50 protein-coding genes and 1 riboswitch (1 of these 51 running past the window's edge) are annotated in these 57,671 nt (G+C 53.2%); of the genes, 27 read left to right on the forward strand and 23 right to left on the reverse strand.

Annotation, left to right across the window (positions count from 1 at the left end):
- Positions 1–281: 281 nt before the first annotated feature.
- The gene (gene murI / locus ACZRKO_RS20950) at positions 282–1,163 is read right to left on the reverse strand and encodes a glutamate racemase (protein ID WP_463739175.1); all 882 of its coding nucleotides are present in this window, start codon (positions 1,161–1,163) and stop codon (positions 282–284) included.
- The gene (gene btuB, locus ACZRKO_RS20955; protein ID WP_463739176.1) at positions 1,108–2,988 is read right to left on the reverse strand and encodes a TonB-dependent vitamin B12 receptor BtuB; all 1,881 of its coding nucleotides are present in this window, start codon (positions 2,986–2,988) and stop codon (positions 1,108–1,110) included. Before btuB ends, murI begins: the two co-directional genes overlap by 56 nt.
- A gap of 67 nt (positions 2,989–3,055) precedes the next feature.
- Positions 3,056–3,313: riboswitch (cobalamin riboswitch) on the reverse strand.
- 139 nt (positions 3,314–3,452) lie between these two features.
- Between btuB and trmA the strand changes: the two genes are divergently transcribed.
- Positions 3,453–4,553, forward strand: a complete 1,101-nt coding sequence (gene trmA / locus ACZRKO_RS20960) for a tRNA (uridine(54)-C5)-methyltransferase TrmA (RefSeq protein ID WP_463739177.1) — start codon at positions 3,453–3,455, stop codon at positions 4,551–4,553.
- A gap of 79 nt (positions 4,554–4,632) precedes the next feature.
- On the opposite strand, the gene bglB is transcribed toward trmA, so the two are convergent.
- From bglB to fabR, 4 genes are all read right to left on the reverse strand, one after another.
- Positions 4,633–5,772 (reverse strand): beta-galactosidase BglB, encoded by a 1,140-nt coding sequence (gene bglB / locus ACZRKO_RS20965; RefSeq protein WP_463739178.1) that lies wholly within the window; start codon positions 5,770–5,772, stop codon positions 4,633–4,635.
- Between the two features lie 15 nt (positions 5,773–5,787).
- Positions 5,788–7,383: an MFS transporter gene (locus ACZRKO_RS20970; protein WP_463739179.1), complete on the reverse strand. Its 1,596-nt coding sequence runs from the start codon at positions 7,381–7,383 to the stop codon at positions 5,788–5,790.
- A gap of 339 nt (positions 7,384–7,722) precedes the next feature.
- The gene (locus ACZRKO_RS20975; RefSeq protein ID WP_463739180.1) at positions 7,723–8,082 is read right to left on the reverse strand and encodes a YijD family membrane protein; all 360 of its coding nucleotides are present in this window, start codon (positions 8,080–8,082) and stop codon (positions 7,723–7,725) included.
- Positions 8,057–8,734: an HTH-type transcriptional repressor FabR gene (gene fabR / locus ACZRKO_RS20980; protein WP_463739277.1), complete on the reverse strand. Its 678-nt coding sequence runs from the start codon at positions 8,732–8,734 to the stop codon at positions 8,057–8,059. Before fabR ends, ACZRKO_RS20975 begins: the two co-directional genes overlap by 26 nt.
- Positions 8,735–8,946: 212 nt before the next feature.
- Here fabR and sthA point away from each other — a divergent pair, with 212 nt between their 5' ends.
- Positions 8,947–10,347: a Si-specific NAD(P)(+) transhydrogenase gene (gene sthA, locus ACZRKO_RS20985; protein ID WP_463739181.1), complete on the forward strand. Its 1,401-nt coding sequence runs from the start codon at positions 8,947–8,949 to the stop codon at positions 10,345–10,347.
- On the opposite strand, the gene oxyR is transcribed toward sthA, so the two are convergent.
- Positions 10,330–11,250, reverse strand: coding sequence for a DNA-binding transcriptional regulator OxyR (oxyR, locus tag ACZRKO_RS20990; RefSeq protein WP_140474711.1), 921 nt, complete (start codon positions 11,248–11,250; stop codon positions 10,330–10,332). The genes sthA and oxyR overlap by 18 nt on opposite strands.
- A gap of 171 nt (positions 11,251–11,421) precedes the next feature.
- Between oxyR and ACZRKO_RS20995 the strand changes: the two genes are divergently transcribed.
- From ACZRKO_RS20995 to ACZRKO_RS21020, 6 genes are all read left to right on the forward strand, one after another.
- Positions 11,422–12,180, forward strand: coding sequence for a glutathione peroxidase (locus ACZRKO_RS20995; protein WP_463739182.1), 759 nt, complete (start codon positions 11,422–11,424; stop codon positions 12,178–12,180).
- Positions 12,181–12,387: 207 nt separating this feature from the next.
- Positions 12,388–13,398: a LacI family DNA-binding transcriptional regulator gene (locus ACZRKO_RS21000; RefSeq protein WP_463739183.1), complete on the forward strand. Its 1,011-nt coding sequence runs from the start codon at positions 12,388–12,390 to the stop codon at positions 13,396–13,398.
- 119 nt (positions 13,399–13,517) lie between these two features.
- Positions 13,518–14,897 (forward strand): Sapep family Mn(2+)-dependent dipeptidase, encoded by a 1,380-nt coding sequence (locus ACZRKO_RS21005; RefSeq protein WP_463739184.1) that lies wholly within the window; start codon positions 13,518–13,520, stop codon positions 14,895–14,897.
- Positions 14,898–14,902: 5 nt separating this feature from the next.
- Complete coding sequence (locus ACZRKO_RS21010; RefSeq protein ID WP_463739185.1) at positions 14,903–15,223, forward strand: PTS fructose transporter subunit IIB; 321 nt, start codon at positions 14,903–14,905, stop codon at positions 15,221–15,223.
- 44 nt (positions 15,224–15,267) lie between these two features.
- A complete protein-coding gene (locus ACZRKO_RS21015; RefSeq protein WP_463739186.1) occupies positions 15,268–16,509 on the forward strand; it encodes a PTS fructose transporter subunit IIC in 1,242 nt (413 codons plus the stop codon).
- Between the two features lie 47 nt (positions 16,510–16,556).
- Entirely contained in the window at positions 16,557–17,633 is a 1,077-nt protein-coding gene (locus tag ACZRKO_RS21020) for a M24 family metallopeptidase (RefSeq protein ID WP_463739187.1), read from the forward strand.
- Positions 17,634–17,691: 58 nt separating this feature from the next.
- Here the strand turns inward: ACZRKO_RS21020 and argH are convergent, their stop codons facing one another.
- From argH to argC, 4 genes are all read right to left on the reverse strand, one after another.
- On the reverse strand, positions 17,692–19,068 hold the full coding sequence (argH, locus tag ACZRKO_RS21025; RefSeq protein WP_463739188.1) for an argininosuccinate lyase: 1,377 nt from the start codon (positions 19,066–19,068) through the stop codon (positions 17,692–17,694).
- A gap of 71 nt (positions 19,069–19,139) precedes the next feature.
- Positions 19,140–20,360, reverse strand: coding sequence for an argininosuccinate synthase (locus tag ACZRKO_RS21030; RefSeq protein WP_463739189.1), 1,221 nt, complete (start codon positions 20,358–20,360; stop codon positions 19,140–19,142).
- A gap of 63 nt (positions 20,361–20,423) precedes the next feature.
- Entirely contained in the window at positions 20,424–21,197 is a 774-nt protein-coding gene (gene argB, locus ACZRKO_RS21035) for an acetylglutamate kinase (protein WP_463739190.1), read from the reverse strand.
- Positions 21,198–21,251: 54 nt separating this feature from the next.
- Positions 21,252–22,256: an N-acetyl-gamma-glutamyl-phosphate reductase gene (gene argC / locus ACZRKO_RS21040; RefSeq protein WP_463739191.1), complete on the reverse strand. Its 1,005-nt coding sequence runs from the start codon at positions 22,254–22,256 to the stop codon at positions 21,252–21,254.
- 226 nt (positions 22,257–22,482) lie between these two features.
- Between argC and argE the strand changes: the two genes are divergently transcribed.
- Positions 22,483–23,634 (forward strand): acetylornithine deacetylase, encoded by a 1,152-nt coding sequence (argE, locus tag ACZRKO_RS21045; RefSeq protein WP_463739192.1) that lies wholly within the window; start codon positions 22,483–22,485, stop codon positions 23,632–23,634.
- Positions 23,635–23,937: 303 nt separating this feature from the next.
- Positions 23,938–26,586 carry a phosphoenolpyruvate carboxylase gene (gene ppc / locus ACZRKO_RS21050; protein ID WP_463739193.1) on the forward strand — a complete coding sequence of 883 codons (2,649 nt, stop codon included), beginning with the start codon at positions 23,938–23,940 and terminating at the stop codon, positions 26,584–26,586.
- A 74-nt stretch (positions 26,587–26,660) separates the two neighbouring features.
- On the opposite strand, the gene metF is transcribed toward ppc, so the two are convergent.
- From metF to metB, 3 genes are all read right to left on the reverse strand, one after another.
- Positions 26,661–27,575 (reverse strand): methylenetetrahydrofolate reductase, encoded by a 915-nt coding sequence (gene metF, locus ACZRKO_RS21055; RefSeq protein WP_463739194.1) that lies wholly within the window; start codon positions 27,573–27,575, stop codon positions 26,661–26,663.
- 240 nt (positions 27,576–27,815) lie between these two features.
- Entirely contained in the window at positions 27,816–30,251 is a 2,436-nt protein-coding gene (locus ACZRKO_RS21060; protein ID WP_463739195.1) for a bifunctional aspartate kinase/homoserine dehydrogenase II, read from the reverse strand.
- Positions 30,252–30,253: 2 nt separating this feature from the next.
- Complete coding sequence (gene metB, locus ACZRKO_RS21065) at positions 30,254–31,414, reverse strand: cystathionine gamma-synthase (protein ID WP_463739196.1); 1,161 nt, start codon at positions 31,412–31,414, stop codon at positions 30,254–30,256.
- A 329-nt stretch (positions 31,415–31,743) separates the two neighbouring features.
- Between metB and metJ the strand changes: the two genes are divergently transcribed.
- Positions 31,744–32,061 (forward strand): met regulon transcriptional regulator MetJ, encoded by a 318-nt coding sequence (metJ, locus tag ACZRKO_RS21070; RefSeq protein WP_004392248.1) that lies wholly within the window; start codon positions 31,744–31,746, stop codon positions 32,059–32,061.
- Between the two features lie 141 nt (positions 32,062–32,202).
- On the opposite strand, the gene rpmE is transcribed toward metJ, so the two are convergent.
- The gene (gene rpmE, locus ACZRKO_RS21075; RefSeq protein WP_463739197.1) at positions 32,203–32,415 is read right to left on the reverse strand and encodes a 50S ribosomal protein L31; all 213 of its coding nucleotides are present in this window, start codon (positions 32,413–32,415) and stop codon (positions 32,203–32,205) included.
- Positions 32,416–32,619: 204 nt separating this feature from the next.
- Between rpmE and priA the strand changes: the two genes are divergently transcribed.
- The 7 genes from priA (at position 32,620) to rraA (ending at position 40,797) form a co-directional block, all read left to right on the forward strand.
- A complete protein-coding gene (gene priA, locus ACZRKO_RS21080; RefSeq protein WP_463739198.1) occupies positions 32,620–34,815 on the forward strand; it encodes a primosomal protein N' in 2,196 nt (731 codons plus the stop codon).
- Between the two features lie 246 nt (positions 34,816–35,061).
- Positions 35,062–36,090, forward strand: a complete 1,029-nt coding sequence (cytR, locus tag ACZRKO_RS21085; RefSeq protein ID WP_463739199.1) for a DNA-binding transcriptional regulator CytR — start codon at positions 35,062–35,064, stop codon at positions 36,088–36,090.
- 98 nt (positions 36,091–36,188) lie between these two features.
- Entirely contained in the window at positions 36,189–37,187 is a 999-nt protein-coding gene (ftsN, locus tag ACZRKO_RS21090) for a cell division protein FtsN (RefSeq protein WP_463739200.1), read from the forward strand.
- Positions 37,188–37,301: 114 nt separating this feature from the next.
- A complete protein-coding gene (gene hslV, locus ACZRKO_RS21095; protein ID WP_463739201.1) occupies positions 37,302–37,832 on the forward strand; it encodes an ATP-dependent protease subunit HslV in 531 nt (176 codons plus the stop codon).
- Positions 37,833–37,844: 12 nt separating this feature from the next.
- Positions 37,845–39,179 carry an HslU--HslV peptidase ATPase subunit gene (gene hslU, locus ACZRKO_RS21100; protein ID WP_463739202.1) on the forward strand — a complete coding sequence of 445 codons (1,335 nt, stop codon included), beginning with the start codon at positions 37,845–37,847 and terminating at the stop codon, positions 39,177–39,179.
- 105 nt (positions 39,180–39,284) lie between these two features.
- Positions 39,285–40,202, forward strand: coding sequence for a 1,4-dihydroxy-2-naphthoate polyprenyltransferase (locus tag ACZRKO_RS21105; protein ID WP_463739278.1), 918 nt, complete (start codon positions 39,285–39,287; stop codon positions 40,200–40,202).
- A gap of 109 nt (positions 40,203–40,311) precedes the next feature.
- Positions 40,312–40,797, forward strand: a complete 486-nt coding sequence (rraA, locus tag ACZRKO_RS21110; protein ID WP_463739203.1) for a ribonuclease E activity regulator RraA — start codon at positions 40,312–40,314, stop codon at positions 40,795–40,797.
- Between the two features lie 71 nt (positions 40,798–40,868).
- On the opposite strand, the gene zapB is transcribed toward rraA, so the two are convergent.
- Positions 40,869–41,108 (reverse strand): cell division protein ZapB, encoded by a 240-nt coding sequence (gene zapB / locus ACZRKO_RS21115; protein ID WP_463739204.1) that lies wholly within the window; start codon positions 41,106–41,108, stop codon positions 40,869–40,871.
- A 611-nt stretch (positions 41,109–41,719) separates the two neighbouring features.
- Between zapB and ACZRKO_RS21120 the strand changes: the two genes are divergently transcribed.
- From ACZRKO_RS21120 to glpX, 3 genes are all read left to right on the forward strand, one after another.
- The gene (locus tag ACZRKO_RS21120; RefSeq protein ID WP_463739205.1) at positions 41,720–42,568 is read left to right on the forward strand and encodes an MIP/aquaporin family protein; all 849 of its coding nucleotides are present in this window, start codon (positions 41,720–41,722) and stop codon (positions 42,566–42,568) included.
- A 44-nt stretch (positions 42,569–42,612) separates the two neighbouring features.
- Positions 42,613–44,136, forward strand: coding sequence for a glycerol kinase GlpK (gene glpK / locus ACZRKO_RS21125; RefSeq protein WP_463739206.1), 1,524 nt, complete (start codon positions 42,613–42,615; stop codon positions 44,134–44,136).
- Between the two features lie 164 nt (positions 44,137–44,300).
- Positions 44,301–45,311, forward strand: a complete 1,011-nt coding sequence (gene glpX, locus ACZRKO_RS21130; RefSeq protein ID WP_463739207.1) for a class II fructose-bisphosphatase — start codon at positions 44,301–44,303, stop codon at positions 45,309–45,311.
- A gap of 67 nt (positions 45,312–45,378) precedes the next feature.
- Here glpX and emrD read toward each other — a convergent pair whose 3' ends face one another.
- On the reverse strand, positions 45,379–46,563 hold the full coding sequence (gene emrD / locus ACZRKO_RS21135; protein WP_463739208.1) for a multidrug efflux MFS transporter EmrD: 1,185 nt from the start codon (positions 46,561–46,563) through the stop codon (positions 45,379–45,381).
- 320 nt (positions 46,564–46,883) lie between these two features.
- Between emrD and fpr the strand changes: the two genes are divergently transcribed.
- Positions 46,884–47,630, forward strand: coding sequence for a ferredoxin--NADP(+) reductase (gene fpr, locus ACZRKO_RS21140; protein WP_463739209.1), 747 nt, complete (start codon positions 46,884–46,886; stop codon positions 47,628–47,630).
- Between the two features lie 12 nt (positions 47,631–47,642).
- Here fpr and ACZRKO_RS21145 read toward each other — a convergent pair whose 3' ends face one another.
- Positions 47,643–48,062 carry a DUF805 domain-containing protein gene (locus ACZRKO_RS21145; protein WP_463739210.1) on the reverse strand — a complete coding sequence of 140 codons (420 nt, stop codon included), beginning with the start codon at positions 48,060–48,062 and terminating at the stop codon, positions 47,643–47,645.
- Between the two features lie 209 nt (positions 48,063–48,271).
- Between ACZRKO_RS21145 and ACZRKO_RS21150 the strand changes: the two genes are divergently transcribed.
- Both ACZRKO_RS21150 and tpiA read left to right on the forward strand, forming a co-directional pair.
- Entirely contained in the window at positions 48,272–48,826 is a 555-nt protein-coding gene (locus ACZRKO_RS21150) for a DUF1454 family protein (RefSeq protein ID WP_463739279.1), read from the forward strand.
- A gap of 133 nt (positions 48,827–48,959) precedes the next feature.
- Positions 48,960–49,727 (forward strand): triose-phosphate isomerase, encoded by a 768-nt coding sequence (gene tpiA, locus ACZRKO_RS21155; protein WP_463739211.1) that lies wholly within the window; start codon positions 48,960–48,962, stop codon positions 49,725–49,727.
- 104 nt (positions 49,728–49,831) lie between these two features.
- Here tpiA and ACZRKO_RS21160 read toward each other — a convergent pair whose 3' ends face one another.
- The 3 genes from ACZRKO_RS21160 to cpxP all read right to left on the reverse strand — a co-directional run bounded on the left by ACZRKO_RS21160 (position 49,832) and on the right by cpxP (position 53,054).
- Positions 49,832–50,821, reverse strand: a complete 990-nt coding sequence (locus ACZRKO_RS21160) for a sulfate ABC transporter substrate-binding protein (RefSeq protein ID WP_463739212.1) — start codon at positions 50,819–50,821, stop codon at positions 49,832–49,834.
- A gap of 187 nt (positions 50,822–51,008) precedes the next feature.
- Positions 51,009–51,995, reverse strand: a complete 987-nt coding sequence (gene pfkA / locus ACZRKO_RS21165; protein WP_463739213.1) for a 6-phosphofructokinase — start codon at positions 51,993–51,995, stop codon at positions 51,009–51,011.
- Positions 51,996–52,547: 552 nt separating this feature from the next.
- Positions 52,548–53,054: a cell-envelope stress modulator CpxP gene (gene cpxP / locus ACZRKO_RS21170; protein WP_463739214.1), complete on the reverse strand. Its 507-nt coding sequence runs from the start codon at positions 53,052–53,054 to the stop codon at positions 52,548–52,550.
- Positions 53,055–53,205: 151 nt separating this feature from the next.
- On the opposite strand from cpxP, the gene cpxR reads away from it, so the two are divergent.
- The 3 genes from cpxR to trmL are packed head-to-tail and all read left to right on the forward strand — an operon-like array spanning position 53,206 to position 55,785.
- A complete protein-coding gene (gene cpxR / locus ACZRKO_RS21175; RefSeq protein ID WP_463739215.1) occupies positions 53,206–53,907 on the forward strand; it encodes an envelope stress response regulator transcription factor CpxR in 702 nt (233 codons plus the stop codon).
- Positions 53,904–55,274 carry an envelope stress sensor histidine kinase CpxA gene (gene cpxA / locus ACZRKO_RS21180; RefSeq protein ID WP_463739216.1) on the forward strand — a complete coding sequence of 457 codons (1,371 nt, stop codon included), beginning with the start codon at positions 53,904–53,906 and terminating at the stop codon, positions 55,272–55,274. The genes cpxR and cpxA overlap by 4 nt, the downstream gene beginning before the upstream one ends.
- Positions 55,275–55,311: 37 nt before the next feature.
- Positions 55,312–55,785, forward strand: coding sequence for a tRNA (uridine(34)/cytosine(34)/5-carboxymethylaminomethyluridine(34)-2'-O)-methyltransferase TrmL (gene trmL / locus ACZRKO_RS21185; RefSeq protein ID WP_463739217.1), 474 nt, complete (start codon positions 55,312–55,314; stop codon positions 55,783–55,785).
- Positions 55,786–55,855: 70 nt separating this feature from the next.
- On the opposite strand, the gene cysE is transcribed toward trmL, so the two are convergent.
- Both cysE and gpsA read right to left on the reverse strand, forming a co-directional pair.
- Entirely contained in the window at positions 55,856–56,677 is an 822-nt protein-coding gene (cysE, locus tag ACZRKO_RS21190) for a serine O-acetyltransferase (protein WP_463739218.1), read from the reverse strand.
- 96 nt (positions 56,678–56,773) lie between these two features.
- On the reverse strand, positions 56,774–57,671 hold the 3' portion of the coding sequence (gene gpsA, locus ACZRKO_RS21195) for an NAD(P)H-dependent glycerol-3-phosphate dehydrogenase (protein ID WP_463739219.1). 122 nt of this gene lie beyond the right edge of the window; only the last 898 of its 1,020 coding nucleotides appear in the window; its start codon lies beyond the right edge, outside the window — the gene reads right to left on this strand; the stop codon is at positions 56,774–56,776.

A 57,671-nucleotide genomic window follows, 5' to 3' on the forward strand; every position in this document is an offset into this window, starting at 1 on the left:
ATCGTCTTGTGAGTGCCCACACAGATTGTCTGATAAATTGTTAAAGAGCATGCCGCAGTTCGCAAGGAATCTTATGCGGCGCGGGAGGCGTATATTACGTTTTCCCGCTGAAGAGTCAAGAGATTATTCATTCGAACTTTCATCTTTTTCTCTTCCTGTCCGAGCGACTTCTCAGTCGTTGTTCCCGGTCAGTGGAGGCGCATTATAGGGAGTTCTCAGAAGGCCGCAACCCCTAAAATACAAATAAATTACCGACCGCTGAATCTTTCATCAAAAGGTGTTTAAAGCGGCAATTCCTGGATGCTTTTGAAGCCATATGCCTGTAAAACAGGCAGCAGGATTTCTGTCTCAGGCGTTACTGCCATGCAATACGCCAGACTCTCTATTTCAACACCCTCGTTTTTGGCTGGAATATTCTTATGCGTCGTTTCAATTAACCAATGTGCTCGACGTGCAATTGCTGATCCTGAATCAATCAGTCGTGTTCCGTCCGGTAATACCTGCGCCAGCTCCTCACTTAACAGCGGAAAATGGGTACAGCCGAGAACAACCGTGTCCGGTGGCTCTTGCATGCGTAACCAGGGCTGGAGGATTTTCTTCAATACCGGCAGGGATACCTCAGTACCGTGCAACTTCGCTTCAGCAATTTCCACCAGCTCGGCAGAACCCAACATCAGGATTTTGCAATCCGTCGCAAACCGGGCAATGAGATCGTGAGTATAAGGACGCTGTACGGTTGCGCGCGTTGCCAACAGGCCGACGACACCGTTACGTGTCAGTTTTGCTGCAGGTTTGATAGCAGGAACAACGCCGACGACCGGACAGTCGAATTTGGCACGCAGTGCAGGAAGGGAAACGGTACTCGCGGTATTACAGGCGATAACAATAATAGAGAGAGGATGACGCGCTGCCACTGCGCTAACAATCTCGACCACGCGCTCGACAATAAACTCTTCGGACTTTTCGCCATAAGGGAAAGCCACATTATCGAATGCATATATATAGTGAAGGTCCGGCAGCATCTGCCGGACTTCATGATAAACCGATAGCCCGCCGACGCCGGAGTCAAACACCAGCACCGTCGGGCGGTCAGGAATTATCGAGCTGTCAGAAGGTATAGCTTCCAGTGAGGTAGTATTCACGTCCTGGTGTTTCGTAGCCATAAACCGTCTCATAATCTTTATCTAAGAGGTTGGCAATTCTACCACGAACGGTCAGATGTGACGTCACCGGATATGACACCGCCAGATCCCACAAGCTGACACCACCGAGTTTCACATTCTCGTTGGTATTGAAATCTGTGTCATAACGCTCACCCAGATATTGATAATTGATCGACCAGTCGAAATCAGCCATCGTCCAGTCCAGCTGGTATTTCGCTTGCTGTTTGGCACGACGCAATAAGATCTCGTTGGTCTCAGCATTGCGCGGATCTAAATATTCCAGTGTGATGCCGTGATGCACAGGACCGGTGTCAAAGTTACCCGTCCATTCCACGCCTTTAATCGTTGCTTTATCGACGTTGTAATAACCTTGCTGCTGATTGTAGTAACTGATCATCTGATCGATGTCGTTACGATAGGCGGACAAACGCCAGTCCAGCGGACCGGTCAGACCTTCCAGCCCGCCTTCCCACTCTTTACTCTCTTCTGGCTTCAGGTTGGGGTTACCGCCAAAGCTGCCATAGAGTTGCCCCAGATTCGGTGCTTTGAACGCCGTACCATAGGAAGCGATGAAACGGTAGCCGTCGATGAACTCCCATGCCGCGCTGCTTTGCCAGGTGCCGTGTGAACCAAACTGCGAGTTATCATCATTACGTACTGCCCCTTCGAGCGTAAAATCACTCACCTTCTGCTGGGCCGTAACATACACGCCGGTATTGTGCTGGGTATAACCATCGGTAATGTAGTTGGTGCCCGGCTGAGTGCTGAGTTCCTGCCAGTCAGCACCCGCGCTGACTGCACCCTGCCCAACCTGGAAGGTATTACCCCATTGCAGGTTGTACTGGTCAGAATCATCAAGGGTGGCAGAAGCAGAATACGGGCCGTATTTCGGATCGTAGTTATAGTCTTTGGTATGACTATAACTGCCGCTGAACTGGGTAGAGTAGATCCCTTGCTGGAAACGTAACCCAGTGTCGTACGTGCGGCTATATAACTGACGCGTATCTGGCAGCGCATCAGGGTGAGCCGGATCGGCATAGCTGTAGGTGCCGTCATAGGCGGTGCGGTTATCAAAACCGTATGCGCGGGCAAAACCGCTGAACTGTTCATTGAACTGGTGTTCAAGCCCGGCCCAAAGGGTCTTACTCATGAAGCCATCGCGGTCAGGCTGACGCGGGTCGCCGTAGTTATCCGGCAAGTTGGCTACGACGTCGGTGCCTTTAGTGTAGGTGTAGTTTCCTGCCACCGTTGCGACAGTGTTTTCCCCCAGTTTCTGTTGGGTAGAACCGCCATAGGTCTGGTAACCATTAGAGCCGATACCTGTCGTCAGCGTGGTACCCAGTTTATCGCGGGTGGTAATAATGTTAACCACACCACCGATGGCATCAGAGCCATACACAGCCGAACGCGGACCGCGAATAAACTCGATGCGCTGCACCAGAGAAATCGGAATTTGGCTAAGATCGACAGCACCGGAGACGCCGGCCTGATTTAAACGCACGCCATCCATCAGCACTAATGTGTGGCTGGAGTTGGTGCCGCGAACGAACAAAGAACTTTGCTGCCCCATTCCGCCATTCTGTGCAATATCCACCCCCGGTAAGCGGCGTAAGACATCCACCACCGATGTGGACTGCCAACGGTCAATATCATCACGGGTGACAATATCCATTGGCGCTAATACGGATGAGACTGGCTGTGGAAAACGGTTGGCGGTAACAACGAGGTCGTCGCTGTTATCAGAAGAAGGGGTACTGCCTTGCGCCCACCCTGAAAAAGCTGTGACAGATAATACCGTCAGCAGCGCGTGCTTTTTAATTGTCATGAATCGAGCATCCAAACTTAATTGGCGGATGCCGCAGAAAGACACCGGCGTTTTCGCGACGACAGTGAAGTTGCGACGTAATATCGGCAGGTTTTCGGACTTAGGATTTGTTGGTTATTAAAGAAAGAAATAATAAACCGCCACCGGGCGATGACTTCCCATCTCCTCTTTTCTTTCCCTTATAAATAAAGAATAAGAAGAAGACAGTGTCTGCATAATGAATGTGCTATCGCCGTGCTTTCCCCATACCGCTGCGCGCCAGTTCCGGATTCACACCGGATTCCCTTTTAACTCAGTTATTGAGGCCGAATGGCATCCTACGATCAACCCGTTTGGAAATCCAGACATCCATCGTAGAGAAAGCCCTTTCCCCGGAAATGACGACAAGACTGGACATACCGGGGACATTCCCTAAAATCCCCCGCAAAGTTCGCCCATTTACTCCCAGTTAGACGAGAAAACCGATGACGCCTGAAAACCTGCCCATTGAACAATACGACGACCAACTGGCGGAAAAGACCGCACGTCTCACGGCGATGATGTCGCCCTTTAATGCGCCGCAGCCTGACGTTTTCCGTTCGCCAGTCAGCCATTACCGTATGCGCGCCGAGTTTCGCGTCTGGCATGACGAAGGCGATCTGTACCACATCATGTTTGATCAGCAGACCAAAGCCCGCGTGCGGGTGGACCAGTTCCCTGCTGCCAGCGAGATCATCAACCGTTTGATGCCTGCCCTTATCGCTGCAATCAAACAAGACCCCGTCCTGCGTCGTAAAATCTTCCAGATTGATTATCTGTCTACCCGCAGCGGCAAAGTGATTGCATCACTGCTTTACCATCGCAAGTTGGATGACGAATGGACACAGGCCGCCACCGTATTGCGCGACCAACTGCGTGAGCAGGGTTTTGATATTCAGCTGATTGGCCGTGCGTCTAAAACTAAAATTATGCTGGATCAGGACTATATCGATGAGGTTTTACCCGTTGCTGGCCGCGACATGATTTACCGTCAGGTAGAAAACAGCTTCACCCAACCCAATGCTGAAATGAATATTCAGATGCTCGAGTGGGCGCTGGATGTGACCGAAGGGTCAACCGGTGATTTGCTGGAGCTTTACTGCGGAAACGGTAACTTTTCTCTGGCACTGGCACGTAACTTTAACCGCGTGCTGGCAACTGAAATCGCCAAACCGTCAGTGGCTGCCGCGCAGTACAACATTGCGGCTAACCATATCGACAACGTGCAAATTATCCGCATGGCCGCAGAAGACTTCACCCAGGCGATGAACGGCGTGCGCGAATTCCGCCGCCTGAAAGACATCGAACTGACCGCCTATAACTGCAATACGATTTTTGTCGATCCACCGCGCAGCGGGCTGGATGACGATACAGTGAAAATGGTGCAGGGTTACGACCGCATCCTTTATATCTCCTGTAACCCTGAAACGCTGAGCGCCAATCTCGACACGCTGAGCCAGACACACCGTCTGACCAAACTCGCGCTGTTCGATCAATTCCCGTACACGCACCATATGGAATGCGGCGTCTTGCTGGAAAAGATCTGACCGGCGGATACTGAGCTTAAATAAGAGAATGGGCACCCGGCGTGCCCATTTTTATTGAGAAGATCGACCTCTCTCCTTTTTACAGATACACCCGCAGATACTCTGACAGACACAAAATCGCCATCGCCTGCCCGTAAGGCATAGATGTCAGCGCAATTTGACGATAGAAATCCAGATCCTTCCCCATCGCCGTGCCGAAAGAGGTTTGCGTCAGCTCGCCCGCCGGATTGATATGCTTAATTACGCCCCGGATGGCTTTCTCCGCCACCGGCGCATAAGACGCATCGATATAACGCTTACGCACCGCTTTCAAAATCCCGTAGCCGAAACCTGCCGTCGCCGAGCTTTCGAGATAAGAGTGCGGGTCATCGAGCAGCGTGTGCCACAGGCCACTTGCGTCCTGGCACTTCGCCAGTGCGGCCACCTGACTCTCCAGCACCTGCAATAAATAGCGGCGGGTGGCGTTATTCTCCGGTAAATCGACCAGTTCGAGGAATTCCGGAATAGCGATCGTCAGCCAGCTATTCCCACGCGCCCATCGGGCATGGGCAAAGTTATGGTGGCCGTCGAAAGTCCAGCCGTGGAACCACAGGCCAGTTTCCCGGTCCATCAGATACTGCACATGCACCAGGAACTGATAGGTCGCTTCATCAATATATTCAGGTTTATCCAGCAGCTTGCCGATTTTCGCCAGCGGCAGGACGCTCATCATCAGCGTGTCATCCCACATCTGCTGATAGTTTTCATTGTTATAAACAATGTGCTGCATCGCGCCTTTATCGGTGCGCGGCATCTCGTACATTACCCACTCCGCCCAGCGCTCCAGATAAGGGCGCCATACCGGATTGCCGGTTTCCTCATAACGATACGCCAGCGTCAGAAACGGACTCATGGTATTCACGTTTTTGGTCGGCGTGCCCTCGGCCAACCGTGCAGTGAACCAGTCATCAATAATGGCGCGCATCTGCTCGTCACCCGTCTGCTGGTAATACTGATAAATCCCGTACAAGCCGATACCATGCGTCCACTCCCAGCCCGCCCAGCCTTTGGTGTCGATCACCCGGCCATCATCAAGACGCAACAGAAACTCACCGGTTTTATCTTCGATGTTCACAAGATTGTCAGTCACTTTGCGGATCAGCCCCTGCAACTCGCTGCGAGAAATAAAATGCTCTGGCTGTCTCAGTAATGCGCTGTGTTTCACTTCAAAAACTTGCATGCGGTTCTCCTTGGATTATAAACGGTGGCCGGACTGCTGAACCGGCAAACCGGCAGCGGTTTCGGGAGTCAATTTTTGCGGCGGCGGATTGTGGCGATGCAAATAGCCAATATTGTTATTGCCCCACAGCGATTCGTATTTCATTCCCGTTAACACTTCAACCGTGGCGCGATCTTCGGGCGTGATCTGCTCAGGCACAATGCGGTTGGCGTCACGCATCTTCTGCGTTTCCTGCACCAGCACGCCGTGGGTTTTCAAATTGAGGCGAAAATAGAGGGAAATAATGAAGCCCATGGTCAGCATTACCAGCGAGCCTATCGTCAGCACGCCCAGAATGGTGTGCCCCACCGACGGCAGTTGTTCCGTTTTGCCTGAAACAAAACCCGCCAGTTGCAAAATAATCCCCACCAGCATGACGGCACCAGCCTGTGAGGCTTTACGGGTGAGCGTCATCACACCCGCGAAGATGCCCTCGCGGCGCTGGCCGGTGATGGTTTCATCGACGTCAGCAATGTAGGTATAGATATTCCACGGCACATAGTTGATGCCACCCCGTCCGAGGCCAGCCAGTGCTGAAATCAGTAACAGCAGCGACATGGAGTCACTCATGTTGGTGAAATAGAGGACGCCGTAGGAGATCACCGCCAGTGCAAAAAGCGTCACCGCCAGCCGGTAAGAGGGCGCAGGCCCGAAGCGGATACAGAGCGGGATCATGGCGATAACCGCCACAAATTGCAGAATCGCCATCATGCCCATCAGGTTCGACGCCACGGTGGCGCTTTGCATCAGCACGAACACCACGTAATACGTAAACACTGCGTTGAAAACATCCTGAGCAATATAGCCGCCAAGATACAAACCGAGATGCTGCCGGAAAATCTTGATACGCAGCGTCGAAGAGAGCTCCACTTTCAGGCGTTTCAGGCTTTGTGCCAGCGTGAGCTGCTGCCGTTCCCGCTCAATCTTCAGCATGGCTTCAGACTTAAGTGCTTCCGGACGCTCCCAGGTGAAGAAATACACCAGCGTCAGCACCAGCGCGCATATCACAGAGAACACCAGGCTCGAGTAGAAAAAGGAAATCGGATTATCTTTACCGAGGTGCGAAAGCAGAATGCCCGGCAGGAACGCGGCCAGAATTGCTGACAACTGCGCCAGGGCAATACGGGCACCGGAAAATTTGGTTTTCTGTTTGAAATCGTCGGTCATTTCCGGCACCAGCGTTTCATAGGGCACCAGAATCATGGTGTAGACGATATCGAACAGCAGATAGGTCAGCAGATAGTAGACGTATCCCATATCGCCAACCCACATAAAGCTGTAGCTAAAAACGCAGGGAATACCGAGAAGAATGAAGAATTTTCGACGCCCAAAGCGTTTACCGAGCCAGGTTCCGCCAAAGTTATCCGTGAGATAACCCATTAGCGGGCTGAGGACGGCATCCGCCACACGGGCGGTGGCGAAAATAAAGGTGGCTTCGATAGGACTCAGGCCACAAAACGTCGTGTAGAAATAGAGCAGCCAGGCCGCCGTCAGCGCCGTAGTGCCTGCGCCGAGAAAATCCCCGGAGCCGTAGGCCAGATAATTCAATAATCCGATTTCCCGTGTTTTCATTGCCGTCATGCCCCTGATTGAATCACCGTTACGTGTTGGCAGAATGCGCACAGCCCACGGCCGTTCCGCCATGATTCAAATTAGCGAGGGGTGGCGATGAAAACCTTTCTGGTTTTGCCACCCGCGATGACTTTATGGCAAAAAAACGAAGATGTGGACGATCAACGTCTAATTATTGAGCATGGGTTTTATTTTAATGAAACAGCGGTTCATTAATCCATTTCCGGCAAGCAATGGCGACATGTCGGTTTGACGGAAATAAAAAGGGCAGCCCGCAGGCTGCCCTTATAATGCTATCCGCTAACGCTTTTGAGTAAGCGACAGCGCAGGAAGATTCAATCACATACTTTGCGATTTACGCTTCTTCAGTTTGATACCCACCCAGAAGATCAGCACGACGCAAATTACCGACGGCAGGAAGTTGGATCCAATTTGCGGATACTCGGCCCGTACAATCGTGCTGTAAAGCAATATCCCCAGCAGGAAACAGAGCGCAGATAATGTCGGCAAGCCTGTGGGCATCTCACCTTTGTGGTAACGCAGGTGCAGGCAATAGACGGCCAGCACCAGTGCAATAATTGGGAAAACAGAGAAAGTAACAACGGAGCTAAACAACGCGTCGAACGTGCCGCTGATCGACAGTCCGGAAATCAAAGCCAGGACCAGGGTGCCATTATCCTGGTTCGGTTGTTCGGTCATTTTCTGTACCTCTGGGCTTATTGATTGGAGACACCGCCGTTCTTTCCTGCTGACGGCGGTACCAGTAATACGCGCCTTTAGAAATCATCCGCAACTGGAGCACCAGCCTCTCTTCCAGCTGACGCCGCTGAGCAATATCGACATCCAGCGCTTCGGCACCGGCGTTGAAGACGATGATCACCATGGCTTCTGCCTGCGCTTCAGTAAAACTGCGCGGCATATGGTTTTCGAGTTGCAAATAGTCGGCAAGTTCCGCAATGAAGTGCTGAATTTCGCGTGCTACGGCGGCACGAAAAGCCGAAGATGTACCGGAACGTTCACGCAACAGTAGACGGAAGGCGTTGGGATTATTGCCAATGAACTCCATAAAAGTGGAAACAGAAGTGCGGATCACGCTGCCGCCTTTGGCAATACGCTGGCGCGCCTGACGCATCAGTTGACGAAGCATTAAACCGCTCTCATCTACCATTGTCAGGCCGAGTTCATCGACGTCACGGAAATGCCGGTAGAATGAGGTCGGCGCGATCCCGGCCTCGCGGGACACCTCACGCAAACTCAAACTGGCAAAGCTGCGTTCGGCACTGAGTTGGCTGAACGCCGCCTCAATCAGTGAGCGACGCGTGCGCTCTTTTTGTTGTGCTCTTACGCCCATAACCTTCATACGGAGTCTTTTCTTCTTATTAGCTGTTAGCCCAATGCCATTTCACTATACCAAAGTTTTTGATCGGCTGAGGTAAAGAAACTACAGCATAAAATGGGTCAGAATGTTGCGGTTTTCCCACGATTTGACAACTGCATGTAGGGGAAATCGGACTAATATGTTACTTTCTCGTTGTTATTTTGTATAAAAATAGGTTTCGAACCATGCAACAGCAATCTCATTTTGATGCCATCATCATTGGCTCAGGCCCGGGCGGAGAAGGCGCCGCAATGGGACTGGTTAAACAAGGGGCCAGAGTTGCGGTCATTGAACGCTATAATAACGTCGGTGGCGGCTGTACTCACTGGGGAACCATCCCTTCCAAGGCCCTGCGCCACGCCGTCAGCAGAATTATCGAATTCAACCAAAATCCGCTCTATAGCGACAACTCGCGCACCATGAGCTCGAGTTTCCCCGACATTTTACGTCACGCCGATTCTGTGATTAATCAGCAGACCCGTATGCGTCAGGGCTTCTATGAGCGCAATCAGTGCCAGCTTTTCTCAGGTGATGCCAGCTTTGTTGACGAACATACCATCAGTGTTCGCTATGCCGATGGCACGCATGAACAACTCACTGCCGATAACATCATTATCGCCTGCGGCTCACGCCCTTACCGTCCGCACGACGTGGACTTCAACCATCCGCGCATTTACGACAGCGACTTAATTCTTGAACTGAGCCACGAGCCACGTCACGTCATTATTTATGGCGCAGGCGTTATCGGCTGCGAATATGCGTCGATCTTCCGCGGACTCAACGTAAAAGTCGACTTAATCAACACCCGTGACCGCTTACTGTCGTTCCTCGATCAGGAGATGTCAGACGCCCTTTCCTATCACTTCTGGAATAACGGTGTCGTCATCCGCCACAACGAAGAGTTCGAGAAGATCGAAGGGGTCGAAGATGGCGTGATCATGCATCTTAAATCCGGCAAGAAAGTGAAAGCGGATGCCCTGCTATATGCCAACGGACGCACCGGTAACACCGACAAACTCGGGCTTGAAAATATCGGCCTGGTCGCCGACAGCCGCGGCCTGCTGAAAGTAAACAGCATGTATCAGACTGCACTGTCGCATATTTACGCGGTCGGCGATGTGATTGGCTACCCGAGTCTGGCTTCTGCCGCTTACGACCAAGGACGCATTGCCGCGCAGGCGATGATCCAGGGTGAGGCAAAAGTACACTTAATCGAAAATATTCCGACCGGTATTTATACCATTCCGGAAATCAGCTCCGTCGGCAAAACCGAGCAGGAACTGACGGCGATGAAGGTGCCTTACGAAGTGGGCCGCGCTCAGTTTAAACATCTTGCCCGAGCACAAATTGCCGGTATGAATGTGGGGAGTCTGAAGCTGCTCTTCCATCGTGAAACCAAGCAAATCTTGGGTATTCACTGCTTTGGAGAGCGTGCGGCGGAAATCATCCACATCGGTCAGGCGATCATGGAACAGAAAGGCGAAGGTAATACCATCGAGTATTTCGTTAATACGACCTTCAACTATCCGACCATGGCCGAAGCCTACCGCGTTGCTGCACTAAACGGATTAAACCGCCTGTTTTAATGCAGCGGCTTCCATGTGCGCCTGCATGTGAACTTTGATAGCTTCGGCAAGCTGCTCATAACGGCCACGCAGCGGGGAGCCGGGACGATACACCAGAGCAATGGTGCGTCTCGGTTCCGGTTTGTCGCACACCAGATAGGTTACGCCATCACGACTGCGCTCTTTAGGTACGGCAAGCGCGGGTAACAGCGTAATGCCGCTGCCTGCGGCGACCATATTGCGCAGCGTTTCAAGACTGGTGGCGCGAAAATGCGTATCTTCATCAGCCCCGGCCTGGAAACAAAAGCCCAGCGCCTGATCGCGCAGACAGTGCCCATCTTCCAGCATCAATAACTTTTCACCGGCCAGATCGGCCATAGCAACGCGGTCGCGCGACGCCCACGGATGTTCATCGTAAATCGCCAATTTCATCGGCTCATCAAACAGCGGCACTTCGATAAAGGCTTCGCTCTCTTTGACCAGCGCTAAAATCGCACAGTCGAGCTTGCCGCTGTCGAGCTGCGCCAGCAGTTGCTGGGTCTGCGCTTCGTGCAGGTACATCTCAAGCTTTGGAAAGGTTTTGTGCAGCGTGGGGATAATTTGTGGCAGCAGATAAGGCCCGACGGTCGGAATAAGCCCGATATGCAGCGGGCCTGACATCGCCTCGCCCTGTTGGCTGGCCATCTCGCGCAGCACTTTGACTTCCCGCAGTATGGTCCGCGCCTGATCCACCAACAACAAACCTGCCTGGGTGAATAACACCTTGCGGCTGGTTCTTTCCAGCAGCATCACGCCAAGTTCATCTTCCAGCTTGCGGATTTGTCCGCTTAATGTCGGCTGGCTCACATGACAAGAATCAGCGGCACGGCGAAAATGACGAAACTCAGCCAGTGCGACCAAATACTCTAAATCCCGAATATTCATTAATCCTCCATTCCCATAACGGGTCGCGACGATAGCTCGCGGCGATAGATAAGATAGCAATCAACGATTATAACTATCAACAACAATCGTCAATAATGTCCCCCATCGAAACGGCACAGCCAAAAATTCAGTTTTATTTGTTTTTTATTAATAAAAATTAAGAGGTTATTCATGTTTGCAAGCCACGAAGGGAAACAAGTACCGCAAGTTACGTTCCATACCCGTCAGGGCGATCAATGGGTGGATCTCAGCAGTAATGAGCTGTTTAAAAATAAGACCGTGATCGTGTTTTCACTGCCGGGTGCCTTTACTCCGACCTGCTCTTCAAGCCATTTGCCACGCTACAATGAACTGGCTGGCGTATTTAAGCGCCACGGCGTAGACAGCATCCTGTGCGTTTCCGTCAACGATACTTTTGTCATGAATGCCTGGAAGGCCGAGCAGAGCGCCGCCAACATCACTTTCATTCCTGACGGCAACGGTGAATTCACTAAAGGCATGGGCATGCTGGTTGAGAAAGCTGACTTAGGCTTTGGTCCGCGCTCATGGCGTTACTCCATGTTGGTGCGTAACGGCGTGGTTGAGAAAATGTTTGTCGAACCGAATAAGCCGGGCGACCCGTTTGAAGTGTCCGATGCCGACACCATGCTGAAATATCTGGCTCCGGATTTTAAAGTGCAGGAATCCGTGTCGATCTTCACCAAACCGGGCTGTCCGTTCTGCTCGAAAGCGAAACAAATGCTGCAGGAACGCGGCATGCAGTATGAAGAAATTGTATTAGGTAAAGATGCGACGACAGTCAGTCTGCGCGCCGTAACAGGCCGCGCAACGGTGCCACAAGTCTTTATCGGAGGTCGCCACATCGGGGGAAGCGACGATCTGGATGTCTATCTGAACAGCGAAGCAGAAGTGTGCGAAGTCGCACAATAAGACGACGCGTCAGGTTAGGAATTATCAAAATAAATGAAAGATGTATGACTACGTGAACATTCGGCGGGCCTGGTGCCCGCCTTTTTTTCATCTTAAAACCAGAGTACAGAAACCAGAGCTTGCCGCATTTTTTCTTCCGCCATTCCTGAGACACTTCCTGCCTGACCTTTCATCATTCGCCATAAGAATAAAAACGCGCTTAACCTCATGATCACAAAGCCGCTGCGCCATAAAATTACTCAACAGGATGTCGCCACACTGGCCGGCGTTTCAGTCACCACCGTTTCGTTGGTACTTGGGGGTAAAGGCCGCATTTCGCCGGAGAGCGTCTCAAGGATTTATCAGGCTATCGATACGCTGGGCTATCAGCGGAAGGCCGATCCCGTGGTATTGCCGGGCATGGTCGGCATCATCCTGCCTTATCATTGCCACTTTTCTTCCCGTTTGCTTCCTGCGCTTTCTCAGGCATTACAGCATACGGGCAAGTCAGTGAGCCTCATTTACAGCGAGACTTCCGACGCCGCATTACGGGACGCCAGTAATAAATTGCTGGCTCAGGGCGTCTGTGGGCTGGTGTTATGTGGTCAGTTTAGCGGTGCCGCCACCTTGAGGCTCAGAACGCTGGCACGCCATATTGCGCTGGTCGGCCTGATGCCGCATTTGGGGTCCGGAGCGATTCCGGCGATCTGTCCAGATAATGCTCAGGCAGCGCAGCTGGCGGTAGAAAACTTGCTGAGTCAGCAACATACCGCTATCGCGTATCTGGGTGGTGAGAGCAATTCGCTGGTCCGGGCCGAACGGCTCGGTGGTCTGGCGAACGCGCTGGGTAAGGCGGGACTGGCCTTCAATCCGGCACTGAGTTTGCCCTGCCCGGAGACCTTCTCAGAAGCCTCGCAGGCAACGGACCAACTGTTGAAACAGCAACCGCGACCGACGGCAATACTCTGTGATAACCCCACCGTGTTGCTTGCTGCGCACCATGTGCTGTCCGGCGGCAGCCACGCCAGCAAATGGCGCCTGTTTTCCCGCCCCTTAACCCTCACGGGTTTTGGTGAATCTGACGAAGCACAAAAGCTGGCCCTTCCTCTGGTGAGCATTCCCCTGACCTCTCTGGCCGCTCGCACAACGGAGTGTCTGCAATACCAACTCAAGGGTGAAACCCTTTCTTGTGACGATCCGCGTTTAATCGTTGCCAGTAGCTCACTTCCTGTCAGGTAAAATTTCTACCCCATAAAATTTTACCTGTTTTATTTATCATTCCTACACCGCACCTTTTGACCCTTTCCTGCTCAGAGCCGATGCTGTGGTTAATCTTTACCCAACCGCACAGGATTTGGATGACTGACTTTGCCAGACTGGCTCAACAACGGATTGATGAATTTCTGCATCTGCTGAAAGAGTGGATCGCGATCCCCTCGGCGTTTGATGCTGACACTCGCAGCGAAAGCCAGCCTTTTGGTCAGGGGGTCAGCGAAGCGCTGGCCTGGTGGAAAAACCTCGGCGACTGCGCTGGACTCAGCACGCTCGATGTCGATGGCCACGCCGTGCACATCGAATACGGCTCGGGTGACGAGATTGTGTACGTTTTCGGCCACTGTGACGTTGTCCCTGCCGGTGAAGGTTGGCATCACCCTCCCTATCAGCTGACCCGGTTGGGCGACAAGTTGATTGGCCGCGGCGTGATGGATGATAAAGGCCCGATGATTGCCGCCTGGCTGGCACTGGATATTTTGCGCGAACTGAAGTTGCCGCTGCGCCGCCGGATCCGGCTGGTCGCAGGCGGCAATGAAGAAACGGGATTTCGCTGTATACGCCGCTATTTTCATTCACAACCTCACCCCACCTTTGCCTTCACCCCGGACGCTAAATTCCCGGTGATTTATGGAGAGAAAGGGTCACTGCTGGTGCATATCACGGTGCCTGTCGATCAACCTTTGTTACAGGTCAGCTGCGGCAGCGTGGTGAACACCATCCCCAGTATGGCACGGATCGGCGGGCTGCCGCTGGCGACCTCAGCATGGTATTTAGCGGAAGGCTTTACCCTGATTGCCGAGCCGCATGGTCACTATCAGTTGCACGGTCATGGTGGCCACTCGTCAAAACCGGAACCCTGCCTGAACCCGATTCAGGCCACCAGCCAGTTACTGGATCAGCTGTATCACACTGGCTGGAGCGCGCAGTTACGTGAAATCACCGATGAGCATTACGGGCAGAGCGGTGTGCGCTTTGGTCTGGATCAACAGGGAGAGTGCGGAAAAATCCTGTTGGTCCCCACGGTGCTTAACATCGCCAACGGCAAAATGCGTCTGACGCTGAACGTCCGTTACCCGGAAAATCTCAGCGCGGACACTATTTATCAGCAACTGAGCTGCTGGAGCAGCCGCTGGCCAGCCAGCCAATTGACGATGGAACCGGTGAAGTCCCCCAGTTTGTATCCGCCAGATAGCCAGCTGGTACGCACCCTGCACGATATCTATGTCCGCCACACCGGCGACAGCACTCATCCGTCACGCACCACCGGTGCCGGAAGCTATGCCAGCGAAATGCGTAACGCGGTGATTTTCGGCTGCGAATTTCCCGATGGCTCTTCCGGAAATACCCATGGCGCAGACGAATTCGGCAGCTTATGCCGCTTCGTCAGCGCCATCGGCATGTACGCCGAAGCCCTGTATCAGCTGGCAAATTTGCCAGCGTCTTCTGACCATCCTGAGAGGTAAAAATAATGTCTGCTAAAAAACTGATTGCTCTGTGCGCCTGCCCGATGGGTCTGGCCCATACGTTTATGGCGGCCGAAGCCATTGAGGTAGAAGCCCGTAAACGCGGTTATGAGGTGAAGGTCGAAACCCAGGGTGCCGATGGTATTCAGAACGAACTGACGCCCGCCGACATTGCCGAAGCCACCGTGATTATTCATGCCACCGGTATCACGCCGCAGAATCTGGAGCGTTTCAACGGTTATGCGGTGTATGACGTCGAGCTGAAAGATGCCGTTAAAGATGCCGGCAGTCTGATTGATGAAATCGAGCAGGATCAGGCGCAGTAAAACTTTCAGCCTATTTTCTTTCAATATCTTGAAGGAGTTACCTCGTGGCGATACATAAAAAAATAATAAATACCGGGCACGATTCGGCGCAGGAAAGCCCGGCGTCCCCAACGGGTTCGACAGGAAAAGGCGAAAGCCGCGCATGGAAGGAGTTCAGTAAGCACATCATGACCGGGATCTCCTACATGATCCCGGTGTTAATCATGGGCGGTCTGATTGGCGCGCTGTCGCAGATTATTCCGTATGTTTTTCTCGGCATGTCCCCGGATGAATCCATCATTGCGGCGCTCAACAGTGGCCGTTATACCGGCAGCTCGGTGTGGATGTTGCAGATTGCCAGCATCATGGAAAGTTTCGGCTTTACCCTGTTTGGCTTTGCTATCCCGATGTTTGCGGCCTTTACTGCCAACTCCATTGGCGGAAAAACGGCGCTGGCGGCGGGTTTCATCGGGGGATACGTGGCGATCAAACCGGTCGCGATCCCTACGACGGTCAATGCACAATGGTCGACCGTCGCCCCGGTGGCCTCGGGTTTCCTTGGCGCAATCGTCATCGCCTTTGTCGTCGGCTATTTCGTCCTGTGGCTGAACAAAACCATTAAGCTGCCTCACAGCTGGCTGGCGTTCAAAACCACCTTCTTTATTCCGCTGATTTCCGCCATCCTCGCCATGGTATTGATGGTCTTTATCATCACGCCTATCGGTGGCTGGCTGAATACGCTGATCAAAGAAGCCTTGCAGACCGCTGGCGCAGCGGGAACTTACTTTTATGCCACGTTGTTAGCCGCGGCGACCGCGTTCGATCTCGGTGGTCCGATCAACAAAGCCGCTGGGTTTGTGGCGCTCGGCTTCACCACTGAGAAAGTATTGCCCATCACCGCACGTTGTCTGGCGATTGTTATTCCCTCCTTCGGCCTCGGGTTATCCACCGTGATCGACAAATGGCTGGTTGGCCGCCGGGTCTACGATAAACAGTTTAACCAGATTGGCCGTACCGCGATTTTCCTGGGCTTTATGGGCATTTCAGAAGGCTCTATCCCATTTGCGCTGGAACGTCCGGGCTTCGTGATCCCAGTGTATGTGCTGGGCGCCGTGATTGGCGCACTGCTGGGTGTCTCGCTCGGTGCCGTACAATGGTTCCCTGAGTCGGCAATCTGGGCATGGCCGCTGATCACCAATATCCCGGCCTATCTGATTGGTCTGGCCGCAGGCTCACTGTTTATTGCGGTCACTTGCGTCTATTATCGCAACCACTTGATTAAAAAAGGCCTGTTACAGGTCGCGTAAGAGTATTGCAGGGTACAGTTGTACCCTGCTGCCTTTCAGGGAGAAACATGAGCTACGCACTGCGTTTAAGTCACCTTCGTCAAATGATGGCAGAGCAGCATCTGCAAGCTGTTTTGCTGACCGACCGCTTCAGCAAATATTATATCGCCCGCCTTTATAGCGCCTCCGGCTACGTACTTATCACACAAGAAAGCCAGACATTACTGGTGGATGGCCGCTACATTGCCGAATGCCGGGAGCAAAGCCCTGAATTTGATATCAGGCTGCTGAGCGAGCCTTACGGACTGGCCCACCATCTAGCCGATATTCACCAGCAGCATCCGTGGGTATCGCTCGGCATCGACGCCGCCCAGTTAAGTTATCAGGCCTGGAAAACCCTGGCAGTGCAGTGCGATTTCCCCCTGCAACACTGGGACACCAGCGGCCTGCGCCTGATCAAGCATCAGGATGAAATTGAGTTCATCAGTACGGCAGCCCGCATTGCCGACCGTGCCCTGAGCAACGTTATGCCCTTTATTCAGCCCGGTATTTCTGAAAAAGAGCTGGCCGACCACATTGAAATGGCAGTAAGGCAGGCGGGAGGAAGTAAAACGTCATTTGATACTGTCGTGGTTTCCGGCCTGCGCGGCGCCCTGCCTCACGGCAGGCCGACCGATAAACTACTGTCAAACGGCGAGCTGGTGACGATAGATTTTGGCGCGGTCTTCGGACATTACTGCTCAGATATCACCCGCACCTTCGCTCTGGGGCAGGTCAGCTTTGAACTGGAGAAGATTTACCACACCGTGTTGCGGGCGCAGCAAAACGCCCGTGAAGCCGTTCGCCCCGGCATAAGTTGTCAGGAGCTGGACTGGCTGGCGAGAGACATTATCGATGATGCGGGCTACGGCGAATACTTCAGCCATAATCTCGGCCATGGCCTCGGTTTAGACGTGCACGAAGCCCCGTCGCTTCGTTCGGAGAATCCGCAAATACTGGAGCCGGGCATGGTTATCACCATCGAACCGGGCATTTATATTCCAAGCATTGGCGGCGCGAGAATTGAAGATGACGTGCTGGTGACCGAAGACGGATTCGAACTGCTGACAGACAGCCCGCGCGAGTGGAAAGACATTTGCTTGTAAGATGAATAAGGAAAGGGCTCAGTATTCTGAGCCCTTTCGATGTGAACTGATTTAAACGTTATTCGCCTAGACGTGATTTTGCTTCGCGGATCGCCAGTGCCACCTGCTCGGGTGACACACCACCTTTCGCCGCACGCTTGTCGAGGCAAGATTGCAATTCGAGGATTGGATAGACGTCGTCGCCGATTACGCTGCTGAATTTCTGCAAATCGGCCAGCGGTAAGGCTTCCAGTGCTTTACCCTGAGCAATCGCTTTAACCACTGCCTCACCGACAATATGGTGTGCTTCACGGAACGGAACACCTTTGGCAACCAGATAGTCGGCCAGCTCGGTGGAGTTGGCGTAGCCCTGTTGCGCAGCTTCTTTGGCACGCGGGCGCTTCACCTGAATACCATCCAGCACCAGTACCGCCATGTTCAGACAATCCATCCAGGTATCAAGCGCATCGAACAGCCCCTCTTTATCTTCCTGCATGTCTTTGTTGTACGCCAGCGGCAAGCCTTTCATGGTCATCATCATGCCGGTCAGGGCGCCCTGTACGCGGCCGCATTTACCACGGATCAATTCCAGCGCATCCGGGTTTTTCTTCTGCGGCATCAGCGAAGAACCTGAAGTCACGCGATCCGACAAATCGACGAACGCCGCTTCACCGCTGTTGAAGAAAATCAGGTCTTCGGCAAAACGCGACAGGTGCACCATGCTGATAGCCGCATTGGAGAGCAGCTCCATGACATGATCACGGTCGGAAACGCTGTCGAGACTGTTACGGGTGGCAGAGGCAAAACCTAACCAGCCGGCCAGCTGTTCGCGGTCCATCGGGTATGCTGTTCCCGCCAGTGCGCCGCTGCCGAGTGGGCTGACGTCCAGACGTTTCAGGGTATCTTGCAAACGGCTTTCATCACGCGCCAGCATCTCAACGTAGGCCATACACCAGTGGGCAAATGTCACCGGTTGTGCGCGCTGTAAATGCGTGTAGCCCGGCATCACAGCGTCCTGATTAGCTTCGGCGGTTGCGACCAGTGCTTGCTGTAAATGGTGAAGCGCTTCGCCGAGTTCGACGACCTGGGCTTTGCACCAGAGTTTGAGGTCAGTAGCCACCTGATCATTACGGCTGCGGCCGGTGTGCAGCTTTTTACCGAGGTTACCGACTTTGTCGATCAGCTTCTGCTCAACCCAGCTGTGAATATCTTCGGCATCGCTTGCCAGAATCGCACGCGGATTGGCGCGGACTTCTTCCAGCAACAGGTTCAGCGCGGCTTCCAGCTGTAACTGTTCGTCAGCGGTCAATACGTTGACCGTGACCAGCGCCTTCGACCAGGCCACTGACCCGACAATATCCTGCTCCGCAAGGCGGTAATCAAAACGCAGTGAATCGTTTAACTCTTTAAACCGTTGATCGGCTGCCTGACTGAACCGTCCGCCCCAAAGTGCCATAACCTGTACTCCTTTAATGTATGCAAAAGGGCGCAGCATGTGCGCCCTTAATATCTATGTCTGTGCGCTTATTACTGCTTCTTAGCGTTTAATGCGCGAATGCGTGACGACAACGAGAACAGACGAATGAAGCCGCCCGCGTGGCTGTGATCATACACTTCATCTTCACCGAAGGTCGCGAACTCTTCTGAGTACATGCTATTTGGCGATTGTTTCTGAATCGCGGTTGCTGTGCCTTTGTAGAGTTTGATAACAACTTCGCCGTTCACGTCTTCTGCCAGTGCATCAGCAGCAGCCTGAATGGACTCACGCAGTGGCGCAAACCAGCGGCCATCGTAAACCACATAAGACATTTCATGACCGAGCTGTTCACGCCATTTGAAGCTGTCACGGTCCAGAACCAGCTGCTCAACGCCGCGCAGTGCTGCCATCATGATGGTGCCGCCTGGGGTTTCGTAGCAACCACGGGATTTGATGCCGACCAGACGGTTTTCAACGATGTCGATACGGCCAATACCGTGCTTCACGCCCAGTACGTTCAGTGCTTCAAGGCACTGGAACGGGGTGAGTTCAACGCCGTTAACGGCAACCACTTCGCCTTTGGCCACTTTAACGGTGACGGTTTCAGCTTGATCCGGTGCATCTTCTGGTGCCACGGTCCACGCCCAGCAATCTTTGTTCGCTGCATTCCACGGGCTTTCCAGCACGCCGCCTTCGGTGGAAATGTGCCAGGCGTTTTCGTCACGGCTGTAGATTTTTTCAAGCGAAGCGGTCGTCGGAATATTACGCTCTTTCAGGTAATCGAGCAGCGCTTCACGGGAACGCAGATCCCACTCACGCCAAGGTGCAACCACTTTCAGTTGTGGCGCGAGCGCGGTGTAGGTGGTTTCAAAACGGACCTGATCGTTACCTTTACCGGTTGCACCGTGGCATAACGCGTCAGCGCCCACTTTCAGCGCCAGCTCAACCTGCGCTTTGGCGATCAACGGACGAGCCATCGATGTGCCGAGCAGGTAACTGCCTTCATACAGAGCGCCCGATTTCAGCACCGGATACACGTAGTCTTTGATGAACTCTTCACGCAGATCAACCACGTGGCATTCAGAAGCACCAGTACGCAGCGCCTTTTGTTCGATGCCTTCCAGATCAGCACGTTCCTGACCGATATCAGCCACGAACGCAACCACTTCGCAGTCGCCATAGTTCTCTTTCAGCCAAGGAATGATAGCTGATGTATCCAGACCGCCGGAGTAAGCCAGAACAATTTTCTTGATGCCTTTAGTTGCTGCCATGGTGATTTCCTTTAAAAATTTTATTGATTCAACAAATCGGTCAATGGGGTTTCAGTACGACGATTACGCCAGAATACGGGTGCCAATCGCCGTGCCATTAAAGAGTGCCGGTAACTGCTCGGCGTGACGCCAGCTGGCAATATCCACCGGGCGACCGAGCGAACGCGCGGCGTCCAGCGCGGCGTGAACTTTCACAATCATGCCGTCAGTGATGATGCCCTGCTCAATCAGCTGTTCGGCTCGTTCAGCGCTCATTTGCGGAATGCGCTGGCCTTTACCGTCAAGAATACCGCTGACATCTGACAGCAGAATTAAATCTGCACCCAGCGTTGCCGCCAGTGCGGTCGCAGCTTGATCGGCGTTGACGTTCATCAACTCACCTTTGGCAGTGATGCCAATAGAGCTGACAATCGGCAGATAACCCGCACCGGTCAGCGTATTAATCAGCGCAGGAGAACCGGTTTCGGCTTTGCCGACGTTACCCAATTCTTCACTAAGCTGTGTCACGCTGACGGAACCGCCGTCGGCCAAAGAGAGGCCAACCGCATTAATGTCGTGTTTAATCGCCCACGCCAGCAGGGTTTTGTTAGCGCTGCCGGCCAGGGCGCCGGTAATGATGTCAATCTGATCCGCCGGTGTGACGCGCAGACCGGCCTTTTTCACCACGGGCAGATTCAGCTTTTTCATCAGCTCATCGACAAGGCAACCACCGCCGTGAACGATCACCAATGGGCGCTGATATTGCTGGCGGTAAGTCACGAGCGCCATGAACAGGCGCTCAAGCGCTTCTTCATTGTCCAGCAACACACCACCTAATTTGATAACTAACGGATTCATAGCTGTTTGCGCCTCAACCGGTTAAAAGTATGTACTTGATTTTATCTAAGGTTTTTATAGCAGTGATTGTGTTTCGGGGAAACCGAATCGCAGGTTCAGACATTGCACAGCCTGCGCGGATGCGCCTTTAAGTAGATTGTCTTCGGTTGCCACCACAATCAGGTGTTCGCCTTTGACCGCAAAACCGATATCACAGAACGGCAGCCCGACCACATCTTTCAGTGCCGGAACGCCTTTGGTGTAGAGACGCACCAGAGGTTTATCGTGATAGGCGTTGTGGAAAGCTTCAGCCACGTCCTGCGCCGTCACGCCCGCTTTCAGGCGGCAGGTGATGGTCGCCAGAATGCCGCGCGGGAAATTCCCCAGATGCGGCGTGAAAATCACCGGCACGCCGAGGTGCTCGACAATTTCCGGATGATGACGATGATTGAACAGGCCGTAAGGTTGCAGGCTGACTTCACAGAAGCTGTTGCCGATAGACGCTTTACGCCCTGCACCGCTGACGCCGCTGGTGGCGTTGATCACCGGCCACTGGCTGTCATTGAGCAGATCGTTTTCGAGCAGAGGTTTGAGCGCCAGCTGCGAAGCCGTCGGGTAACAACCCGGTACGGCGATAAGCTGGGCGTCTTTGATTTTGTCAGCCTGCCATTCGGCCAGGCCGTACACCGCCTTGTCCAGCCAGTCGAGATGCTGGTGTTCAAAGCCGTAAAATTCGGAGTAAAACTCAGGTTTGTTGACGCGGAACGCACCGGACAAATCAAACACCACGCAACCGGCCGCCAGAAACTGCGGGGCTAAGTCGTGGCTGACTTCATGGGCCGTAGCCAGAAAAACCACATCGACGCCTTTCGCGGCTTCCTGAACATCTTTCATCGCTAAAACAGGCAGATCAACGATGCCTTTTAACTGCGGGTGCAAATCAGAAAGCAATTTTCCTGCATCTGCACTTTGCGCTGAAACCGTTAAACCGGTTATGTTCATATGTGGGTGGCGGCTCAGGTAAGCCGCGAGTTCGGCTCCGGCATAACCCGTGGCACCAACAATCAGCGTATTCAACATGGGGTCTGTTCACCTTCTCAACTTAACTGTATGGCTTTGCGATACAGCGTACTACTTAGGTAACAGGGATCACCGCGTTATACGCCGTTCACCCGCGAAATTTTCGACCATTTCGTTTTGCGAACCCGGTAAACTTTTTCCGGTTTCCTTACGTGCTGGCTTAATGTATTTTTATTCACATAAACTGCATGAATATGAATACTACCCTAACTAAAGGCTGTCAACAGTGAAGATGAAATTACCTCCTTTTATTGAGCTTTACCGGGCGTTAATCGCGATACCTTCGATCAGTGCCACCGACAGCGCATTGGACCAAAGTAATGAAACCTTAATCAACGTGTTGGCTGGCTGGTTCCGCGATCTTGGCTTTAAGGTTGAGATTCAGCCCGTACCTAATACACGTAATAAATTCAACATGTTGGCCAGCACCGGTGAAGGCGCAGGTGGTCTGCTGTTAGCGGGTCATACCGATACGGTTCCTTACGACGATGGCCGCTGGACCCGTGACCCTTTCACCCTGACCGAACACGAAAATAAGCTGTACGGTTTGGGTACGGCTGACATGAAAGGTTTCTTTGCTTTTATCGTCGATGCGCTGCGTGATGTCGACATAACGAAACTGACTAAACCGCTATATATTCTGGCGACCGCCGATGAAGAAACGACCATGGCCGGTGCCAGCTATTTTTCGAAGAATACGGCGATTCGCCCGGACTGCGCGATCATCGGTGAACCGACGTCGCTCAAACCAGTGCGCGCGCATAAAGGCCACATCTCGAACGCCATCCGTATTACGGGCCAGTCGGGCCATTCTAGCGATCCGGGGCGCGGCGTTAATGCCATCGACCTGATGCATGACTCCATCACCCAACTGATTGGCCTGCGCAATATGCTGAAAGAGCGTTATAACCACAGCGGGTTTGTCATTCCTTATCCGACCATGAACTTCGGCCACATCAGCGGCGGCGACGCAGCCAACCGCATCTGTGCCTGCTGCGAACTGCACATGGATATCCGCCCGCTGCCGGGGCTGACATTGTCTGACCTGGACGGACTGTTGCAAGAAGCGCTGGAACCGGTAAGCAGCCGCTGGCCGGGCCGGGTGGCTATCGAAGAACTTCACCCGCCGATCCCCGGTTATGAGTGCCCGCCGGACCACCAGTTGGTGCAGGTGGTGGAAAAACTGCTCGGCGTGGAAACCGAGATCGTCAACTACTGCACTGAAGCCCCGTTTATTCAGGAGCTGTGCCCGACGCTGGTGCTCGGCCCCGGTTCTATTGAACAGGCACATCAGCCAGACGAATACCTTGATACCGCCTTTATCAAACCGACCCGTGAGTTGATCACGCAGGTCGTGCACCATTTCTGCTTCCACTAATCCTGTATTGCAGATGGGGCAGAAACAAACAGGGCACCTGCGGGTGCCCTTTGATACTGTACAAAAGCGTGATTAGCCAAACTGATATCGGGCTGGCGATGATGAAAATTCAGCAAGTTTGCCAAAAACACCATTTTTCTAGTGAGGAAATCGGTCGTTTTGCGGTAAAACAGGTGCTGTTTTAAAAAATGTGATCAAGTTCGCAGTGTAAAAATGAATCAAGGCGACAGCGTCTTACGGGTGATAGTTATTTACAGAAAATATAATTTTAAATAAAAGAACGGGTAGAGGGTCAGAGGCGATATGAACGAACAATATTCCGCAATGCGCAGTAATGTCAGTATGTTAGGTACACTGCTTGGCGACACGATCAAAGATACGTTGGGAGAGCATATCCTTGATCGTGTTGAGAAAATTCGTAAGTTATCCAAATCCTCACGTGCCGGTAATGAGGCAGATCGTAAGGAGCTGCTTTCCACGCTGCAAAATTTGTCCAATGACGAACTGCTGCCTGTGGCCCGTGCTTTCAGCCAGTTTTTGAATTTAACCAACGTTGCCGAGCAATATCACAGCATTTCGCCGCACGGTGAAGCCGCGAGTAATCCGGATGCGCTGGCACAGCTGATTGAACGCCTGAAGTCCAAAAATCTGACTTCCCAACAACTGCGTGACGCGGTTGAAGAACTGTCTATCGAGCTGGTTTTAACCGCTCACCCAACCGAAATTGCCCGCCGTACGTTGATCCACAAACTGGTGGAAGTGAACAGCGGTCTCAAACAGCTCGACCACAATGATCTGGCCGACTACGAACGCAAACAGATTATGCGTCGTCTGCGCCAGCTGATTGCCCAGTCATGGCATACCGACGAAATCCGTAAACATCGCCCTTCTCCTGTTGATGAAGCCAAGTGGGGCTTTGCTGTCGTTGAAAACAGCCTGTGGGAAGGCGTTCCGGCTTTCCTGCGTGAATTTAACGAACAACTGGAAACCTCGCTCGACTATAAAATGCCGGTGGAAGCCGTACCGGTGCGATTCACATCCTGGATGGGTGGTGACCGCGACGGTAACCCGAACGTCACCGCGGATATTACCCGCCACGTACTGCTGCTTAGCCGCTGGAAAGCCACTGACCTGTTCCTGCGCGACATCGCGGTGCTGGTCTCCGAGCTTTCGATGACCGAATGCACGCCAGAGCTGCGTGAATTGGCAGGAGGCGAAGGCGAGCCAGAAGCGTACCGCGTGATCATGAAACGTCTGCGCGCTCAGTTGCTTTCAACCCAAACCTATTTGGAAGCGCGCCTGAAGGGCGAACGTCTGCCGCGCCCGCATGATTTACTGGTCAATAACGATCAGCTGTGGGAACCGCTGTACGCCTGCTATCAGTCACTACAAGCCTGCGGCATGGGCATTATTGCTAACGGCCAATTGCTCGACACGCTGCGCCGCGTGCGCTGTTTCGGCGTACCTCTGGTGCGTATCGACATCCGCCAGGAGAGCACGCGCCATACCGACGCGATTGCTGAAATCACCCGTTATCTAGGCCTTGGCGACTATGAAAGCTGGTCAGAGTCTGACAAACAGGCATTCCTGATCCGTGAACTGAATTCCCAGCGTCCGCTGGTGCCACGTTTCTGGGAACCGAGCGAATTCACCAAAGAGGTGCTCGACACCTGTCAGGTGATCGCCGAGGCGCCGGAAGGCTCCATCGCGGCCTACGTGATCTCGATGGCGAAAACGCCATCCGACGTGCTGGCGGTGCATTTGCTGCTCAAAGAAGCCGGTTGCCCGTTCACTCTGCCAGTTGCGCCGTTGTTCGAAACCTTAGATGACCTGAACAACGCCGATTCCGTGATGACTCAGTTGCTGAGCATCGACTGGTACCGCGGCTGCATTCAGGGCAAACAGATGGTGATGATCGGTTACTCCGACTCCGCGAAAGACGCCGGTGTAATGGCGGCATCTTGGGCGCAGTATCGTGCACAGGACGCCTTGATCAAAACCTGCGAGAAAGCCGGAGTGCTGCTGACGCTGTTCCACGGACGTGGCGGCTCAATTGGTCGCGGCGGCGCACCTGCCCACGCAGCACTGCTGTCACAACCACCGGGCAGCCTGAAAGGCGGCCTGCGCGTCACCGAACAGGGCGAAATGATCCGCTTTAAATTCGGCCTGCCTGAAGTGACCATCAGCAGCCTTGCGCTCTACACCGGCGCGATCCTCGAAGCTAACCTGTTGCCACCGCCGGAGCCGAAAAAGGCCTGGGTGGAGATTATGGAGCAGCTCTCTGACGTCTCCTGCGAGATGTACCGCGGTTACGTGCGCGAAAACAAAGACTTCGTTCCTTACTTCCGCGCAGCGACGCCGGAGCAGGAGCTGGGTAAATTGCCACTGGGTTCGCGCCCGGCAAAACGTAAAGCCAACGGCGGCGTCGAAAGCCTGCGCGCCATTCCGTGGATCTTCGCCTGGACGCAAAACCGTCTGATGCTGCCCGCCTGGCTAGGCGCCGGTGCTGGTCTGCAAGCGGTGGTGGATGCCGGAAAACGCGATGAGCTGGAGTCCATGTGCCGCGACTGGCCATTCTTCTCTACGCGCATCGGTATGCTGGAAATGGTGTTCGCCAAAGCCGATCTCTGGCTGGCGGAATACTACGACCAGCGTCTGGTCGGTAAAGAACTGTGGCCACTCGGCCAGAAACTGCGTGACCAGCTGGCAAGCGATATCAACGTAGTATTGGCGATTTCCAACGACGACCATCTGATGGCCGACCTGCCGTGGATTGCCGAGTCCATCGCGCTGCGTAACGTCTACACCGACCCGCTGAACGTATTGCAGGCTGAACTGCTGCACCGTTCGCGTCAACTGGAAAAAACCGGTGATGCACCGGATGCCCATGTTGAACAGGCGCTGATGGTGACCATCGCCGGTGTGGCGGCAGGTATGCGTAACACGGGTTAGCAGAACCACAAAAACAAAAAACCGGCGATTAAGCCGGTTTTTTTTCGCCTGATGTTTAGGTCAGAAAATGATTATCAGACCACAGCGCGAATCGGCGCAGCCGCTTCCGGGCGCACACCCAGCGTATGGCAAATAGCGTAGCTCATCTCAGCGCGGTTCAGGGTGTAGAAGTGGAAATCTTTCACGCCTTCGCGGCTGAGGATTTTCACCATGTCCATGGCAATATTCGCGCCCACCATTTTGCGGGTTTCCGGGTCGTCATCTAAGCCTTCGAACTGACCGGTCATCCAGTGCGGTACGCGCACGTTGGTCATGGTAGCAAAGCGGGTCAACTGTTTGAAGTTTGACACCGGCAGAATACCCGGCACGATCTCTACATCAATGCCCTGCCCGGCGCAGCGGTCACGAAAACGCAGATAACTTTCTACGTCGAAGAAGAACTGAGTAATGGCGCGGTTGGCACCAGCGTCGATTTTACGCTTGAGGTTAATCAGGTCAGCCTGCGCGCTTTTGGCTTCCGGATGAACTTCCGGATAAGCCGCGACGGAGATATCAAAATCACCCACGCTTTTAAGTAAATACACCAGATCGGTAGCATACAGGTCAGGCTTACCGCTGCCCGGTGGTAAATCACCGCGCAGTGCCACAATGTGACGAATCCCGCTCTGCCAGTAATCCTGAGCAATTTGAATCAGCTCTTCACGGCTGGCGTCCACGCAGGTCAGGTGCGGTGCGGCTTCCAGACCGGTGCGTTCTTTAATGCCTTTGATGATGCTGTGCGTGCGGTCGCGCTCGCCGGAGTTTGCACCGTAAGTCACGGAAACGAATTTTGGCTTGAGGCTGCTTAGACGATCGATTGAGCTCCACAACGTATCTTCCATTTCGCTGGTACGCGGCGGGAAAAATTCAAAAGAGACGTTAATCTGACCCTGCAGTTCGGCCAGATTCTGGTTCAACGCTTCGCGCTGATTGGCGTGGAAAAAACTCATGCTCTCTACCTCGTTGCTCACTTTGTATTGTTATTGGCTTATCTTGTAAGCGTCTAGACGTCTAAACGTATGGATAGACAATGAAGGAAGTCAGCAAAACTGTCAACGCCAAAAATGCATCCAAGTATGATTAATCTTCATTCAAATTGAAGGAATTTCAAGTTGAGGGTTTTACAGCAGAAGATGATGAGAGAAATGCATGAAGCCCCTTCCGGCGGGCGCCGGAAGGGTAGAGTTAAATTAAAGCAGTTGCGTCAAGCGGTTAAGGTCAGACTGCAGGGCACCCGCCGTAACATCACGTCCGGCACCCGGCCCGCGGATCACCAGTGGGTTGTCGCGATACCAGCGGCTTTCGATGGCAAAGACGTTATCGCATGGCAGTAACGACGCCAGAGGATGGTCATCGCGTACCGCTTCAACCCCCACACGCGCTTTACCGTTGGCATCAAATCTCGCCACATAACGCAGCACCAGCCCCATTTCACGCGCCGCTTCCAGACGTTGCAGCATTTGCTGATTCAGTGCTTCACCGTCTTCAAAGAACTGATCCACCGAGCCGGTTTCACAGCCGAGCGGCACCAGAGACTCCACGCGCACCTGCGTAGGTTCGATGTCATAGCCCGCTTCGCGCGCCAGAATCACCAGTTTACGCATCACATCCTGACCCGAGAGATCAACGCGCGGATCGGGTTCCGTCAGCCCCTGCTGCCAGGCTAAATCCACCAGCTCGGTGAAAGGTAGTGTGCCGTCAAATTGCAGGAACAACCAGGACAGCGTGCCGGAGAAAATTCCGCTGATCGCCAGAATGCTGTCGCCGCTTTCACACAGATCCCGCACGGTGTGGTTGACCGGTAAACCGGCACCGACGGTGGCGTTGTACAACCAATGGCTGCCCGTTTTCGCGAAGGCATCACGAATCTGGCGGTACTGATTGCTGCTGGACGCACCCGCCACTTTATTGGCGCTGATCACGTGGAAACCGTAGCTGGCGAAATCCAGATACTGGTCGGCAAGTTCTGCACTGGCGGTCACATCGAGGACCACTAAATCATCGAACGGGTGTGCGCGCATCCACAAAAACAGTGACTCTTCGTCGTGATCGCGGGCTTCGTCATCAAAGAAGGCCAGCGCGCGGCTGGCGTCCAGCCCGTCATAACTGAGCAGGCTACGTTTGCTGTCCACCACACCGGCCAGAACGAATTCGAAACCACTGCGTGCGGAAATATTTTTCTGCTCACGGGCAAACAGTTCCAGCCAGCGTGACCCGATGTTGCCTTTGCCGAACAGCATCAGACCGATACGTTTTTCAGCGCGAAACAGCGTGTTGTGCAAGCCCTGAACCAGATGTCCGGTCGGTCCGAGACGCAGCACAGCCACCAGACTGATGCCGTCTTCCGCCTGCCAGATAAATTCAACGGGCTGATCTTTCAATTCCTGATAAAAACGGTGGCTGTGCAGCGGATTCTTACACACGCCAGCACCGACCAGCGCCACCAGCGCCAGCCCTTCACGCAGCGTCAAACGTCCCGGCAAGCCCGCATCTTCCAGCACCTGCAAAGCACTGCCCGCCACTTCAGAGGTGTAACAGAGTTGCAGCAGATTGCGGTCCGGATGAATACCGGTCGCCAGCGGTTTTACCTGAGCACGCTTGAGCAGCACGTTGACATCTTTATGCGCCAGCTGGAAGTCATGTTCAGACGGGATAACAATTTCAATCAGGCAGATATCGTCATGGCTGGTGACGATTTTCGCGCCGGTCCCGGAGGCCAGCACACGTTCAATACGGGTTGAGCCCTGCTCCGGCTGATAACTACAGCGCAGTTGCAGGTCGATATCGCTGCCGGAAACGGGCTGCAAGGTACGGGTATGCAGCACCGGCGCGGCCAGACGGGCCAGCTCACTGGCTTCGTCGAGACGTAATAAAGGCAGCAGACAGGCATCTTTGACTTTGCGCGGGTCAGCGCTGTAAACCCCGGCGACGTCGCTCCAGATAGTCACCCGGTTGACGCCAGCCAGCGCGCCAATCTGCGTGGCGGAGTAGTCGCTGCCGTTACGGCCCAGCAGTACGGTTTCACCTGCTTCGTTGCGCGAGATAAACCCGGTGACGACCAAATATTGCTGCGGATGCTGTGCCAGCAACTGTTGCAACAGCGGGTACGAACGGCCTTCATCCACCTGAGGCTGAGCAGCCCGTTCTGCACGCAGGAAATCGCGGGCATCAAGCCAGGCCGCGGGCAGATCTTTGGTTGCTAGCAACGCGGCCATCAGCCGCGCAGACCAGACTTCTCCATGCCCGACTACTTCGGCATAGGTAGCGTCCGTGATTTTGCCGTCGAGCAGCGTCGCCAGACGTTCGAGATCCTGGATAAACTTCGCAATAAGCGGTTCAGCCATTTCCGGTGGAAGAAGACCAGATATCAGCTCATTTTGATAGCGGCGTAATGCCTGCTGGACCTGATGCGCCGACAGGCGATCGGTCTGGCTGAGCTTCAGCCAGCTGATCAGCTGGTTTGTGGTGCTGCCCGCAGCGGACACCACCATCATGTCGCCCGGATTACCGTACTCGGCCATAATACCGGCCACGCGCAAATAACACTTCACGTCGGCCAGACTGCTACCACCAAACTTATGCAACTGCCGGCTTCCCGCCGGTGCTGCTACCGCTATTGCATTCATACTTACCTCGTTGCCGCCGCCTGGAATGCGTGTTCCAGATCGGCAATCAAATCTTCGCTGTCTTCAAGACCTACAGAAACCCTAAGCAGGCTGTCGGAGATCCCGGCTGCTTTACGCGCCTCCGGTGCCATGCCCGCGTGGGTCATGGTGGCGGTGTGGGAAATCAGGCTTTCAACTCCACCCAGGGATTCTGCGAGGGTAAATAGCTTCAATTGGGAGAGAAAGTGCCGTAAACGCGCTTCATCTCCGTCGAATTCAAAACTGATCATTGCGCCAAAACCAGACTGCTGACGGCGGGCAATCTCATGCCCCTGGTTCTCTGGCAGGGAAGGATGATACAGCTTTTTCACCAAAGGTTGCTGTTGTAAATACGCCACAATCGCCAGCGCATTCTCCTGCTGCTGTTTTACCCGCACCGTCAGGGTACGCAGGCCGCGCAGCAGCAAATAGCTGTCAAAGGCCGCGCCGGTCACGCCGATATTGTTGGCCCACCAGGCAAGCTCGGTGGCATGTTCAGCCGTTTTGGAAATCACGGTGCCAGCAACAACATCTGAGTGGCCGTTAAGATATTTAGTACATGAATGGACCACCAGATCCGCGCCAAGTTTCAGCGGCTGCTGCAAAGCGGGACTGAGGAAGGTGTTGTCCACCACGGTCAGTGCACCGGCGGCGTGTGAAGCGTCACAAATCACCTGAATATCGACCACGCGCAGCAGCGGATTACTTGGGGTTTCTATCAGCACCAGTTTTGGTTTTTCAGCCAGTGCAGCAGCCAGCGCCTGTGGATTGCCCTGATCGACAAACAGCACGCGGTACGCGCCGCGCTTGCTCAGGCTGTCAAACAGACGGTAACTGCCGCCATAACAGTCATGCGGCGCAACCAGCAGATCGCCGGGTTTGAGAAACACCGTGCATACCAGATGAATCGCCGACATGCCGCTGCTGGTCATCACCGCACCGGCCCCACCTTCGAGATCGGCCAGCGCGCGCTGTACGACGTCACGCGACGGATTTCCGCGTCGTGAATAGTCATGGGCTCTTGGCTGATTAAAATCTTCGAAATTGTAAGTACTTGAGAGGTGGATTGGCGGAACGACGCAGCCATATTGCTGGTCACTGTTCAGGCCACTGCCGACGGCAATCGTCGCTTGCTTGCGTATCATAGTTGTTTCTCTCTGCCGGGTGCTGAGGATGAGGTAACAAAGATTAATCGCTGACAAGATAGACGTCAATACATCTGGACATCTAAACTTCTTTGCGTATAGATTGAGCAACAGGGCAATACCCGCTAAAATTATAGCGTTATCAGAATCAGAGGGTTCAGACGGGGGCGTAGACAGGCCAGTCCGCTGGCCGAATGAATCGCACAGCGCACATTTCTCTGATATTACCCGGTCCCAGAGGGACATTTATTTAGTGAGATCAGCGAAAATCGGGCATAATCCCCCCGGTTTTCAGAATATTATTTTTTTTGATAAATTTAAGGTGTCCCATGGCTGAGTGGAACGGCGAATATGTCAGCCCATACGCTGAACACGGTAAGAAAAGCGAACAAGTTAAGAAAATCACGGTATCCATTCCGCTGAAAGTCCTCAAAATTCTCACCGATGAACGCACCCGTCGCCAGGTGAACAACCTGCGTCATGCGACCAACAGTGAATTATTGTGTGAGGCTTTCCTGCACGCCTTTACCGGACAGCCATTGCCGAATGACGAAGATCTGCGCAAAGAACGCAGTGATGAAATTCCGGAAGCGGCGAAGATCCTGATGCGTGAACTGGGTGTGGATCCCGATACCTGGGAATATTAAGCGAAGTGATGAGCAGCCTGTGCGCACTGTCGTGCAGGCGTCATTGGTTGTGAGTGATGCCCGTGCAGTAAATGATGTTTTGCCTGAATGCCAGACAACAAAAAACCCGCCGAAGCGGGTTTTTTTGCTCTCAAACAGCGATTACTTGCTGCTTGGCATGCTGAAACGCTTGTTGAAGCGGTCAACACGGCCACCGGTAGCGACTTCACGTTGCTTACCAGTGTAGAACGGGTGACATTCGCCACACACGTCCAGGTTCAGATCGTGACCCACAGTTGAGTGAGTTTTGATTACGTTACCGCATGAGCAAGATGCAGTAACTTCTACGTATTTAGGGTGAATACCTTTTTTCATGGAAAACCTCTTCTTAAGGCCGCGTCGCTATCCAACCCTGTTTCGTCGGACACCACGCGTAGTAGTGGATGATAGGTTTTGATGCGAAATGCACCAAAGGCGGCGAATCATACAGAATCCTTGTGGGCCGCGCAATGATGTTCATGCATTTCGAGTGACACAGTGTACACTATCTCGTCATTTTTTTAAAGTCTGGACCCCCCGATGCCTGTTGCCCACGTTGCTTTACCCGTTCCGCTCTCCCGCACGTTTGACTATCTTTTACCTGAGGGTATGCAGGTAGTGAAAGGTTGTCGCGTCAGCGTGCCTTTTGGTAAACGCGACGCGATTGGCATTGTGACGGCCATCAGCGAGACCAGCGAATTTGGGCTGGATAAACTCAAGCCGGTGCGCGAAGTGCTCGACTCCGCCAGCCTGTTTACGCCAGATTTATGGCGCATTCTTCTCTGGGCGACCGACTACTACCATTTCCCCGTAGGCGAAGTGCTGTTTCACGCCCTGCCCGTGTTGCTGCGTCAGGGGAAACCCGCCGAACTCACGCCGTTGTGGCAATGGTTCGCCACCGAACAGGGGCGCGTGACGCCGCTCGATAGCCTGAAACGGGCTGCCAAACAGCAGCAGGCGATGGCCGCACTGATGCAGGGTGGTGTTTACCGCCATCAGGTGAATGACCTCGAGCTGACCGATGCCGCCCTGCAGGCGTTACGCGCCAAAGGGCTGGCCGATTTACGCAGCATCGCACCAGCTACGCAGGACTGGCGCACTCATTTCACCGTCATCGGCGAACGCCTGCGTTTGAATACCGAACAGGCCACCGCCGTCGGGGCGATTCGCAGCGAAGACCAGCAATTCTCCGCCTGGTTGCTAGCGGGCGTGACCGGGTCTGGAAAAACGGAAGTCTACCTGAGCGTGTTAGAAAACATTCTGGCGCAGGGCCGTCAGGCACTGGTGATGGTGCCAGAGATCGGCCTGACGCCACAGACGATTGCCCGTTTTCGCGAGCGTTTCAGTGCGCCGGTCGATGTGCTGCACTCCGGTTTGAACGACAGCGAGCGCCTGGCCGTGTGGCTGCGTGCGCGCAATGGTGAGGCGGGTATTGTCATCGGCACCCGCTCCTCCTTATTTACGCCCTTTGCCCGGCTGGGCGTCATCATCATTGATGAAGAACACGACGGCTCCTATAAACAGCAGGAAGGCTGGCGCTATCACGCCCGTGACTTAGCGGTGTTTCGCGCACACGAAGAAAATATCCCTATTATCATGGGCTCCGCGACTCCGGCGCTGGAAACCCTGCACAACGTCGAACTGGGTAAATATCGCCAGTTGAAACTGACCAAACGTGCCGGTAATGCAAAACCACCGCAACAGCATCTGATTGATCTGAAAGGTATGGCGCTGAAAGTCGGTCTTTCACAACCGCTGATCCAGCGAATGCAGCAGCATCTGAAAGCCGATAATCAGGTGATGTTGTTCCTTAACCGCCGCGGTTACGCTCCGGCGCTGCTATGCCACGAATGCGGCTGGATAGCCGAATGTCAGCGCTGCGATCACTACTACACGCTGCACCAGAATCAGCGCCAGCTTCGCTGTCACCACTGCGACAGTCAGCGCGCCGTGCCTCATCAGTGCCCGCATTGTGGGTCGACGCAGTTGGTTTCCGTCGGCGTGGGGACCGAGCAACTGGAGCATGAACTGGCACCGCTGTTCCCCGATACGCCGATCACCCGCATCGACCGCGATACCACCAGCCGTAAAGGCTCGCTGGAACAGCATCTGGCAGAAGTGCATCGCGGCGGCGCGCGTATTCTCATCGGGACGCAGATGCTGGCCAAAGGCCACCACTTCCCTGATGTCACGCTGGTCTCACTGCTTGATGTTGATGGCGCGCTGTTCTCGGCAGATTTCCGCTCGGCAGAACGCTTTGCACAGCTGTATACGCAGGTTTCAGGCCGTGCGGGCCGTGCCGGTAAGCAGGGTGAAGTGGTGCTGCAAACGCACCATCCCGAACATCCGTTACTGAAAGTACTGCTTGAGCAAGGTTATGATGCCTTCGCTAAACAGACGCTGGCAGAGCGTAAAAGTGTGTTTTTACCGCCGTACACCAGCCATATTTTGATTCGTTCGGAAGACCACGACAATCAGCAAGCCGCGCTGTTTCTACAGCAATTGCGTAATTTATTTGAAGCCAGCCCGCTGAAAGATGAATCCCTGTGGATTTTAGGCCCGGTTCCGGCGCTGGCCGCCAAACGCAATGGCCGCTTCCGCTGGCAACTCTTGTTGCAGCATCCTTCCCGCCGCGTTTTGCAGCATTTGATTAAAAGTTCTCAACCTTTGATCGCCAATTTACCGCAGGCCAGAAAAGTGAAATGGACGCTGGATGTTGACCCGATCGACAGCTGACGGGCGAAAGCCCTGAGGTTTTCTGCGGGATGGATCGAAAAAAAGCATCTGGGTCACACTTTTCATGCAAATTAGGTAACAAATCCTAACCACAAACTGTTTAGAATGTGATGAGCTACGCAGCCATCGTGAGCCGGACGCGCTAAGCGCCGGATTAGCACAGGCTGAATCTCAAGGAACCAGGGTAGCGTTGAGGAAAATTCCATGTTGTCGTATCAGAATGATGCAGTTGCAAGGAGAGATGCGTTGGACGAAAAGAAAGAATTGACCGCCGCTACGATGAAAGATGTAGCTGAAATGGCAGGTGTTTCGACAGCAACCGTATCTCGCGCCCTGATGAACCCGGAAAAGGTCTCGGCCCCGACCCGTCAGAAAGTTGAACAGGCCGTCATGGCCGTGGGTTATTCTCCTCACGCGCTGTCACGTAACCTTAAGCGCAATGAATCCCGAACTATACTGGTGATCGTCCCCGACATTTGCGATCCCTATTTTGCCGATGTGATCCAGGGGATCGAGCGTACTGCCGCCGAAAATGGCTATCTGGTCTTGATCGGTGATTGTGCGCAACAGAATCAGCAGGAAAAAACTTTCATCAATCTGATTATCACCAAGCAGATTGATGGCATGCTGCTGCTCGGCTCCGATCTCCCCTTCGACGCCAGTAAAGAAGAGCAGCGCAACTTACCGCCGATGGTGATGGCGAACGAATTCGCGCCGGAACTGGAGCTGCCGACTGTACATATCGACAACCTGACGGCCGCCTATGAGGCTGTACACTATCTGATTGGTCTGGGACATCAGCGCATCGGGTGTATTGCCGGGCCGGACAGTATGCCGCTGTGCCAGTACCGGTCGCAGGGCTATATACAGGCTTTGCGTCGCAACGGGCTGACGGTGGAAAACAGCTATACGGCCAAAGGTGATTTCAGTTATGAGTCGGGCGCGCTGGCGCTGGCGGAACTAATGAGCCAGCCGGTGCCGCCAACGGCAATTTTTTGCCATAACGACGTCATGGCTATTGGTGCGATGTATCAGGCCAAGAAAATGGGTCTGCAGATCCCGCAGGATTTATCGGTTGTGGGTTTTGATGACATCAAGCTCAGCCAGTATTTCGATCCCCCACTGACGACTGTTGCACAGCCAAGATTCCAGCTTGGACGTCAGGCCATGTTATTATTACTTGAGCAGCTTTATGGCAATTCAGTACAAAGTGGCTCGCGTTTGCTGGAAAGCGAACTGATTGTCCGTGGCAGCACTGCTGCCCCCAAGCGCTGATAAGATGTTTCTCCTTCAGCAAGTTTTCGTTTCAGTAAAGGCTCAGGGTTCAGTAACATGACGCACTTCTCTCAATACAACGACACAGCGAAACGATAGTGGCACAAAAAGACTATGTAAGCCGTGGGCGCTCAGGAGCGCGGCGGAAAAGTACCAGCCGGAAGAAAAAAAGCAGTTCCCCGATTATCTCCAAAACCATGGTGGTCTTAGCCGTTGCGGTCCTGGTGGTGTTTATCGGTGGCCTCTATTTCATTACGCACAACAAACCTGAAGATGCTGCCATTTTGCCGACGCACCCTGTGCGGCCGGGCAACGGCTTGCCGCCGAAACCGGAAGAGCGCTGGCGCTACATTAAAGAGCTGGAAAACCGGCAGATGGGTGTCGCCACACCAACCGAGCCAACCGCCGGTGGTGAAGCGCAGACCAAAACCCAGCTGACGCCGGAGCAGCGCCAGTTACTTGATCAGATGCAGGCCGATATGCGCCAGACACCAACCACCCTGTCTGAAGTTCCGTATAACGATCCTTCGCAGGTCACGCGCACCGCTCCTGTTCAGCGCCAGACCGCAACTCAGCAGCCTTATCAGCAAAATACGCAACAACCCGTGACGACGCACAGAAACGTCCAGCCGGTCGTTCCGCAACAGCCGGTTCGTGCCCCACAGGCGCAGGTGCAAACTCAGCCGGTTCGTGCCCCGCAGGCGCAGGTGCAAAATCAGCCGGTTCACGCACCGCAAGCTCAGACTCAGCCTGTTCAGCCGAAGCCAAAACCGAAAGAGCAGCCGCAACCGCAACCGCAACAACAGCCTGCAGAAATCACTCAGGCCGCACCTGAAAAACCAAAAGATAAACCGAAAGAGCAGGAAAAAACGCAGCACTTTATGGTGCAGTGTGGCTCGTTCAAAGGAACCGAACAGGCAGAATCGCAGCGCGCCAAGCTGGCATTTGAAGGCTTTGAAGGTCGGATAACCACCGGTGGTGGCTGGAATCGCGTTGTTATAGGTCCTTACAATAATCGCTCAGGTGCCGATGGTACCTTGTCCCGCCTGAAGAGCGCAGGCATCTCCGGTTGCATTCCCCTCGCAACCGGGGGTTGAAAACCCGTTTTCCTCCCCAATCTATTACTTCAATATGCCTCGTACTCTTGTGTGACACGCAGTGTGTAACACAAGAGCGCGGGGATCTTTTCCGTCTGCAACGAGGAACTGCTCGTGACAACAATTGTAAGTGTACGCCGCAACGGCCAGGTCGTTATCGGTGGTGATGGCCAGGCCACATTGGGTAATACGGTGATGAAGGGCAACGTGAAGAAAGTACGTCGCCTGTATCATGACAAAGTGATCGCCGGTTTTGCTGGCGGTACTGCAGACGCCTTTACGCTGTTCGAGCTGTTCGAACGCAAGCTGGAAATGCATCAGGGCCATCTGGTGAAAGCCGCGGTGGAACTGGCGAAAGACTGGCGCACCGACCGCATGCTGCGCCGTCTTGAAGCGCTGCTGGCCGTTGCCGATGAAAATGCATCGCTGATCATCAGCGGTAACGGTGACGTTATCCAGCCGGAAAACGACCTGATCGCCATCGGTTCCGGTGGCCCTTACGCTCAGGCCTCTGCCCGCGCGTTACTGGAAAATACAGAACTGAGCGCCCGCGATATCGTTGAGAAATCGCTGAGCATTGCCGGTGACATCTGTATTTACACCAACCAATTCCACACCATCGAAGAATTGTCTTCTAAAGCGTAAGGATCGAAAACTATGTCGGAAATGACCCCGCGCGAGATAGTCAGCGAATTAGACAGCTACATCATTGGACAGGACAAAGCAAAGCGCGCCGTTGCCATCGCACTGCGCAACCGCTGGCGCCGCATGCAGCTCGACGAAGCGCTGCGCCATGAAGTTACACCAAAAAATATTCTGATGATCGGCCCGACCGGTGTCGGTAAAACCGAAATCGCTCGCCGTCTGGCGAAACTGGCTAACGCGCCGTTCATCAAAGTGGAAGCCACCAAATTCACTGAAGTGGGTTATGTCGGTAAAGAAGTGGATTCTATCATCCGCGACCTGACCGACTCTGCTGTGAAAATGGTGCGCATGCAGTCCATCGATAAGAACCGTAACCGCGCCGAAGAACTGGCCGAAGAACGTATTCTCGATGTGCTGATCCCGCCTGCTAAAAATAACTGGGGGCAGGCCGACGAAGCGCAGGAACCTTCTGCAGCACGTCAGTCTTTCCGCAAGAAACTGCGCGAAGGCCAGCTCGACGACAAAGAAATCGAAATCAATGTTGCCGCCGCGCCTATGGGCGTCGAAATCATGTCCCCTCCGGGCATGGAAGAGATGACCAACCAGCTGCAATCCATGTTCCAGAACATGGCTGGTCAGAAGCAAAAACCGCGCAAGATGCCGATCAAAGAGGCTTACAAACTGCTGGTTGAGGAAGAAGCGGCCAAGCTGGTGAATCCGGAAGAGCTGAAAGAGCAGGCGATCGAAGCCGTTGAGCAACACGGTATCGTGTTCATCGATGAGATCGACAAAATCTGTAAACGCGCCGGTCAGAACTCAGGCCCGGATGTTTCACGTGAAGGCGTCCAGCGCGACCTGCTGCCGTTGGTGGAAGGTTGTACTGTGTCGACCAAACACGGCATGGTGAAAACTGACCACATTCTGTTCATCGCTTCAGGCGCATTCCAGACAGCCAAGCCGTCCGACTTAATTCCGGAATTACAGGGCCGTTTACCGATCCGCGTTGAGCTACAGGCGCTCACGACTGAAGATTTCGAACGCATCCTGACCGAGCCAAGTGCATCGCTGACGCATCAGTACAAAGCGCTGATGGCAACCGAAGGCGTCACCATTGATTTTACCGCTGATGGTATCCGCCGCATTGCCGAAGCTGCATGGCAGGTTAACGAAACCACCGAGAACATCGGTGCGCGCCGTTTGCATACGGTTCTGGAGCGTTTGATGGAAGATATCTCTTATGACGCGAGTGAAAGTCACGGTATCTCCATAAACATTGATGCAGATTATGTTAGAAGCCACCTTGATCAGCTGGTAGCTGATGAAGATCTGAGCCGATTCATCTTATAATTCGCACATACGTTCCGAAAGTTATCCATTGGGAGGCGTTATGCCTCCCTTTGTTATTTTTAAACGGGACTCCTGTATTACTGAGCGAAAAATAATATGAGCATAATGACTCCCTGCACCACCACATCGCCCGCCAAAGCCTGGCTCGAAAGTCTGCGTTTACGCACGCTGCCTCTGGCCTTTGCTTCTATCGTTATGGGATCCGCCATTGCCAGTCTGCAAGGCGTATTCCATCCGCTGATTGCCCTGCTGGCGTTACTGACCGCAGGTCTGCTGCAAATACTGTCCAATCTTGCCAATGATTACGGCGATGCCGAAAAAGGCAGCGACACGCCGGACCGGGTCGGGCCGTTGCGCGGTATGCAGAAGGGGCTGATCACGGCACCTCAGATGAAACAGGCCATTATGCTGACAGTGGCACTGACGGTGATTTCAGGAATTGCCCTGATTGCCGTTGCCTGCCAGAAACCCAGCGATGTATTGGGTTTTCTGATCCTCGGCTTACTGTCGATTGGCGCAGCCATCACCTACACCGTAGGTACCCGTCCGTATGGATACATGGGGTTGGGTGACATTTCGGTACTGATTTTCTTCGGCTGGATAAGCGTAGCCGGGACGTTCTATCTGCAGGCGGGACATTTCGACTGGATTGTAATGCTGCCCGCTACGGCGACCGGTTTACTGGCGACAGCAGTACTGAATATTAATAATCTGCGCGATATCGAAACTGACAGTGCCAATGGTAAGAATACGCTGGCGGTACGTCTGGGGCCGAAAAATGCCCGCCGTTATCACGCAGGGATTATCTCTGCGGCGGTGATTTGTTTGGCGCTGTTTGCCTTACAACACTTGCACAGCTGGACCGGATGGCTGTTCGTTCTGGCTATTCCGTTACTGGCAAAACATGTCTCTCAGGTTATGCACGAGCAAAACCCTGAAGGCATTCGCCCCCTTCTGGAAAAAATGGTGAAAGCGGCGTTGCTGACTAACGTGCTGTTTGCGTTAGGTCTGTTGCTCAATTAACAGATAAGTGACCATTTCTGTACCAGCAAAATTTAACAATTGATGATTTTGCCAACACCCTTCAGAAAGGGATATACTGAACACTCATGCAGCAACCAGATGAAATCCTATGAAATACGATACTTCCGAACTATGCGACATCTATCACGAAGAAGTGAATGTCGTTGAACCCTTGTTCTCCAACTTTGGCGGACGTACTTCATTTGGCGGGCAGATCACCACGGTGAAGTGCTTCGAAGACAATGGCTTGCTCTATGATTTGCTCGAGCAGAATGGTTTAGGTCGGGTTTTGGTGGTTGACGGCGGCGGCTCGGTTCGTCGCGCACTGCTTGACGCCGATCTGGCTGCGCTGGCGCTGGAAAACCAGTGGGAAGGCATTCTGATCTACGGTGCTGTCCGTCAGGTCGATGACTTACAGGACCTTGATATCGGCATTCAGGCGATGGCTGCTATTCCTGCTGGCGCCGCCAGTGAAGGTATTGGCGAAAGTGATATCCGCGTGAATTTTGGCAGCGTGACCTTCTTTACCGGTGACCACCTGTACGCGGATAACACCGGGATTATTCTTTCAGAAGACCCGCTCGATATTGAGTAGAGCCTGCCGCTGACGCCGCACAATAAGAAAAGGACGCCATGGCGTCCTTTTTTAATGGGAAAAATCGGGAATCAGACTTCTTCCATTTTACCCAAAAGTGCACGCAGACGATCCTGCCACACATGTTGTTCATCTTTCAGCTGAGCATTTTCGCGCACCAGAGACTCATGGTTGCCGCTGGCCTGCTGAACTTCCTGAGCCAGGGTGGTGTTCTGCTCTTTCAGTTCTTCGATTTCCATCTGCAACAGAGTAATGGTATCAATTGCTTGCTGAACTTTTGCTTCTAATTTCTCAAATACTTCAAATGACATTATTCGGTCCTCTTATGTTCGCAAGGCGCACATCTTGTAAGTTCTGCCGCATCGTCCGGATACGGCTCAAAAATTCTCGCACCACGCAGATTTTGCTGATGTTTCCTTCAGGAAACGTCGTTAAATCCGTTGTTGTCTTGAAAGACGATTGTATGTAGCCAGTCTTGCCCTGTCTAGCAACATACCGGCCCTGCACGCAGTCTGTTGCAATTTTATCGCCAAAACTATCAGTAAATACTTAAAAAACGCGTGTTGTCGCGAGATCCGTAAGGTTCTTTCGCATAACGTGTCGCATAGCGTGGGCAGATTCCATGAAGCATCGACCAGACACGACGTGAATCAAATTCACAGGGGTTGCCAGAAATCATGGTCAAAACGAGAGCGGGAACCGCTTTTTAAGATGGGTGGAATGCGCAGCACACTCGAATTCGCTCATTTTTATGACACAACACGCAAAATTTGATTTCGCTATTTCTCGTTTATGCTCGTTAACGATAAATTCACATTACGTTCTCATTTAATGATGAACGTCTTATTCCGATTACGTTCACGTACTTCTAGTAAGAAAAATTATAACTTACCCTTAACATTATCCTTTATAGGATCCGACTATGAGCCAAACCATGAGTTCCACATTAAAAGGTCAGTGCATCGCTGAGTTTCTGGGTACCGGGCTTATCATTTTTTTCGGCGCAGGCTGTGTTGCTGCCCTGAAACTTGCCGGAGCATCCTTTGGCCAGTGGGAAATCAGTATCGTCTGGGGTTTTGGTGTGGCGATGGCTATTTACCTGACCGCAGCGATTTCCGGCGCTCACCTCAATCCTGCTGTTACCGTTGCGCTTTGTCTGTTTGCAAACTTTGAAGGACGCAAAGTTCTGCCTTACATCATCGCGCAGGTAGCGGGTGCCTTCTGCGCTGCCGCACTGGTTTACGGTCTTTACTACAACCTGTTCTTCGATTTCGAACAAAGTCACAATATGGTACGCGGCAGTGTAGAAAGTCTGGATCTGGCCGGTATTTTCTCTACCTATCCAAACCCGCACATCAGCGTATTGCAGGCATTCCTGGTAGAAACCGTGATCACCGCGATTCTCATGGCCCTTATCCTCGGCCTGACCGATGACGGTAACGGCATTCCACGCGGCCCGCTGGCTCCGCTGCTGATCGGTATTCTGATCGCGGTTATCGGTGCGTCAATGGGTCCACTGACCGGCTTCGCCCTTAACCCGGCGCGTGACTTCGGTCCTAAGGTGTTCGCTTACTTCGCAGGCTGGGGCAAAGTTGCCTTCACCGGTGCGCGCGATATCCCTTACTTCCTGGTGCCGATCTTTGGCCCACTGATTGGCGCGTCGCTCGGTGCCTTCGGTTACAAAGCGCTGATTGGTCGCCACCTGCCTTACGAAATTCATGAGGCGGAAGAAGAAGCTCTCCAGCAGCCAGCAAAACAACGCAAAGCCTGATCGGCTAACCTGTTCACAGCACTCTAATTCGTAGGAATATTATTATGTCAGCAGATACGACTCACGAAAAAAAATATATCGTCGCGCTCGATCAAGGTACCACCAGTTCCCGCGCAGTTGTCCTGGATCACGATGCGAATATCGTTGCCGTGTCCCAGCGCGAATTTACGCAGATTTATCCAAAATCCGGCTGGGTCGAACACGACCCGATGGAAATATGGGCTACACAAAGCTCGGTTCTGGTTGAAGTGCTGGCGAAGGCCGACATCAATTCAGACCAGATTGCCGGTATCGGTATCACCAACCAGCGTGAAACCACCATCGTGTGGGAAAAAGAGTCAGGCAAGCCCATTTATAATGCCATCGTCTGGCAATGCCGCCGTACTGCTGAGATCTGTGAAAAGCTTAAGAAAGACGGCATGGAAGAGTACATCCGTCACACCACCGGCCTGGTGGTTGACCCGTACTTCTCCGGCACCAAACTGAAGTGGATCCTCGATAACGTTGAAGGCTCCCGTGAGCGCGCTAAACGCGGCGAACTGCTGTTTGGTACCGTAGATACCTGGCTGGTATGGAAAATGACTCAGGGACGTGTTCACGTTACTGACTACACCAACGCCTCCCGTACCATGATGTTCAACATCCATGATCTGAAATGGGATGAGCGCATGCTGGAAGCGCTGGATATTCCGCGTGAAATGCTGCCGGAAGTGCGTCCATCTTCTGAAATTTACGGCCAGACCAACATTGGTGGTAAAGGTGGTACGCGTATTCCTATCGCCGGTATTGCAGGTGATCAGCAGGCGGCGCTCTACGGCCAGCTGTGCGTTCAGCCGGGTATGGCGAAAAACACCTACGGCACAGGCTGCTTCTTGTTGATGAACACCGGTACCGAAGCGGTGGCGTCGAAAAATGGTCTGCTGACCACGATCGCCTGCGGCCCGCGTGGCGAAGTGAACTACGCGCTGGAAGGTGCTGTATTCGTCGGGGGTGCGTCTATTCAGTGGCTGCGTGACGAGCTGAAGCTTATCAGCGACGCAACGGACTCAGAATATTTCGCCAGCAAAGTGAAAGACACCAACGGCGTTTACGTGGTGCCAGCCTTCACTGGTCTGGGTGCTCCTTACTGGGACCCGTATGCCCGTGGCGCCATCTTCGGCCTGAGCCGTGGCGCCAACAGCAACCACATCATCCGTGCAACGCTGGAGTCTATCGCTTATCAGACCCGCGACGTACTGGATGCAATGCAGGCGGACTCTGGCACCCGCCTGCAATCGCTGCGCGTTGACGGTGGCGCTGTCGCCAACAACTTCCTGATGCAGTTCCAGTCAGACATTCTCGGCACCCGCGTTGAACGCCCTGCGGTGCTGGAAGTGACAGCGCTGGGCTCAGCCTTCCTGGCGGGTCTGGCCGTCGGTTTCTGGAATGACCTCGACGAAGTACGCAGCAAAGCGACCATTGAGCGTGAGTTCCGTCCAAGCATTGAAACGACCGAACGTAATGTCCGATACAAAGGCTGGCAGAAAGCCGTTGCCCGCGTACGTTCATGGGAAGATCACGACGAATAACCGTCCTTCATATTGACGGCCGGATCTGGCAGCCAACACCACATTGCAAACTCCCCTTCATGGGGAGTTTTTTTATGGGAGCCCGGTCACAAACCCCTGTGCTAAAATCAGCGTCAGAGATGAGCACTTGCCTCACCCCCTTCTTTTTTCAAACAGGTTTATCCATGAAACGTGAATTAGCTATCGAGTTTTCCCGTGTGACCGAAGCTGCCGCACTGGCCGGTTATAAATGGCTGGGTCGCGGCGACAAAAACCTCGCCGATAATGCCGCCGTACAAGCGATGCGCATTATGCTCAATAAGGTCGATATTGACGGTCAGATCGTGATTGGCGAAGGCGAAATTGATGAAGCGCCGATGCTGTATATCGGCGAAAAGGTTGGAACCGGCAACGGTGATGCCGTGGATATCGCGGTAGACCCGATTGAAGGCACGCGTATGACCGCCATGGGCCAGTCCAATGCCCTGGCCGTATTAGCCGTGGGCGACAAAGGTTCATTCCTTAATGCCCCAGACATGTACATGGAAAAAATCGCCGTGGGTCCCGGTGCCAAAGGCGCGATTAATCTTGACCTGACGCTGGCAGAAAACCTTGCCAATGTGGCTAAAGCGCTGAATAAACCGCTGAGCGAACTGACGGTGGCGGTGCTGGCGAAACCGCGTCATGACGACGCCATCCGCGAAATGCTGCAATCTGGCGTACGGGTGTTTGCGTTTCCTGATGGCGATGTGGCGGCAACCATTCTAACCTGCATGCCGGAGAGCGAAGTCGATGTGCTGTACGGTATTGGTGGCGCGCCGGAAGGGGTCATTTCCGCTGCGGTGATCCGCGCGCTGGATGGCGATATGCAAGGCCGCCTGCTCGCCCGTCACCATGTGAAAGGCGACACGTCGGAGAACCACCGCATAGGTGAAGAGGAGCTGACGCGCTGTAAAGCGATGGGTATCGAAGCCGGGAAAGTTTTGCAGCTCGATGATATGGCGCGCAACGATAACGTGATTTTCTCCGCCACCGGCATCACCAAAGGCGACTTGCTGGAGGGCATCAGCCGTCAGGGCAATATGGCGACCACTGAGACGCTGCTAATCCGCGGTAAATCACGCACCATCCGCCGCATCCGCTCTACGCACTATCTCGATCGCAAAGACGCTGCGCTGCACGAATTTATCATCTGACCACGATGCAGAAAGCAAAAAAGCAGAGCCGTTATGGCCCTGCTTTTTTTATGCGCTGAGCTTGAAGCTAAATCGTATGCCCCTGCTCCTGCTGCCGGTTCGCCATCGGCCACCAGCAGAGCAATATCAGCATCGCCATGGCAAACATCAGCAGGCCCAGACTGAACTGACCGGTTTGCGGCAGCATGGCTGACATCCACGCCACCAGACCCGACCCGACGTTCTGCATGCCGCCGACCAGCGCACCGGCCGCGCCCGCCAGATACGGGAAAGGTTCCATTGCGCCGGTCGTCGCCAGTGGGAATAACATCCCTGCGCCAAAGAAGAACAACGACGCAGGAACGATCAGCGTCCAGATGTTCATCACACCCAGCCAGCCGGGTATCCACATCAGCACGCCCGCCAGCAGGCAGCTGAATACAGAGTGCCACATAAGTTGCTGGAAGCTTTTTTCCGAACGCCCGGCGTACCAGGCACCAAAGAAAGCAGCAGGAATAGGCAGGATAAACAAAATGCTGACGGTCATCGCATTCAGCCCCAGCACACCGCCCATGAGTACGCCACAGCTGGCCTCAAACACTGCCACACCGGCCAATGCGCCGACCAGCATGACCAGATAGCGGCTGAAGTTGCCGTCCGCCAGCAGCAGGCGCAGGCTGCTCAGCATCCCGCGCGGTTCCTGACTCGCTGGGCGCGTTTCTGGCAGCCAACGGTACATAGAAAAAGCCACGCCCGCGCAAAGCAGCAACAGGAAACCGAAACTGGCCCGCCAGCCCAGCCAGGCAGCGAGGGCACCGCCAATCAGTGGAGCGATTAGCGGGCTGACCAGAATCCCCATATTCAGCAAACTGTTCGCCTGACGCAGTGCGCCGCCGCTGTATAAATCACGCGGCATAGTACGGGCCATCACACCGGCAACGCCGGTGCCCATCCCCTGAACGGCGCTTGCCACGATTAACAGCGTCAGGCTTTGCGCCATCATGGCACCTGCCGCACCGACCAGAAAAATCATCATGCCGGTCAGGATCACCGGTTTGCGCCCAACTTTGTCAGACAACGGACCATAAATCAGCTGCGACGATCCATACGCAATCAGATAAGCCGCCATCACCCGCTGCACGGCACCCGGTTTGACCGACAAACTCTGCGCCATATCCGCGATATTTGGCACATAGATTGTTTGTGCCATCTGCCCTACCGCAACCAGCAAAACCAACATCACAAGTAGGTGAATATTTTCCAGTTTTTTCATTTTTCAGTTCATTAATCAATCGGATTGCCAGATATCAGCATAATTAGCCAGTATTGGCGCATTAAGGCGTCGGGCGCATAAATTAACAAACTGGGGTGAATAAGCGAGGGTCTGACGGAAAACAGCCTTTACATCACTGGTGGGCTTTAATGCCATCTTCGTAAAGATAACTGTACGACTACGAGGCTATCTAACCGCTGGTGATCAGCCTGATAACATTTAATCGATAATCGATTCAGAGAATGTGAAATAAAATCAGCAGGGTAAATCGGGCGCAGATTTCTGCACCCGGCACAGACCTGCAACGGGAGCATTTTTTTATGGCGGATTGGGTTAACGGTAAAGTCACCAAAATTGAAAACTGGACCGACAGTTTGTTCAGCATCACGGTGAACGCTCCGGTCGATGCATTCAGCGCCGGGCAGTTCGCCAAACTGTCGATGGAGATTGACGGAGAACGCGTGCAGCGTGCTTACTCCTATGTCAACGCACCGAGCGATCCCAATCTGGAGTTCTATCTGGTGACCGTTCCGGAAGGCAAACTCAGCCCTCGCCTGCATGCCATGCAGGTGGGCAGCGAGATTCAGGTAACCAAAGAAGCCGCAGGCTTTTTCGTTATCGACGAAGTGCCTGAGTGTGACACTCTGTGGATGCTGGCGACCGGCACGGCCATCGGGCCTTACTTGTCGATTTTGCAGGAAGGCGTTGGGCTGGAGAGATTCCAGAATATCGTTCTTGTCCATGCCGCGCGCTTCGCGCAGGATCTGAGCTATCTTCCGCTAATGCAGCAATTGCAACAGCGTTACAACGGAAAGCTGCATATTCAAACCGTCGTCAGCCGCGAGAAAACACCAGGGTCGCTGACGGGCCGCGTGCCTGCGCTGATTGACAATGGCTCACTCGAAGCCGCCGTCGGGCTGAAAATGGATGCCGAAAACAGCCATATCATGCTGTGCGGTAACCCGCAGATGGTGCGCGACACCCAGCAGATCCTCAAAGATAGCCGCGGGATGCGCAAGCATCTCAAACGCAAACCGGGCCATATGACCAGCGAACATTACTGGTAATGCACGGAAAAACTATTTCAGTTTGACGTTTTCCGGTTCCGGGCCAAAACGATTTGTGCCCGGCGTACCGGCGAATATGCCGCAATCGATAATCAGCAGCGCAAAAAGAATCACCGGAATCAGCTGCCCAACCACCCATTGCCACAGCGCCGGGATCATATCCCAATGACCAGCCGCCAGCATCCACGCCAGAATAAACATAAATGCCCACAAGGCAGACCGGTTGCGATCGTGCAGGCGCTTCGCCATGACGGCCGCCGTTGGCCAGAGTAAAACCACTACGGTGAACGCCGCCGATTTGATCTCAATCCACTGACGACCGGCAAAGGTAAATGCGGCCACCATCAATACCAACCAGCTGACCATCCAGATCCAAAAATCACGGCGGCCCATGCGGCCATTAAACGAAAATAAGGCGTGTTGCAGTGTCATCGGGGGTTAATTCCATCAAAAGACATATCATGTTGAGGGGGAAAAAAGCTGCGCCAAAGTGTACCCCAGCCTGACAGCACGACGGCAATGTTTACTTACTCCTTTTGACATTCACCCCGAATCCCCGCTTTAATCGACCATCGTCTCAACACAAGAACAACGTTATGACCGCAAAATTCCTTTTACGTGTGGCACTGCCCGCGCTGGTTATGCTTTCTGGTCTGAACTTAGCCCGCGCCGCAGAACCGGCTGACCACCAGACAGTCGAAGAGATGCCGAAAGCTCCCTATTTACTTGCCGGTGCCCCGACGTTTGAAATGACGCTGGTGAATTTTCGCGAGAAATACAATGCGGCGAATCCGACGCAGCAGATCAACGAATTCCGTGCCATCAGCGACAGCGCCCCCAATGAGATGTTGACCAGAGCGGCCAGCAAAATAAACGAGAATCTCTACGCATCGACCGCGCTGGAAAAAGGCACCGGCAAAATTAAAACGTTGCAAATTACATACTTGCCAATTCAGGGGCCGGAACAGAAAGCGGCCCGCACGCTGGCTATCAGTTATATGGCGAATCTGATGCGCCAGTTCGATGCCAGCCTTTCCGTTGATCAGAGCGTGGCAAAAGTGGTCTCGCTTATCGATAAAGGCAAAGGGCAGCAGTTTTATCAGCAACAGCTGGGCGCTATCCGTTATGTGATTTCTGATAACGGTGAAAAAGGGCTGACCTTCGCCGTCGAGCCGGTAAAACTCGCGCTTTCATAAGGCCCGCATGACGGCAATTAATGACAAAAAGCAAAGCCTTTACCATTAATCATCTCTATACTGTTGGGCAGGTAATCTGCTTGTTTGGCAGAAATTTTAATCGACACTCGCGTCCCCTTTTGGAGGAAAAAACATGCGACATCCATTAGTGATGGGTAACTGGAAACTGAATGGCAGTACCCACATGGTTAACGAACTGATTGCTGCACTGCGCACCGAACTGACCACGGTTGAAGGTTGTGGCGTTGCTATCGCACCACCAGAAGTTTACCTGTCACAGGCTAAACACGCACTGGCGGGCAGCCGTATTGCCTTAGGCGCACAGAACGTTGATGTCAACCTGTCAGGCGCATTTACCGGTGAAATTTCTGCCGATATGCTTAAAGACATCGGTGCAAAATACATCATCATCGGTCACTCAGAGCGTCGCACTTATCACAAAGAAAGTGATGAGCTGATTGCCAAGAAATTCGGCGTGCTGAAAACCGCAGGTCTGATCCCTGTTCTGTGCATCGGCGAAACCGAAGCAGAAAACGAAGCGGGTCAGACTGAAGCTGTTTGCGCTAAACAACTCGACGCGGTACTGAACACCCTGGGCGCGAAAGCATTCGAAGGCGTGGTTGTTGCCTACGAGCCAGTTTGGGCTATCGGTACCGGCAAATCTGCCACCCCAGCTCAGGCTCAGGCCGTTCACAAATTCATTCGTGACCATATCGCTAAGCAAGATGCTGATATCGCTAAACAAGTGATCATTCAGTACGGCGGTTCTGTTAACGATAAAAATGCAGCGGAGCTGTTTGCTCAGCCAGATATCGACGGCGCGCTGGTTGGCGGTGCATCCCTGAAAGCTGACGCCTTCGCGGTTATCGTGAAAGCAGCAGCAGAAGCGAAAAAAGCGTAAGTTCGCTTTTCTCGCTCTATAAAAAACCCGGCCTCTTCACAGGGCCGGGTTTTTTATTGGCTGAATCTAAGCCGACAAAGAATCAGCTTCAATTTTGACAGGCATTAGCGCTTACTGATTTGGTCAAAGATCCCACCGGTAGAGAAGTGATCTTTCTGCGCCTCGGCCCATGTACCGGCAACCTGTTCAATCGTGAATAGCTTCAGCTGTGGGAACTCTGCAGCAAATTTCTTCTCTACGGCAGCATCACGCGGACGGTAGTAATTTTCGGCAGCGATGGTCTGGCCTTCCGGCGAATAAAGATATTTCAGGTAAGCATCCGCCACATCACGGGTACCGCGCTTATCCACCACTTTATCGACCACAGAAACCGTCGGTTCCGCCAGGATAGACTCACTCGGCGTTACGATTTCAAATTTGTTCTGGCCCACTTCTTTGGTCGCCAGCAGCGCTTCGTTTTCCCAGGCAATCAACACATCACCGATACCGCGCTCAACGAAGGTATTGGTTGCACCGCGTGCGCCGGAGTCCAGCACTTCAACGTTCTTGTACAATGCTTTAACGAAGTCCTGTGCTTTGGCTTTGTCATTATTGTTGTGATGCAGGGCATAGCCCCACGCTGCCAGATAATTCCACCGTGCGCCACCGGAGGTTTTCGGGTTCGGCGTAATGATTGACACGCCCGGTTTGATCAAGTCGTTCCAGTCGTGAATTTGTTTCGGGTTGCCCTTTTTCACCAGGAAAACGATGGTTGAAGTGTAAGGCGCAGAGTTATCCGGCAGACGTTTGATCCAGTTCTTATCAATGCGGCCGCGTTCGGCGATGGCATCAACGTCATAAGCCAGCGCCAGTGTCACCACATCCGCTTCAATGCCGTTGATGACTGAGGTAGCCTGCTTACCTGATCCACCATGCGACTGGCGAACGGTCACGGTGTCGCCGGTTTTACCTTGCCAGTATTTGCTGAAAGCCTTGTTATATTGCTCATAAAATTCACGCGTCGGGTCATATGACACGTTCAGGATTTGAATATCTTTGGCAATAGCTCCCGTCGCCACCAGCAGTAATGCCAGACCTACACCCCATTTATGCATCGCACTTTCTCCCAGAAATAGTTTCAATGAATTGGATTTACCGAAACAGAGAGAGAGAGCCTGCCAGAGAAAAATAAAACAATTAAAGATTAAAAGGTGTTCTGCTATTCCATTCAGGAATAAAGGATTTGTAGGCATAAAAAAGCCCCCGCTGGCGGAGGCTCTCTGAATTGGACGAAAAATTGTGTTAGAACAGTTTCTTCGCTGTGTCGTACCAATCTTCTTTGAATTTACTTTTCTTATTCTCAGGCGAGATACAGACTGAGATTAACTCATGTACCATTTTCTCGTTTTGCACGCCCACGCAGAAACCGCCCTGTGAATAGTCGCGGTCTTTCTCTAACAGCAGGTCGACGGCATACGCACCCATGCGGGAAGCTAGAATACGGTCATAAGCAACTGGCGCACCACCACGCTGGATGTGGCCCAAAACAGTACCACGGGTTTCGCGACACGTTTCTTTCTCAATGTATTTCGCCAGCTCATCGATATCATCCAGTTTTTCCGTGATGGCCACGATGGCGTGCTTTTTACCTTTTGCGATACCGGCTTTGATTTCAGCAACCAGATCATCACGTTTGAATTCAACTTCAGGGATCGCGATGAACTCGCAACCACCGGCAATGGCTGCTGCCAGAGTCAAATCACCGCAATAACGGCCCATCACTTCAACGATAGAGATACGTTGGTGTGAAGAGGAGGTGTCACGTAAACGGTCGATAGCTTCAACTACGGTCCCCAGTGCGGTGAAAAAGCCGATGGTGTAGTCAGTACCGGCCACATCATTATCGATGGTGCCAGGCAAACCGATACAGCGGATCCCGCCCTCTTTGGTCAGCAGATCTGCACCCGCATAAGAACCGTCACCACCGATAACCACCAGACCATCAATGCCACGTTCTTTCATGTTCTGCAGGGCGATTTTGCGTTTTTCCGGATCACGGAATTCAGGGAAACGTGCTGAACCTAGGAAAGTACCGCCGCGGTTAATCATATCCGACACGCTGTAGCGGTCCAGCTTCCTCATGCGGTTTTCATACATGCCAAGGTAGCCATCTTCAATACCGAAAACTTCCAACTCTGCTGATAATGCTGCGCGTACAACACCGCGAATGGCAGCATTCATGCCTGGCGCATCGCCACCACTTGTCAGTACACCGATTTTTTTAATCATGACTACCTCTGAACTTGTAGATGCAATTTCTTAAGAATTCTTGAGCATACCTATTGGCCCGGATATCACTACCCAAAATACTACGACTCGTTGGCTAATGGCGTTTGATGCTAATAGTATAACAAAACACCATGGCTGAATTGATTCAAGTCAGCAAGAATACGCTTACTCTGCTAACCCTTGGGCAATTTAATGATTCACGCTGTTTTTACAACATATTTCCCCCAGGTATACCGGGGTTTTCTGCCTGCTGGTAACGAGATCATCTGAATCAAAACCTGCGTTAAATGTAGACCGCAATCGCGAAAGCAAGATTAACTCTCGGCAACGAAAAACAGCGTCAGCAGAAACGTCTATTCTAAGAATAGCATTGTTCAGGGATTCATCTGACTGATAATACGAGATAAGTGTCATAGGATAGAACGGAAATCGAAGGTGCTGCTATTCCCGCACATTCACGCCTGTATTTGCTGACTTGATTAGTCAAAAAAAAGCCCCACCTTTCGGTGGGGAAGACAGGGATGGTGTCTATGGCAAGGAAAAACAGGGATATTACTGGGTACTCATACTGCTTGGCTTCTGGGCAGAAGTAGGTTGTAAGCCAGTCATCTGCTGCTGCATTTCTTGCATGCGCTGCTGATGTTTCTGGTTTAATACGTTTTTCTGTTCAGGGCTCAGGAGATTGAACATTTGGTTGCGGATGCGGGCCATTTCGACCTGACGGTCCACCTGCTCCTGTGCCATAACTTCGGCTTGTGCCCTGACAGCTTTCTGATCAAAGTTTTCAGCGGTCACCAGCTTATGCATGGCTTCCATCTGGTCGACATTGATATGAGGTAAATCTTTACGCGCCTGATGCATCAGGTCACGCATCTGCTGGCGTTGTTGCTCAGTGAGATTAACGCCATCAAACATGGTGTTGCGTTCCTGAGGCTTGTCCAGCATGTTGGTGTCGTGCGCTGAAGCGGCCGCTGGCATCATGTTAGCGGTGTCCGCTAAAACGACACCAGAACTCAGTGTCAGCATCGAGGCCGTAACGAGTGCAGCTACCTTAGACATCACTAACTCCTATAGTCTTTATCGCTTATCGCGAATCATTGAAAAGCAGTCTAAACCTGCCGCTGCAAACAAGCGTCAGTGCTTGTAAAAGTACGTAAAGTCATGGAATAGCGGCAATTGATGACGTATTTTGCGTCTAGAGGTAATTACAATGAATAAAATTTTGTTGGTTGATGACGACCGTGAACTGACTTCACTCTTGAAAGAATTGCTCGAAATGGAAGGCTTCAACGTAGTGGTTGCTTACGATGGTGAGCAGGCATTGGAAAAGCTGGATAACAGCATCGATTTACTGCTACTCGATGTCATGATGCCGAAGAAAAACGGCATTGAAACCCTTAAAGAACTACGCCAACGTCATCAAACGCCGGTGATCATGCTCACCGCGCGTGGTAGCGAACTCGATCGCGTACTGGGACTTGAACTGGGTGCCGATGACTATCTGGCAAAACCTTTTAACGATCGTGAATTGGTCGCGCGCATACGCGCAATGCTACGCCGCTCAAACTGGAGCGAGCAGCAACAAGCCGGTGAGAGTAACGGCTCTCCGACGCTGGAAGTCGACGGGCTTCAGCTCAATCCTGGCCGTCAGGAGGCCAGCTTTGGGGGCGTTGCTTTAGATCTTACTGGCACAGAATTTACGTTGTTGTATCTGCTGGCGAAGCACTTAGGCCAGGTGGTCTCTCGTGAGCATCTTAGCCAGGAAGTTCTGGGTAAACGTCTGACCCCATTTGACCGCGCAATCGATATGCATATTTCGAATCTGCGCCGCAAACTGCCCGATCGTCTGGATGGACACCCGTGGTTTAAAACCCTGCGTGGACGTGGGTATCTGATGGTGTCCGCTACATGATCAACAGCCTGACGGCCCGCATCTTTGCCATTTTCTGGTTTACTGTTGCCTTAGTATTGATGCTGGTCTTAATGGTGCCAAAGCTCGATTCACGTCAGTTAACACCGCTGCTCGACAACGAACAGCGGCAGGGACTGATGATTGAGCAGCACGTGGAAGCAGAACTGGCGGGTGATCCGGCCAACGACCTGATGTGGTGGCGCCGCTTATTCCGCGCCATCGACAAATGGGCACCGCCGGGCCAGCGTCTACTGCTGGTCACCAGTGAAGGCCGCGTGATTGGCGCACAGCGTAATGAAATGCAGATTGTCCGTAATTTTATCGGCCAGTCTGATAACTCTGATCGCCCTAAAAAGAAAAAATACGGCCGAGTCGAAATGGTCGGGCCTTTTTCTGTGCATGACGGGGAAGATAATTACCAGCTCTACCTGCTACGACCGGCCAGCAGCCCGCAGTCAGACTTCATTAACCTGATGTTTGACCGTCCATTGCTGTTACTGATTGTCACCATGTTAATCAGTTCACCGTTGCTGCTGTGGCTCTCCTGGAGTCTGGCAAAACCGGCCCGTAAACTGAAAAACGCCGCAGATGATGTGGCACGAGGTAATCTCAAGCAGCATCCGGAGCTGGAAGCCGGGCCGCAGGAGTTCCTTGCTACCGGTGCCAGCTTCAATCAGATGGTCAGCGCACTGGAACGCATGGTGAATGCACAACAACGCCTGATATCCGATATCTCGCATGAACTGAGAACACCGCTGACGCGCCTGCAACTGGCCACCGCGCTGATGCGTCGCCGCCATGGTGAAGGCAAGGAATTGCAGCGTATTGAAATGGAAGCTCAGCGCCTCGACAGCATGATCAATGACTTGTTGGTTCTTTCGCGAAGCCAGCATAAGAATGAGCTGGCGCGTGAAACGCTGAAGGCCAATGAGCTGTGGGAAGATGTTATCGATAATGCCCAGTTCGAAGCCGAACAGATGGGGAAAACGCTGGAAGTTCCAACGCCTCCTGGTCCGTGGAAACTGTTCGGTAACCCGGCAGCACTCGATAGCGCACTGGAAAACATCGTTCGTAACGCCCTACGCTACTCCAACACGCACATCGCGCTGAATTTTGCCTGTGATAACGAAGGCATCACCATCACGGTGGATGACGACGGTCCGGGTGTCAGTGAAATCGACCGGGAACAGATATTCCGTCCCTTCTACCGTACAGATGAAGCGCGCGATCGGGAATCTGGCGGGACCGGTCTGGGGTTGGCAATTGTCGATACCGCTGTTCAGCAGCATCGTGGCTGGGTGAAAGCCGAAGACAGCCCGCTGGGCGGTCTGCGTCTTATCATGTGGCTGCCGCTGCATCAGCGCTGAGATTCTGCTATTCTGCCTCCCTCTTACAGGGGGGCGCATGCTTAATATCGTACTATTTGAACCGGAAATTCCACCAAACACGGGTAACATTATCCGCTTGTGTGCCAATACTGGCTTCCAGCTTCATTTGATTGAACCGCTTGGTTTTGGCTGGGACGATAAGAAGCTGCGTCGCGCCGGGCTTGATTACCATGAATTCACCCGTATCCGGCACCACGCCAATTACGACGCATTTCTGACCAGTGAAAACCCGCAACGTATCTTTGCCGTAACTACCAAAGGCACGCCGGCACATAGCGCAGTCAGTTATCAGTTAGGGGATTTTTTGTTGTTTGGCCCGGAGACCCGCGGATTACCAGCAACGATCCTCGACAACCTGCCCCCCGCGCAAAAAATCCGTATTCCTATGCAGCCGGAAAGCCGCAGCATGAATTTGTCGAACGCGGTGTCAGTGGTAGTGTACGAAGCCTGGCGGCAGTTGGGTTATCCCGGTGCAGTGATCAAAGCCTGAAGCGCTTTGTACCGCTAAATATCAAGAAGTGGCATGTGCTTTCACTTTCAAATACATGCCACTGTCAGTTTCAAATTCCATCGCCGAATTCAAAACCCTGGCTAATACCGTTGAAGTATTGATCCATATCCATGGATGGTCTTTCGCTTTCCGGACGCCCGACGATACGCGCTGGCACGCCAGCGGCCGTGGTGTGCGCCGGAACTGATTGCAAGACCACTGAGCCTGCACCAATTTTTGCGCCTACGCCCACTTCAATATTGCCGAGAATTTTCGCCCCAGCGCCAATCATTACGCCTTCGCGGATTTTAGGGTGACGGTCACCACAGGTTTTACCGGTCCCGCCGAGCGTGACGGATTGTAGAATCGATACGTCATTTTCTACGACTGCCGTCTCACCAATGACAATCCCAGTAGCGTGGTCGAGCATGATGCCACAACCAATGCGGGCTGCCGGGTGAATATCAACGCCAAAAGTCACAGAGATCTGATTCTGGAAATAGATAGCCAGAGCCTGACGGTCCTGCTTCCACAACCAGTTACCTATGCGGTAAGCCTGCAAGGCATGAAAACCTTTCAGATAGAGCAGCGGCGTCGAATACTTATCCACGGCGGCATCACGCTGATGCACTGCCAGGATATCCCTCGCTGCGGAAAGCGTCATCTGCGCGTCGTTCCGGTAGGCTTCTTCAACCACTTCACGGATAGCAATGGCGGGCATAATCGGGCTACCGAGCTTGTTGGCAAGAATGTAGCTTAACGCGCTGTCGAGATTTTCATGCTTGAGCAACGTCGCATGAAAAAAGCTTGCCAGCATAGGTTCACACTCAGCCAGCGCTCTCGCCTCTGATTTAATGTTTTTCCAGACCAGTTCCAGCTCTTCTAACGACATCACTGTTCCTTACGGATAGATAATTTATGAGGCGATAAGGTAATAAAAAGCCGCTCTACCGGATGGCCAATAGAGAGGCTCTGACTCAGCTAGAACTCAGTGGCTGCTTGTTTCGTCTTTACTCGCGCGGGCCAGTAAACTGATAGCCGCTTCGCGGGCATCTTTGTGGCAATACAGCACCTGATAAATCTGCTCAGTAATAGGCATTTCAACGTGATAACGCTGCGCCAACGCACGGACTTCTTTGGTATTACGGTAGCCTTCGACCACCTGACCAATCTTATCCTGTGCACCCTGAACGTCCATCCCCTGACCGAGCATAATACCAAACCGACGATTACGGGATTGGTTATCTGTGCAGGTTAACACCAAATCACCCAGCCCCGCCATGCCCATAAAAGTGGATGGATCAGCGCCCAACGCAGAACCGAGACGACTCATTTCCGCCAGACCACGGGTAATAAGTGCCGTACGGGCATTGGCACCAAACCCGATGCCATCGGACATACCAGCGCCGATAGCAATGACGTTTTTCACCGCCCCACCCAGCTGAACACCAATGAAATCGGGGTTGCTGTAGACACGGAAGCTTTTTCCACAGTGCAGCAGTTGCTGAAGGTCTTCAGCAAACTCAGCGTCGGTAGAAGCCAGTGCGATGGCCGTTGGCATACCGGCAGCGAGCTCTTTGGCAAACGTAGGTCCTGACACGACCGCAAGCGGGATACTTTCGCCCAGTGCTTCACGGGCGACATCCTGCAGCAGGCGTCCGGTTTCGGCTTCCAGTCCTTTCGTTGCCCATACGATGCGGGCATCAGGACGTAGGTGCGGTTTTATCTGCCGCAATACGTCGCCGAAAACATGACTGGGTACGACGACCAGTACATTACGGCTGGCTGCTAAAGCAAGAGAAAGATCAGTTTCCAGCACTAAGCTGTCTGGGAAAGGAACGTCGGGCAAAAATGTCTGATTGCAGCGGGCGGCCTGTAACGTACGG

The sequence above is a fragment of the Ewingella sp. C233 genome (assembly GCF_055407225.1).

Bases quoted from the DNA above. Each gene is read 5' to 3' on its own strand.
- murI (WP_463739175.1), bottom strand. From the start codon at position 1,163: ATGGCTACGAAACACCAGGACGTGAATACTACCTCACTGGAAGCTATA.
- btuB (WP_463739176.1), bottom strand. From the start codon at position 2,988: ATGACAATTAAAAAGCACGCGCTGCTGACGGTATTATCTGTCACAGCT.
- trmA (WP_463739177.1), top strand. From the start codon at position 3,453: ATGACGCCTGAAAACCTGCCCATTGAACAATACGACGACCAACTGGCG.
- bglB (WP_463739178.1), bottom strand. From the start codon at position 5,772: ATGCAAGTTTTTGAAGTGAAACACAGCGCATTACTGAGACAGCCAGAG.
- ACZRKO_RS20970 (WP_463739179.1), bottom strand. From the start codon at position 7,383: ATGAAAACACGGGAAATCGGATTATTGAATTATCTGGCCTACGGCTCC.
- ACZRKO_RS20975 (WP_463739180.1), bottom strand. From the start codon at position 8,082: ATGACCGAACAACCGAACCAGGATAATGGCACCCTGGTCCTGGCTTTG.
- fabR (WP_463739277.1), bottom strand. From the start codon at position 8,734: ATGGGCGTAAGAGCACAACAAAAAGAGCGCACGCGTCGCTCACTGATT.
- sthA (WP_463739181.1), top strand. From the start codon at position 8,947: ATGCAACAGCAATCTCATTTTGATGCCATCATCATTGGCTCAGGCCCG.
- oxyR (WP_140474711.1), bottom strand. From the start codon at position 11,250: ATGAATATTCGGGATTTAGAGTATTTGGTCGCACTGGCTGAGTTTCGT.
- ACZRKO_RS20995 (WP_463739182.1), top strand. From the start codon at position 11,422: ATGTTTGCAAGCCACGAAGGGAAACAAGTACCGCAAGTTACGTTCCAT.
- ACZRKO_RS21000 (WP_463739183.1), top strand. From the start codon at position 12,388: ATGATCACAAAGCCGCTGCGCCATAAAATTACTCAACAGGATGTCGCC.
- ACZRKO_RS21005 (WP_463739184.1), top strand. From the start codon at position 13,518: ATGACTGACTTTGCCAGACTGGCTCAACAACGGATTGATGAATTTCTG.
- ACZRKO_RS21010 (WP_463739185.1), top strand. From the start codon at position 14,903: ATGTCTGCTAAAAAACTGATTGCTCTGTGCGCCTGCCCGATGGGTCTG.
- ACZRKO_RS21020 (WP_463739187.1), top strand. From the start codon at position 16,557: ATGAGCTACGCACTGCGTTTAAGTCACCTTCGTCAAATGATGGCAGAG.
- argH (WP_463739188.1), bottom strand. From the start codon at position 19,068: ATGGCACTTTGGGGCGGACGGTTCAGTCAGGCAGCCGATCAACGGTTT.
- ACZRKO_RS21030 (WP_463739189.1), bottom strand. From the start codon at position 20,360: ATGGCAGCAACTAAAGGCATCAAGAAAATTGTTCTGGCTTACTCCGGC.
- argB (WP_463739190.1), bottom strand. From the start codon at position 21,197: ATGAATCCGTTAGTTATCAAATTAGGTGGTGTGTTGCTGGACAATGAA.
- argC (WP_463739191.1), bottom strand. From the start codon at position 22,256: ATGTTGAATACGCTGATTGTTGGTGCCACGGGTTATGCCGGAGCCGAA.
- ppc (WP_463739193.1), top strand. From the start codon at position 23,938: ATGAACGAACAATATTCCGCAATGCGCAGTAATGTCAGTATGTTAGGT.
- metF (WP_463739194.1), bottom strand. From the start codon at position 27,575: ATGAGTTTTTTCCACGCCAATCAGCGCGAAGCGTTGAACCAGAATCTG.
- ACZRKO_RS21060 (WP_463739195.1), bottom strand. From the start codon at position 30,251: ATGAATGCAATAGCGGTAGCAGCACCGGCGGGAAGCCGGCAGTTGCAT.
- metB (WP_463739196.1), bottom strand. From the start codon at position 31,414: ATGATACGCAAGCAAGCGACGATTGCCGTCGGCAGTGGCCTGAACAGT.
- metJ (WP_004392248.1), top strand. From the start codon at position 31,744: ATGGCTGAGTGGAACGGCGAATATGTCAGCCCATACGCTGAACACGGT.
- rpmE (WP_463739197.1), bottom strand. From the start codon at position 32,415: ATGAAAAAAGGTATTCACCCTAAATACGTAGAAGTTACTGCATCTTGC.
- priA (WP_463739198.1), top strand. From the start codon at position 32,620: ATGCCTGTTGCCCACGTTGCTTTACCCGTTCCGCTCTCCCGCACGTTT.
- hslU (WP_463739202.1), top strand. From the start codon at position 37,845: ATGTCGGAAATGACCCCGCGCGAGATAGTCAGCGAATTAGACAGCTAC.
- ACZRKO_RS21105 (WP_463739278.1), top strand. From the start codon at position 39,285: ATGACTCCCTGCACCACCACATCGCCCGCCAAAGCCTGGCTCGAAAGT.
- rraA (WP_463739203.1), top strand. From the start codon at position 40,312: ATGAAATACGATACTTCCGAACTATGCGACATCTATCACGAAGAAGTG.
- zapB (WP_463739204.1), bottom strand. From the start codon at position 41,108: ATGTCATTTGAAGTATTTGAGAAATTAGAAGCAAAAGTTCAGCAAGCA.
- ACZRKO_RS21120 (WP_463739205.1), top strand. From the start codon at position 41,720: ATGAGCCAAACCATGAGTTCCACATTAAAAGGTCAGTGCATCGCTGAG.
- glpK (WP_463739206.1), top strand. From the start codon at position 42,613: ATGTCAGCAGATACGACTCACGAAAAAAAATATATCGTCGCGCTCGAT.
- glpX (WP_463739207.1), top strand. From the start codon at position 44,301: ATGAAACGTGAATTAGCTATCGAGTTTTCCCGTGTGACCGAAGCTGCC.
- emrD (WP_463739208.1), bottom strand. From the start codon at position 46,563: ATGAAAAAACTGGAAAATATTCACCTACTTGTGATGTTGGTTTTGCTG.
- fpr (WP_463739209.1), top strand. From the start codon at position 46,884: ATGGCGGATTGGGTTAACGGTAAAGTCACCAAAATTGAAAACTGGACC.
- ACZRKO_RS21145 (WP_463739210.1), bottom strand. From the start codon at position 48,062: ATGACACTGCAACACGCCTTATTTTCGTTTAATGGCCGCATGGGCCGC.
- ACZRKO_RS21150 (WP_463739279.1), top strand. From the start codon at position 48,272: ATGCTTTCTGGTCTGAACTTAGCCCGCGCCGCAGAACCGGCTGACCAC.
- tpiA (WP_463739211.1), top strand. From the start codon at position 48,960: ATGCGACATCCATTAGTGATGGGTAACTGGAAACTGAATGGCAGTACC.
- ACZRKO_RS21160 (WP_463739212.1), bottom strand. From the start codon at position 50,821: ATGCATAAATGGGGTGTAGGTCTGGCATTACTGCTGGTGGCGACGGGA.
- pfkA (WP_463739213.1), bottom strand. From the start codon at position 51,995: ATGATTAAAAAAATCGGTGTACTGACAAGTGGTGGCGATGCGCCAGGC.
- cpxP (WP_463739214.1), bottom strand. From the start codon at position 53,054: ATGTCTAAGGTAGCTGCACTCGTTACGGCCTCGATGCTGACACTGAGT.
- cpxR (WP_463739215.1), top strand. From the start codon at position 53,206: ATGAATAAAATTTTGTTGGTTGATGACGACCGTGAACTGACTTCACTC.
- cpxA (WP_463739216.1), top strand. From the start codon at position 53,904: ATGATCAACAGCCTGACGGCCCGCATCTTTGCCATTTTCTGGTTTACT.
- trmL (WP_463739217.1), top strand. From the start codon at position 55,312: ATGCTTAATATCGTACTATTTGAACCGGAAATTCCACCAAACACGGGT.
- cysE (WP_463739218.1), bottom strand. From the start codon at position 56,677: ATGTCGTTAGAAGAGCTGGAACTGGTCTGGAAAAACATTAAATCAGAG.